Annotated in this window: 39 protein-coding genes (2 of these 39 only partly in view); 29 read left to right on the forward strand and 10 right to left on the reverse strand. The window is 63.5% G+C overall.

Annotated elements, in window-relative coordinates; all coding sequences use genetic code 11:
• The 3 genes in view from fhuB to C2L66_RS17225 are tightly spaced (at most 2 nt apart) and all read left to right on the forward strand, a layout consistent with a single transcriptional unit that may run on beyond the window.
• Positions 1–472, forward strand: partial view of a Fe(3+)-hydroxamate ABC transporter permease FhuB gene (gene fhuB / locus C2L66_RS17215; protein WP_060604337.1) — the final stretch only. The gene continues 1655 nt to the left of window position 1, outside the view; only the last 472 of its 2127 coding nucleotides appear in the window; its start codon lies off the left edge, out of view; its stop codon occupies positions 470–472.
• Between the two features lie 2 nt (positions 473–474).
• The gene (gene fhuF / locus C2L66_RS17220) at positions 475–1272 is read left to right on the forward strand and encodes a siderophore-iron reductase FhuF (RefSeq protein ID WP_060606979.1); all 798 of its coding nucleotides are present in this window, start codon (positions 475–477) and stop codon (positions 1270–1272) included.
• Entirely contained in the window at positions 1269–2309 is a 1041-nt protein-coding gene (locus C2L66_RS17225; RefSeq protein ID WP_060604334.1) for an ABC transporter substrate-binding protein, read from the forward strand. The genes fhuF and C2L66_RS17225 overlap by 4 nt, the downstream gene beginning before the upstream one ends.
• Before the next feature lie 620 nt (positions 2310–2929).
• Here the strand turns inward: C2L66_RS17225 and C2L66_RS41265 are convergent.
• Entirely contained in the window at positions 2930–3151 is a 222-nt protein-coding gene (locus C2L66_RS41265; protein WP_167352360.1) for a hypothetical protein, read from the reverse strand.
• Entirely contained in the window at positions 3141–4916 is a 1776-nt protein-coding gene (locus C2L66_RS17235) for a cyclic peptide export ABC transporter (protein ID WP_060604331.1), read from the reverse strand. Before C2L66_RS17235 ends, C2L66_RS41265 begins: the two co-directional genes overlap by 11 nt.
• 255 nt (positions 4917–5171) lie before the next feature.
• Here C2L66_RS17235 and C2L66_RS17240 point away from each other — a divergent pair, with 255 nt between their 5' ends.
• The 6 genes from C2L66_RS17240 to C2L66_RS17265 all read left to right on the forward strand — a co-directional run bounded on the left by C2L66_RS17240 (position 5172) and on the right by C2L66_RS17265 (position 25454).
• Complete coding sequence (locus C2L66_RS17240) at positions 5172–14768, forward strand: non-ribosomal peptide synthetase (protein ID WP_060604329.1); 9597 nt, start codon at positions 5172–5174, stop codon at positions 14766–14768.
• 11 nt (positions 14769–14779) lie between these two features.
• On the forward strand, positions 14780–19762 hold the full coding sequence (locus tag C2L66_RS17245; RefSeq protein ID WP_060604326.1) for a non-ribosomal peptide synthetase: 4983 nt from the start codon (positions 14780–14782) through the stop codon (positions 19760–19762).
• 16 nt (positions 19763–19778) lie between these two features.
• A complete protein-coding gene (locus C2L66_RS17250) occupies positions 19779–20777 on the forward strand; it encodes a GNAT family N-acetyltransferase (RefSeq protein WP_233444990.1) in 999 nt (332 codons plus the stop codon).
• Between the two features lie 64 nt (positions 20778–20841).
• On the forward strand, positions 20842–22227 hold the full coding sequence (locus tag C2L66_RS17255; protein WP_060604320.1) for a lysine N(6)-hydroxylase/L-ornithine N(5)-oxygenase family protein: 1386 nt from the start codon (positions 20842–20844) through the stop codon (positions 22225–22227).
• 48 nt (positions 22228–22275) lie between these two features.
• Positions 22276–24465, forward strand: coding sequence for a TonB-dependent siderophore receptor (locus C2L66_RS17260; RefSeq protein ID WP_060604317.1), 2190 nt, complete (start codon positions 22276–22278; stop codon positions 24463–24465).
• A 38-nt stretch (positions 24466–24503) separates the two neighbouring features.
• A complete protein-coding gene (locus tag C2L66_RS17265) occupies positions 24504–25454 on the forward strand; it encodes a GNAT family N-acetyltransferase (protein ID WP_054933051.1) in 951 nt (316 codons plus the stop codon).
• A gap of 12 nt (positions 25455–25466) precedes the next feature.
• Here C2L66_RS17265 and C2L66_RS17270 read toward each other — a convergent pair whose 3' ends face one another.
• Positions 25467–25940 (reverse strand): Lrp/AsnC family transcriptional regulator, encoded by a 474-nt coding sequence (locus C2L66_RS17270; RefSeq protein ID WP_035999713.1) that lies wholly within the window; start codon positions 25938–25940, stop codon positions 25467–25469.
• A gap of 451 nt (positions 25941–26391) precedes the next feature.
• Here C2L66_RS17270 and C2L66_RS17275 point away from each other — a divergent pair, with 451 nt between their 5' ends.
• From C2L66_RS17275 to C2L66_RS17285, 3 genes are all read left to right on the forward strand, one after another.
• Complete coding sequence (locus C2L66_RS17275; protein ID WP_060604314.1) at positions 26392–27861, forward strand: NCS1 family nucleobase:cation symporter-1; 1470 nt, start codon at positions 26392–26394, stop codon at positions 27859–27861.
• A gap of 239 nt (positions 27862–28100) precedes the next feature.
• The gene (locus C2L66_RS17280; protein WP_060604309.1) at positions 28101–29027 is read left to right on the forward strand and encodes a LysR family transcriptional regulator; all 927 of its coding nucleotides are present in this window, start codon (positions 28101–28103) and stop codon (positions 29025–29027) included.
• 106 nt (positions 29028–29133) lie between these two features.
• Positions 29134–29697: an RrF2 family transcriptional regulator gene (locus C2L66_RS17285; RefSeq protein WP_060604306.1), complete on the forward strand. Its 564-nt coding sequence runs from the start codon at positions 29134–29136 to the stop codon at positions 29695–29697.
• Between the two features lie 78 nt (positions 29698–29775).
• On the opposite strand, the gene C2L66_RS17290 is transcribed toward C2L66_RS17285, so the two are convergent.
• The 3 genes from C2L66_RS17290 to C2L66_RS17300 form a co-directional block, all read right to left on the reverse strand.
• The gene (locus C2L66_RS17290) at positions 29776–30447 is read right to left on the reverse strand and encodes an FMN-dependent NADH-azoreductase (RefSeq protein WP_060604302.1); all 672 of its coding nucleotides are present in this window, start codon (positions 30445–30447) and stop codon (positions 29776–29778) included.
• A gap of 517 nt (positions 30448–30964) precedes the next feature.
• Entirely contained in the window at positions 30965–31288 is a 324-nt protein-coding gene (locus C2L66_RS17295) for a DUF3331 domain-containing protein (RefSeq protein WP_060604299.1), read from the reverse strand.
• Positions 31289–31732: 444 nt separating this feature from the next.
• Positions 31733–32164 carry a cupin domain-containing protein gene (locus tag C2L66_RS17300; RefSeq protein WP_060604296.1) on the reverse strand — a complete coding sequence of 144 codons (432 nt, stop codon included), beginning with the start codon at positions 32162–32164 and terminating at the stop codon, positions 31733–31735.
• Between the two features lie 310 nt (positions 32165–32474).
• On the opposite strand from C2L66_RS17300, the gene C2L66_RS17305 reads away from it, so the two are divergent.
• Together C2L66_RS17305 and C2L66_RS17310 are read left to right on the forward strand one after the other, a co-directional pair.
• Positions 32475–33713: a YbfB/YjiJ family MFS transporter gene (locus C2L66_RS17305; RefSeq protein WP_054933045.1), complete on the forward strand. Its 1239-nt coding sequence runs from the start codon at positions 32475–32477 to the stop codon at positions 33711–33713.
• 222 nt (positions 33714–33935) lie between these two features.
• Complete coding sequence (locus C2L66_RS17310; RefSeq protein WP_233444991.1) at positions 33936–34394, forward strand: hypothetical protein; 459 nt, start codon at positions 33936–33938, stop codon at positions 34392–34394.
• Positions 34395–34439: 45 nt separating this feature from the next.
• Here the strand turns inward: C2L66_RS17310 and C2L66_RS17315 are convergent, their stop codons facing one another.
• Positions 34440–35333: a LysR family transcriptional regulator gene (locus C2L66_RS17315; RefSeq protein WP_060604291.1), complete on the reverse strand. Its 894-nt coding sequence runs from the start codon at positions 35331–35333 to the stop codon at positions 34440–34442.
• 90 nt (positions 35334–35423) lie between these two features.
• Here C2L66_RS17315 and C2L66_RS17320 point away from each other — a divergent pair, with 90 nt between their 5' ends.
• From C2L66_RS17320 to catC, 3 genes are all read left to right on the forward strand, one after another.
• The gene (locus tag C2L66_RS17320; protein WP_060604289.1) at positions 35424–36581 is read left to right on the forward strand and encodes a muconate/chloromuconate family cycloisomerase; all 1158 of its coding nucleotides are present in this window, start codon (positions 35424–35426) and stop codon (positions 36579–36581) included.
• A gap of 79 nt (positions 36582–36660) precedes the next feature.
• The gene (gene catA, locus C2L66_RS17325) at positions 36661–37563 is read left to right on the forward strand and encodes a catechol 1,2-dioxygenase (protein WP_060604287.1); all 903 of its coding nucleotides are present in this window, start codon (positions 36661–36663) and stop codon (positions 37561–37563) included.
• A gap of 120 nt (positions 37564–37683) precedes the next feature.
• The gene (gene catC / locus C2L66_RS17330; protein WP_035999743.1) at positions 37684–37974 is read left to right on the forward strand and encodes a muconolactone Delta-isomerase; all 291 of its coding nucleotides are present in this window, start codon (positions 37684–37686) and stop codon (positions 37972–37974) included.
• A gap of 107 nt (positions 37975–38081) precedes the next feature.
• On the opposite strand, the gene hmpA is transcribed toward catC, so the two are convergent.
• Positions 38082–39263 carry an NO-inducible flavohemoprotein gene (gene hmpA, locus C2L66_RS17335; protein WP_060604284.1) on the reverse strand — a complete coding sequence of 394 codons (1182 nt, stop codon included), beginning with the start codon at positions 39261–39263 and terminating at the stop codon, positions 38082–38084.
• Positions 39264–39396: 133 nt separating this feature from the next.
• Here hmpA and norR point away from each other — a divergent pair, with 133 nt between their 5' ends.
• The 10 genes from norR (at position 39397) to C2L66_RS17390 (ending at position 54643) form a co-directional block, all read left to right on the forward strand.
• On the forward strand, positions 39397–40995 hold the full coding sequence (norR, locus tag C2L66_RS17340) for a nitric oxide reductase transcriptional regulator NorR (protein ID WP_060604282.1): 1599 nt from the start codon (positions 39397–39399) through the stop codon (positions 40993–40995).
• Positions 40996–41077: 82 nt separating this feature from the next.
• Positions 41078–41515 carry a MarR family winged helix-turn-helix transcriptional regulator gene (locus C2L66_RS17345; RefSeq protein WP_054933038.1) on the forward strand — a complete coding sequence of 146 codons (438 nt, stop codon included), beginning with the start codon at positions 41078–41080 and terminating at the stop codon, positions 41513–41515.
• A gap of 191 nt (positions 41516–41706) precedes the next feature.
• A complete protein-coding gene (locus tag C2L66_RS17350; RefSeq protein ID WP_060604279.1) occupies positions 41707–42144 on the forward strand; it encodes a MarR family winged helix-turn-helix transcriptional regulator in 438 nt (145 codons plus the stop codon).
• Positions 42145–42179: 35 nt separating this feature from the next.
• The gene (locus C2L66_RS17355; RefSeq protein WP_060604276.1) at positions 42180–43688 is read left to right on the forward strand and encodes an efflux transporter outer membrane subunit; all 1509 of its coding nucleotides are present in this window, start codon (positions 42180–42182) and stop codon (positions 43686–43688) included.
• A 34-nt stretch (positions 43689–43722) separates the two neighbouring features.
• Positions 43723–45039, forward strand: a complete 1317-nt coding sequence (locus C2L66_RS17360; RefSeq protein WP_060604273.1) for an HlyD family secretion protein — start codon at positions 43723–43725, stop codon at positions 45037–45039.
• Between the two features lie 76 nt (positions 45040–45115).
• Complete coding sequence (locus tag C2L66_RS17365) at positions 45116–46675, forward strand: DHA2 family efflux MFS transporter permease subunit (protein ID WP_060604270.1); 1560 nt, start codon at positions 45116–45118, stop codon at positions 46673–46675.
• Between the two features lie 674 nt (positions 46676–47349).
• Complete coding sequence (gene mprF / locus C2L66_RS17370; protein ID WP_060604268.1) at positions 47350–49944, forward strand: bifunctional lysylphosphatidylglycerol flippase/synthetase MprF; 2595 nt, start codon at positions 47350–47352, stop codon at positions 49942–49944.
• On the forward strand, positions 49941–51218 hold the full coding sequence (locus C2L66_RS17375) for a virulence factor family protein (protein ID WP_060604265.1): 1278 nt from the start codon (positions 49941–49943) through the stop codon (positions 51216–51218). Before mprF ends, C2L66_RS17375 begins: the two co-directional genes overlap by 4 nt.
• Positions 51219–51887: 669 nt before the next feature.
• Entirely contained in the window at positions 51888–54188 is a 2301-nt protein-coding gene (locus C2L66_RS17385) for a xanthine dehydrogenase family protein molybdopterin-binding subunit (protein ID WP_060604262.1), read from the forward strand.
• Positions 54182–54643: a (2Fe-2S)-binding protein gene (locus C2L66_RS17390; RefSeq protein WP_054933030.1), complete on the forward strand. Its 462-nt coding sequence runs from the start codon at positions 54182–54184 to the stop codon at positions 54641–54643. Before C2L66_RS17385 ends, C2L66_RS17390 begins: the two co-directional genes overlap by 7 nt.
• 29 nt (positions 54644–54672) lie before the next feature.
• Here the strand turns inward: C2L66_RS17390 and C2L66_RS17395 are convergent, their stop codons facing one another.
• The gene (locus C2L66_RS17395; RefSeq protein WP_054933029.1) at positions 54673–55029 is read right to left on the reverse strand and encodes a BON domain-containing protein; all 357 of its coding nucleotides are present in this window, start codon (positions 55027–55029) and stop codon (positions 54673–54675) included.
• 219 nt (positions 55030–55248) lie between these two features.
• Between C2L66_RS17395 and C2L66_RS17400 the strand changes: the two genes are divergently transcribed.
• Positions 55249–56421: a 4-hydroxybenzoate 3-monooxygenase gene (locus C2L66_RS17400; protein ID WP_060604259.1), complete on the forward strand. Its 1173-nt coding sequence runs from the start codon at positions 55249–55251 to the stop codon at positions 56419–56421.
• Positions 56422–56432: 11 nt separating this feature from the next.
• On the opposite strand, the gene C2L66_RS17405 is transcribed toward C2L66_RS17400, so the two are convergent.
• Positions 56433–57326, reverse strand: coding sequence for a helix-turn-helix domain-containing protein (locus C2L66_RS17405; RefSeq protein ID WP_060604256.1), 894 nt, complete (start codon positions 57324–57326; stop codon positions 56433–56435).
• Positions 57327–57471: 145 nt separating this feature from the next.
• Here C2L66_RS17405 and C2L66_RS17410 point away from each other — a divergent pair, with 145 nt between their 5' ends.
• A protein-coding gene (locus C2L66_RS17410) for an SDR family NAD(P)-dependent oxidoreductase (RefSeq protein WP_060606976.1) crosses the window boundary here: on the forward strand, positions 57472–57671 show its beginning. 631 nt of this gene lie beyond the right edge of the window; only the first 200 of its 831 coding nucleotides appear in the window; its start codon is at positions 57472–57474; the stop codon falls past the right edge of the window.

Below are 57671 nucleotides of genomic sequence, written 5' to 3' on the forward strand. Positions count from 1 at the left end.
GCTGGTGGGCGGCACCTATGGTCGCAGCTGGAGCGATGTGCTTGCGCTGTTGCCGTGGTGCGCGGCCGCGCTGCCTGCGTTCGTGCTGCTCGCGCGTCCTCTCGATCTGCTCGCACTCGGCGACGACCAGGCCGCATCGCTTGGCTTGCCCGTGGCGCTGCTGCGTCCGCTAGCGCTGACGGTCGCGACGATCGCGGCCTGCGCGGCGGTTGCAGCCGTCGGGCCGATCGGCTTTGTCGGATTGATGGCGCCGCATCTCGCGGCATTGCTGGGGGCGCGCGCGCATCGCACGCGCTTGTGGCTCGCGGCGACGTGCGGCGCGGCGATTCTCGCCGCTGCAGATATCGGCGCGCGCACGCTGCTTGCGCCGCGCGAAATTCCTGCGGGGGTGCTGACGGCACTGATCGGCGCGCCGTATCTGCTCGCGTTGCTGATCGTGCAGGCGCGGCGCGAACGCAAGCGCGGGCGGTGAACATGTCCTCTGCCGCACCATCGTTTGCATCGCTGGTCGCCGATACGCCGTTCTCCGCGTATGTCGAACGCGTGTGGCTCGGCGTGCCTGCTGAAACTTCAGACACCGGCGACGCCGCGCAAGTGCGCGTACCGCTCACGCAACTCGCGACGCAGCGTAAAGCGATCCTCGATGCAATGCTCTTGCGCTACGGCGGCGATCCCGAACGTCATGCGCGCGCGCTGCTGTCGCAGTGGAGCAAATACTATTTCGGCCTCGCGGTGCCCGCCGCGCTGGTGTCGGCGCTCGTCTTGCAGAGACCGCTCGACATGAATCCTGCGCGCTGCCTGCTGTTGCTGCGCGAAGGCATGCCCGAAGCGCTGTATCTGCCGCACGACGCACTTGCTGACCCAACTGACGATCCCGCGCGGCGATATGCGTCGCTGGTGGATGAGCATCTGCGCGGCGTGATCGATCTGCTGGCGAGCATGACGAAAATCGCGCCGCGCGTGCTATGGAGCAACGTCGGCAATCTGTTGGACACGTTGTTCGGGCAATGCGCGGCCGTGCCGGGCGCGGCCCGCGACGCCGCGTGGATGTTCGGATCGGGTGCGCTGTTCGGCGGCGACGAGCCGAACCCGCTACGCGTGCCGGTGCGCGACGTGACGCCGCGCTCCACGCTCTTGCCCGCGCCGTTTCGTGCGCGCCGTGTCTGCTGTGTGCGCTATGAAATACCCGGAGAAGATCAACTGTGTGCGAGCTGTCCGCTATTACTCACGATGAGCGACGAAGACCTCGCGCGGCAAGAGGCGATGCGATGAAGCAGGCGCTACGGGTGGCCGCTTGCGCTGTTTGCGCCGCGTGCGTCGCATTCTCGTGTACCGCGAGCGCGGCAGGCGCGACGTCCGCGCCTCGCGATGCAGGTGCGCTTGCGTGCGCGCCGCTGTCCGCCAATCCCACCGTGACGCAGGCGAGCGCCACGCTGCCCGCGCATCCGAAGCGCATTGTCGTGCTCGAATTCATGTTTGCCGAAGCGCTGCTTTCGCTCGACGTGACGCCTGCTGGGATGGTCGACACCGCGTATTACCCGTCGTGGATCGGATATGGCGTCGAACGGATGCAGTCGGTGCCTGACGTCGGCACGCGCCAGGAGCCGAGCCTCGAAGCGATTGCCGCGCTCAAGCCGGACCTGATCATTGGCGTTGGCTTCCGGCATGCGCCGATTTTCGGCGCATTGCAATCGATTGCGCCTACCGTGCTGTTTCAGTTCAGCCCCGAGATGAAGCTCGACGGTGCGCAGGCGACGCAGCTCGAATGGGCGCGCAGGATCTTCGATACGATCGGGTGCATGACGGGGCGCACGGTGCAGGCGCAGGCGATTGAACGGCAGTTGGATGAAGGATTGGCACGCGATGCAAAGCGTCTTGCGGATGCGGGCCGCACGCATGCGGACTTTGCGTTGTTGCAGGAGCTGGGGTTGCCCGATCGGTACTGGGCGTATACGAGTAACAGCATGGCGGGCGGAGTCGCCAGGAAGCTGGGTCTGACGTTGTGGCCCGCGCAACCGACGCGTGAAGGAACGACCTACGTGACGTCGGAAGATCTGTTGAAACGCCCGCAAATGAGTGTGTTGTTGACGAGCGCGACCGGTCCGGAGGTGAAGCTCGAGGCGAAGCTCGATTCGCCGGTGTGGAGGTTTGTGCCGGCACGGCGTGAAGGACGGGTGACGCTGGTCGAGCGTAATGTTTGGGGGTTTGGTGGGCCGATGTCGGCGTTGAGGTTGTCACGGGCGGTGACGGATGCGGTGTTGTCGTTGCCGACGGCTGAAGCGCAATTGGGGGTTTCCGCTTCGCGGTGATGTTGGTGGTGGTTTGGTTTGGTTTTGCTTTTGCTTTTGGTTTTGCTTTCGCTGGCATCCGCGATTCGTTAGCGTGCTTCACGCGTCGCCCCTGTGCGGGGCGGCACCTACTTTTCTTTGCCGCCGCAAAGAAAAGTAGGCAAAAGAAAGCGGCTCACACCGCCAGTGCTAGTTCTTGCCTGAGGGCCCCCAAAGGTTCCTGCACTTCACACGGCAACCACGTGACCCACGTTCGTTGCCAACGCTCTAAACGAGCGCCTCACCCGCTTCACACACCCGTGTTTGAGCATGCGGCGCCAGACAGTCCACCGCCGCCCAGGTGGCAAACTGTGTGTCGGCCCTCGGTGCTCCACACGCTTCACTCCAGACCGATAGCGCACGCGTCCCACCCGGTAGGAGCGCCACCCTATACGACGCGACAACCTACACACAGTTTGCCACCTGGGCGGCACATACCGTTCGCTGCCGCTTGACCGGGTACGGATATTTGAAGCGGGTGAGGCGTTTGTTCGAAGCGTTGGCAACGGGCACCAACCAAGGCGCTAGTGTGTGAAGGATGGGGACGTTGGGGGCCCGTGGGTAAACGTCAAGAATTGGCGGTGTGAGCCGCTTTCTTTTGCCTACTTTTCTTTGCGGCGGCAAAGAAAAGTAGGTGCCGCCCCGCACAGGGGCGACGCTTGAAGCGAGCTAACGAAACGCGGATGCCAGCGAAAAGGCAAACGCACGGGGGCGACGCGGGAAGTACGATAACGAATCGCGGATGCCAGCCCAAAACCAAAACCAAAACCAAAACCAAAACCAAAACCAAAACCAAAACCAAAACCAAAACCTTCAACCCACATCCACCTGAACGCACGGCACACGTCCCGTGCCATCCCCAACATCCTCCCGCGACCCCCGTCGCGTTTCATTAACGATAGCCCCGTTATCCAACTTCAACACGCGATCCGCAAGCGAAAAGTACCGATCATCATGCGTAATCACAACGACAGTCTTACCGCGTCCGCGCAACTCCGGCAACAGTTGCTCATAGAACACAGCCTTGAACGACGGGTCCTGATCCGCCGCCCATTCATCGAACAGATAGAACGGCCGATCTTCCAGATACGCAACAACGAGCGCAAGGCGCTTACGCTGCCCGGTCGACAGCGCGCGAGTCGAGAACGTACCGTTTTCAACGCTAACCTTATGATCAAGCGCAAGCCTGGCGATCAGCGCATTAGCCCGTGCATCGGCCGCGGCGCGCGCGCCACCGTTGTCGTCGGGATCGACAATACCGAGCAGCGTGTCGAACAGATGGAAGTCGTTGAACACCGTCGAGAAGCGCTCACGGTATGCGGGCCGTGTATCCCGCGTGACAGCAGAACCATCCACTTCGATGACGCCGACTTCCGGCTCATATAGACCCGTCAGCACCTTCGCGAGCGTCGTCTTGCCGCTGCCGTTGCCGCCGACGATAAACACCAGCTCGCCCGGCTTGAAGGTCAGATCGATCGGTCCGATACGGAACATGCGCTCGTCGCGCTCGTGAAAATACGCATGCGTAATGCCGCGCAGCGCGAGCGTGCCGAACGCGGCGGCCTGAGCGCCAACAGCGGGCGCCGGCAAGACCGCCGCGCCATGCGGCTCCTCGAACTCGGCAAGCACGCGCTCGATGCGTTCAAGCGACACGCGCGCTGCGTTGACGGTCGGCAGATTGTTCAGCAGGCCATCGAGCGGCACCAGCATGAACAGAAACACAATCACGTAACCGGCGGCCGCTTGTGCATCGGCGTGCACGCCGATCGACGGCAGGAAGGTCGCGGCGCCGAGAAACACATAGAACAGAAAGATGATCCAGCCCACGCCGATCGCATAGGCCACGAACGCGCGGCGCCGATGGTCGCGCACTTCATTGATGGCGGCGCCCAGTTGCCCGTCGACGAATTGCCGCGCGCGCTCGCGATGCAGCTTCAGTTCCTTCGCCCCCGCGAACAGCGAGCCGAGATAGTCGAACAGCCGGTCTTGCGCGCTGCCCGCTGCTTCGAGCGAAGCAATCGCGCGAATGTCGCCGAACCGGTAACCGAGCGAGCCGATCACGATCGCGCTGAGCGCCAGCACGCAAACAGGCCACGACAGCCACGCAAGATACGCAAGGCAGCCCGCGACGATCGAGCCATGCATGACGATGTTCGGCAGCGCGAAGAACAGCATCGACACGTTGGTGGCGTCGTCGGTGAGGATCGATTGCACAGGCGCCGCGCCGACACGCTCGACGTCGCGCAACTCCGCCGCCGCGACACGCGCGGAAACGTGCTCGCGCATGCGGCCCATCGTGTCCTGCGAAAGTCCTGCGAACAGCACGCCCGAAACAATGCGTGCGATCAGCGCGACCAGCGCGCACGCGGCGAAGCGCAGCGCGAGCGGCAAGTCGGCGGCGGCGGGTGCGCTCAGTGCGCGGTTGAGCGTCGCGACCAGCAGCACGCTCGACACGCCATTCGCAATGCACGCGACCAGCGCGAGCGCAAGCGCGCCGCGCGAGCGTCGCAATAGCGACAACAGCAGACGGGTAGCGGGTTTGTTCGGGCGATCCGAACCATTCACGGGCGGTGCGTTGGAAACAGTCATCGAAAGCGGGCGTGAGAGTGAAGGTGCGCAAGGCGCATGAAGGGTTATCCATCCAATAGACGTTTGGGCATCGCAAAACTTTAGTTAAACGGGCGCGAACGCGAGCAAGCAAGGACTCCGCAGAATTTATTCCGCTGCAGGGGTAAATTTTTTTTCGCGCGATTCGTCACCTGTGTGAAGCCGCTGAAATCGGGACCGGGGCAAACCGTGCCCCGATGCAGCGGTATAGCGGCCTTGCCGAAGGACTTCACACGAATGACGACTTTTCCGACTGCCTTGCATCTTCGCCTGCGCGAACTCTCGCGCAGCGCGCCCAACGCACCCGCGCTCGCCGCGTTTTCGCCGCATACCGTGCGCATGTCGCGCGGCGAACTCGACGCTCGCGCGTCGCAGGTCGCGGCGGTGTTGCGCGCGCGTGGCGTGGGGCCGGAGGTGCGGGTGGGCGTGTGCATCGACAGGTCGTGCGATCTGTTCGTCGCGTTGCTCGCGGTGCTGAAGGCGGGCGGCGTGTTCGTGCCGCTCGACCCGCGTCATCCCGCGCAACGTCTCGACTGGATGGCGCGCGACGCGGGTTTGCGGCATGGCATCGTCACGCGCGCGGCCGACGCAACGATGCGCGCCAGATTCGAACACTGCATCGAAGTCGATGCAATCGACAGCACCCACGCCCTTGCATTCGACGATGCGCAGGTGCATCCGCGCTCCGCGGCGTACATGATCTACACATCGGGTTCGACGGGTACGCCGAAAGCCGTGGTCGTCGAGCATGGCCCGCTTGCCGCGCATTGCGACGCCGTGATCGACGCTTATCCGATGACCGACGCGGACCGCGTGCTGCATTTCGCTTCCGTGAATTTCGACCTCGCGCACGAGTATTGGCTTGCGCCGCTGGCGGCAGGCGCCAGCATCGCGATCACGCCGCCCGGCACCGTCGCGCCCGACGATGCGCGAGCGCTGGCCGAGCAGGAGCGCGTGACGATTGCCGCGTTTCCGCCAGCCTATCTGCGTGAATTCGCGCAAGCCGCGCGGCGTCACGGCGTGCCCGCTGCATTGCGCGTGCTCGCGTTCGGCGGCGAAGCGATGCCGGGCGATGTCTTCGCCGATATCCGGCAAACGTTTAGCAACGTGCGTTTGATCAACGGCTATGGTCCAACCGAGACGGTGATCTCGCCGATGCTGTGGCCGCTCGATGCGAGCCGCCCGTTTTATGACCCGTCATGCGCATCGTTGCCTATCGGCCGGCCGATTGGGTTGCGCACGGCTCGCGTGAGCACGCCGGAATCGGCTGATGGCGCGCCGACCGGCGATGGCTCGACAGGCGAGCTGTTGCTGGGCGGCGCATGCCTCGCGCGCGGCTATCACGGACGCGCGGCCCAAACGGCCGAGCGCTTCATCCCCGATGCAGACGGCGCGCCAGGTTCGCGTGTGTATCGCACGGGCGATCTCGCCCGTCTGCGCGCGGACGGTACGTATGACTACATGGGGCGTATCGACGATCAGGTGCAGATTCGTGGCGTGCGTGTCGAACCCGGCGAGATCGCGCAGTGCCTGCGCTTGCATCGTGGAGTGCGCGACGCGGCAGTGCTGGTCGAACAGATGGCCGGGCGCGTGCAGTTGACCGCTTGTGTCGTGATCGAAAGCGCAGTCGCTGAAAGTGCATTGCGCGAGCATCTGTCGCAGCACTTGCCGGAAGCCTGGCAGCCGCATCGTTTCGCGCTGCTCGACGTACTGCCTTACACGCTGAACGGCAAGCTCGATCGCGAATCGCTGCGCGCACGCGTTGCGTCGCAATCGACAGTCGCGTCGTATCGCGAGCCGCAAGGCGAAACGGCGCGCAAGCTCGCTGCGATCTGGCAGGCGATTCTCGGCGATGAGCCTGTCGGCCTCGACGACCGCTTTCTTGCACGCGGCGGCGACTCGATCGCGATCATGCGTCTGCAGGCCTCCATCCGCGCGGAACTGCGCGTGAATCTGCGGCTGGATGCGCTATTCGCCGATCGTTCGCTCGAAGAACTCGCGGCGCTCGTCGACGCGAGCGAAGTCGAAGAGCCTACGCAGCCGCTGCCATTGAAAGCGGCCGCGAGAAGCAAGACGACAGCGGATTACGCGGACCATCGCGCGTCATTTGCGCAACAGCGTTTCTGGGTGCTCGCCCAAACGCGCGACGCGGGCGACGCTTATCACATCGCTGCGCACTGGCACATTCGCGGTTCGATCGATCACGCGTTGCTGGACAAGTCGCTCGCGCAAGTGATCGAGCGTCACGAAGCGTGGCGCACGACGCTGCACGAAGACGACAACGGTATCGTGATGCAGCGCGTTCATGCGCAGATCGCCGTGCCCGTCGATCAGACCGATCTGCGCGGCGTCGCGCTCGCGTCACGCAAGACACGCTCGAGCGAACTCGCCGACGAGCACGCCACGCGGCCTTTCGATCTGCAACGCGGCCCCTTGCTGCGCGCATCGCTCGTCACGTTCGCTGATGATGAGCATTGCCTGATGCTGACGGCACATCACGCGATCAGCGACGGCTGGTCGTCGCGTTGCGCGTTCGCGGAACTGGCGCAATGCTATGCCGCGCTGTCGGAAAGCCGTGCTGCTGCACTGCCCGTACTCACGGCGCAATACGCCGACTTTGCGCAATGGCAACGCGAATGGCTCGATGGCGCGGAACGCGAGCGGCAACTCGGCTATTGGCGCGACGCATTGAAGGACGCGCCCGCGCCGCTCGCATTGCCTGTCGATCGCACTGTACCCGCAGCGCGCACGCTCGTCGGCAAGCGCGCTTCGCGGCGGCTCGATCCGCAGGTATCGGCGGCTGTGCGCGAGCTCGCAAGCAGCGCGCACGCATCGACATTCATCGTGCTGCTGACTGCGTTGCATGCGTGGCTGCATCGGCTGACGGCCGCGACGGATGTCGTGATTGCCGCGCCTGTGGCCAATCGTCAGCGCGCCGAAGTGGCGAATCTGCTCGGTCTTTTCATCAACACGGTCGCGTTGCGCGCACACGTTTCACCGAACGCGCCGTTCAACGCGTTGCTCGCGCAGGTGCGCGACACGACGCTAGGCGCATACGCGAACCAGGACATCCCGTTCGATCAGGTGATCGATGCCGTCAAGCCGCCCGTGCGGCGCGGCGAAGAATGGCTGCGTGTGAAGTTCGCGCAGCAGTTCGTGTTCGACGACCCCGTCGCGTTGCCGGGTGCTGTTGCAACGTTGACGCCCGGCCCCGACAACGCGGCACGCTTCGACTTCGCGCTGGACTTCACTGACGACGCGCGCGGTATCGAACTGGTCGCCGCGTGGGCCACGGATTGCATCGACGATGCGACCGCGCAGGCATGGCTCGATAGTTTCGCTGCGCTCCTGACGGATAGCGTGGCGAATCCTGCGCTCGCTGTTTGCGCGCTTGCTTGTGGCGAGTCGCGCAGCAACCTGCTTCAAGGCCGCGCGCAGACCTTCGAATTCGCCGATGTCGTGGCGGCCTTCACCCATCACGCGAACGCCACGCCCAGGCAGATCGCCGTCACGGACGCGCAGCGGCAACTGAGCTTCGAAGAACTCGACCGCGTTTCGTCGCGTGCCGCGCGCGCGTTGATCGCACACGGCGCGGGCGCGGAACGGGCTGTTGCGCTGTGCATCGACCGCTCGGTCGATTTCGTCGTCGCACTGCTCGCCATATTGAAAGCGGGCGCGATGGCCGTGCCGCTCGATCCCGTTGCGCCACGCGAGCGTATTGAAGCTTCAGTTGCAGCATGTGACGCACGCTGCGTGATCGTGGCCGCCAACGCGCCGCAGATAGACAGCAAAGCCACCGTTCTGTCGCTCGATGCATTGATCGGCACACACGGCGACGCCGCACACGTTTCGATTGCACCCGAACAGGCCGCTTACCTGATCTACACGTCGGGTTCGACGGGCACGCCGAAGGGCGTTGTCGTCTCGCATCGCGCGCTTGCCGACTACGTGCAGGGCATGCTCGACGAACTGAAGGTCGCGCCCGGCGCGAGCATGGCGATGGTATCGACGGTTGCCGCCGATCTCGGCCATACGACGCTGTTCGGCGCATTATGTTCGGGTCGTACGCTGCATCTGCTGCCGAAAGAAGCAGCGTTCGATCCCGACCGCTTCGCCGCGACGATGCGCGAACGTGACGTCGGCGTGCTGAAGATCGTGCCGAGCCATTTGCATGCGCTGCTCGACGCGCAGCAACCCGCCGACGTACTGCCGTCGCACGCGCTGGTGCTGGGCGGCGAGCCGCTGCCGTGGGCGCTGGTCGAACGGATCACGTCGTTGCGGCCCGCGTGCCGTGTGATCAATCACTATGGCCCGACGGAAGCGACCGTCGGCGCGCTCACGTTCGACGCGAGCGCGAATCTGAACGATGCGAGCGCATCGGCAGGCGTGCCTACCGGGCGTCCGCTGCCGAACGCGCGCGCGTGCGTGCTCGATGCGAACGGCGCGCCCGTTCCCGTGGGCGGGATCGGCGAACTGTATCTGGGCGGGCCGGGCGTTGCGCGCGGCTATCTGGGCCGCGCCGCCGCGACTGCGGAGCGTTTCGTGCCCGATGCAAGCGGTGCGCGCATGTATCGGACAGGCGATCGCGTGCGTTTGCGCGCGGACGGCGCGATCGACTATCTGGGCCGGCTCGACGATCAGGTGAAGATTCGCGGCTATCGCGTCGAGCCCGGCGAAGTGAGTGCGACGTTGCGCGCACTCGACGGCATCAGGCAGGCGGAAACGCTGGCGATCCATGAAGACGGCCGTGCGCATCTCGCGTCGTTTGTCGTCGTGCAAGGTGCGGGCGACGAAGCGTCGCTACGCGCGCAACTCGCCGCGCGACTGCCCGATTACATGGTTCCCGCGACCTTGACGCTGTGCGACGCCTTCCCGGTCACGCCGAACGGCAAGATCGACCGCGCGAAGTTGCGCGAGCTTGCGCAACAGCCCGTCGCGCAATCGGCGAGCGAAGCGCCGCTCGAAGGCACGGAACGCGTTCTCGCGGACGTATGGAAAGAAGTGCTGCGCGCGGAACGCGTGGGCCGCGACGACAACTTCTTCGAACTGGGCGGCGATTCGATCCTCGCGTTGCAGGTAATCGCGCGTTCGCGCAAACGCGGCGTGCGCTTTACCCCGAAACAACTGTTCGACAAACCGACCGTCGCGCAACTGGCGCAAGTTGCGCAAGCCGTTACCGTCGCCGAGCCGAAAGCGCAAACGCGCGCTGTTTCTGAACCCGATGCATCGCATGTTGCGTTGACGCCTGCGCAGCGCCGCTTTTTCGAGTTGACGATTCCCGCGCGCCACCACTGGAATCAGGCTATCGAACTGCATGCGGCCGGGCGCTTCGATCTCGACGCATTCGCGCAGGCGTTCGCCGCAGTGCTCGCACATCACGACGCATTCCGTTTGCGCTTCACGCAAGACGCCTCTTCTTCGTGGGGCGCGCGCTATGCCGACAAGCCGTTCGACACGTTGCCCCTCGTCGCTATTGAAGCGCGCGACGAACACGATGCGCTCGCGCAATTCGACGATCTGCAGCGCCGCTTCAACCTCGCGCGGGGTCCGCTTGCGGGTGCGCTCGTCGCGATGTTGCCCGATGGCACGCCACGCGTGTGGATGGCGGTTCACCATCTGATCGTCGATGGCGTGTCGTGGCGCGTGCTGCTCGAAGACCTCGATACCGCCTACGTCGCGGCACGCGAGCGGCGCACCATCAGGCTCGCAGCGCAAGGCGCGCATGCGCCGGACTGGGCGCAGCGCCTCGCCAGCCATGCGGCGGCGCTTTTCAGCAAGGAACTGCCGTACTGGACCTCGATGCAGCACGCGAGCGCGGATTTGCCGTTCGACGATCCGCAAGGCTCGGCGACCAATGCCGACGCGTGCACGGTGGAATGGACAATCGACGCCGCGCTCACGCAGACACTGCTTACGGATGCGAACGCCGCATGGCGCACGCAGACCATCGACCTGCTCGTCGCCGCGCTCGCTCACACTTTGGGCACAAGCGTCGAAACGAATTCGCTGCTGATCGAACTCGAAGGCCACGGACGCGAAGCGCTGTTCGAAGACTTCGACGCGAGCCGCTCGATCGGCTGGCTGACGAGCCACTATCCCGTGGCGCTGCCCATCGGTGCATCGAGCGCCGACACGCTCACGGCCGTCAAGGACGCATTGCGCGCGGTGCCGAACAAGGGAGTCGGCTTCGGCGCGCTGCGCTATCTCGCCGATGACGCGACGCGGACGTCGCTTGCCGCGCTGCCGCGTCCGCGCGTGACGTTCAACTACCTTGGCCAGTTCGGCGACGCATCGACCGAGCGCGCGCTGAGCGCACGCTTTGGCGGCGCGGGCTGCGAGCGCGATCCGGCCGGGCCGATGTCGAATGCACTGGCGATTCACGCGCATATCGACGGCGCGCGCAAGCTCAACGTGCATTGGGTCTATAGCGCGGCGATGTTCGAGGCCGGCACGGTCGAAAAACTCGCGCGCGCGTTCGAAACCACGTTGCGCGAGATCGCGGCGCGCTGCATCGAACGTGTGTCGAAACGCGGCGCGAGCGCCACGCCTGCCGACTTTCCGCTTGCGCAGCGCGCGGGTCTCTCGCAGCCGATGCTCGAGCGCCTAGAACTGGACTTGCGCACGGTCGACGACATCTATCCGCTGTCGCCGATGCAGCAGGGCATTCTGTTCCACTCGCTGTACGCGCCCGATCGCACCACGTATGTCAATCAACTCGTCGCGACGCTGACGTCGCCGGATATCGCGCGCGTGACGGATGCGTTCCATCGCATCGTGCCGCAACACGACATCTTGCGCACGAGCTTCTGGCATGACGCCGACGTGCCGTTGCAGATCGTGCATCGCCAGGCGAAGCTGCCATTCGCCGTGCTCGACTGGCGTGGCCGCGATACGCGGGACGCGAGCTTCGAGCAATGGCTCACGGAAGATCGCGCGCAAGGCTTCGATCTGTCGCAGGCGCCGCTGATGCGCGTGACGCTGGTTCGCCTCACCGACGACGAATGGCGGCTCGTGTGGACGCGCCATCACTTGCTGCTCGACGGCTGGAGCACGGCACGCATGTTCGCCGACGTATTGCGCGATTACATGAGCGAGCGCCGCGCATTGTCGTTCGGCCAGGCGGCGCGCTTGCGCTATCGCGACTTCATCGCGTGGCTCGATGCGCGCGATCACGACGCCGACAAGGCCTTCTGGCTCGAACGCCTCGCACGCTTCGACGAGCCGACACTGGTTGCGCCGAACGCGTCGCCGGAACATGCTGCCGCCGCACCCAACGACGTCTGGCGCGCGCAACTCGATGCTGCCACAACCGCTAAGCTGACGGCGCTCGCGCGCAGCCTCAGGCTGACGGTGAATACGCTGGTGCAGGGCGCGTGGGCGCTTGCCTTGCAGCGCATGACCCATCACACGACGGTCGCATTCGGCGCGACGGTCGCGGGCCGGCCCGACGCACTGCCCGACGTCGACAGCGTACTCGGGCTGTTCATCAACACATTGCCCGTCATTGCGACGCCCGCGCCGCAGCGGCGCATCGCCGACTGGCTCGCGGACCTGCAGCGCGACAACGCGGCGAATGCCGAGCACGCGCACACGCCGCTCTTCGACATCCAGCGTTGGGCGGGACAGGGCGGCGGCGCGATGTTCGACACGCTGGTCGTGTTCGAGAACTATCCCGTCGATCCCGCCTGGTCGGCGAACGACGAGCGCGCGCTGCGCCTGTCGGACATTCGCAGCGTCGAATCGACCGATCTGGCCGTCACGCTGGTCGTGCAGGCGGGCGACACGCTGACGATCGACTACGGCTACGACACGGCGCGTATCGATGAAGCGCGCGTGCAGACGCTGCATCGCGCGTTCAATGCATGTGTCGAAGCGTTCATCGCCGATCCGCATGCGTTGCTCGGCAGCGTGTCGATCGCGACACGGGAAGATTGCACGCAACTCACGCGCTTCAACGAAACCGCGCGGACATGGCGCGATGAACAGCAGCTGCCGCTTCATCGCCAGTTCGAAGGCCATGCGGCCGCGACGCCGGACGCAATCGCGCTGGACTTCATCGACGCCAAAGGAAACCGCACCCGTGTCACGTATGCCGAACTCGATGATCGCGCGAACCGCGTGGCTGCTGCGTTGCTGAAGGCAGGCGTCACGGCGGACAGTGTGGTTGCGCTGTGCGTCGAGCGGTCTGTCGACATGGTGGTTGCGCTGTTCGGCGTGTTGAAGGCGGGTGCAGCGTATCTGCCCGTCGATCCCGACTATCCCGCCGATCGCATCGCCTATCTGCTCGACGATGCGCGGCCCGCCGTCGTGCTGTCTCAACGGACGCTGCATGCGCGCGTGACCGATGCGATCCGCAGCGACAGCGCGTGCCTGCTGTGCGTCGAAGAACTCGATGCGAACGCCGCGCTCGACAGGCCCATCGCCGTCGAGTCCGATCAGCTTGCGTACCTCATCTACACATCGGGTTCGACGGGCAAGCCGAAGGGTGCGGGCAACACGCATCGCGCGCTGGCGAATCGCATCGCGTGGATGCAGGAGGCGTACCGGCTGACGCCGCAGGACGTCGTGCTGCACAAGACGCCGTTCGGCTTCGACGTTTCCGTGTGGGAGTTCGTGTGGCCGCTGTCGGTGGGCGCGACGCTCGCCGTCGCCGCACCTGGCGATCATCGCGACCCCGCGCGTCTCACGTCCGCCATCGCCACATTTGGCGTAACGACGCTGCATTTCGTGCCGTCGATGCTTGGCGCGTTCCTCGGCTATCTGAAGGACTTCGATGCCGCAGCGCATTGCGCGAGCATCGCGCGCATCGTGGCGAGCGGCGAGGCGCTGTCGCCCGAACTCGTGGCGCGCGCGCGTGCGCTGCTTCCGCAAGCGCAATTGCACAACCTGTACGGCCCGACGGAAGCCGCAATCGACGTATCCCACTGGACCTGCACGGAGGCCGACGCGCGGGCCGTCGCGGTCCCCATCGGCAAACCGATTGCAAACATTCAACTGCATGCGCTCGATGCGTCGCTGCATCCGTTGCCGGCGGGCGCAATCGGCGAACTGTATCTGGGCGGCGTCGGGCTGGCGCGCGGTTATCTCGGGCGCGCCGCGCTGACGGCCGAGCGCTTCATCCCCGATCCGTTCACGCCGGGCGCGCGTCTCTATCGCACGGGCGATCTCGTGTGCCGCCGCGCGGATGGCGTGCTCGACTATCTCGGCCGTGCCGATCAGCAGGTCAAATTGCGCGGCCTGCGTATCGAACCGGGCGAGATCGAAGCGCTATTGCGCGCGGCGCCTGGCGTGCATGACGCCGTCGTGATCGTGCGTGACGAGCAGTTGATCGGCTATGTCGCGCGACGCGCCGAAGAAGCATTCGATCAGGCCGCGCTGTTCGCGGCGTTGAGCGCGCAGTTGCCTGCTTACATGGTGCCCGCTCATGTGATCGAACTCGACGCGTTGCCTGTCACGCCGAACGGCAAGTGCGACCGCAACGCGTTGCCCGCGCCGTCGCTGCAAACGGCAGACGTGGCCGAACCGCAGACCGATACCGAGCGCGAACTCGCCGCGATCTGGACGCGCGTGCTGCGCATCGACGCGAGCCACGCGATCGGTCGCGATGCCGACTTCTTCGCGCTGGGCGGACATTCGCTGCTCGCGACGCAGGGGAACGCGCAAATCAATCTGCACTGGTCGCTCGCGCTGCCGCTGCGCACGCTGTTCGAGGCCCGCACGCTGTCGCGCTGCGCGGCCGCCATCGACGCGGCGCTCGAAGCGCGCGGCGCTCACTCACTCGACGACGCAGCGCGCGCGATCGATGCGCTGCTCGGCGAACTCGAAGCGCAATAAGGAATGATCGAATGACAGCCAAACCCGACCTGCTGGCGCTCGCCGCGCGTTTCGCGCAATTGCCGGATGCGCAGCGCAAGCTGTTTATCACGAAGCTCGGTGAAGCGGGCATCGACTTTCGCGTATTGCCGATTCCCACGCGCGCGGACCGTTCGTCCGCCGTGCCCGCCTCGTTCGCGCAGACGCGGCTGTGGCTGCACGCGCGCATGATCGACGAGCCGGCGGCGTATCACGTCACGAGCCGGCTGAGGCTCGACGGCGAATTGAATCGCGCGGTGCTGCGGCACGCATTCGATGCGCTGATCGCGCGTCATGAAGCGTTGCGCACCACCTTTGCCGAATCCGCGGATGGCGGCGTCGAGCAGGTCGTGCAAGCGCCTGCGCGGTGCCCGTGGCGCTTCACCGATCTGTCGCGCGCGGCGAAGGAAGAGCGCGAACGCATCGCCGCGGATGTGGCGGCGAAGGACGAAGATCAGCCGTTCGATCTGGCGCAGGACTCACTCGTGCGCGTGCATCTGATCGCGCTCGACGACTCGACCCACTGGCTCGTGCTGACGATGCACCACATCGTCTCCGACGGCTGGTCGATCGACGTGCTGCTCGACGAACTGGCCGCGTTCTATCGCGCTTATGCCAACGGTGAAACGGTTGCGCTCGCACCGCTGCCCGTTCAATACGCGGATTTTTCGCTGTGGCAGCGCCGCTGGCTCGATGCGGGCGAGGCCGAGCGTCAGCTGCAATTCTGGCGCGAGCAGGTGCGAGCGGATGCGGGCGTGATCGCATTGCCCGGCAGCCGCGCACGCCCGATGCAACGCAGCGCGCGCGGTGGCCGACATTACTTCACCGTCGATGCCGCGACGGCACAACGGGTGCGCGCGCTCGCCCAAGCGCGTCGCGCGACGCCCTTCGCGGTGCTGCTTGCGGCCTTGCATGCGTTGCTCGCGCGGGCGAGCGGCGAGCCGCATGTGCAGATCGGCGTGCCTGCCGCGAATCGTGAGCGCGCGGAAACGGCGGGGCTGATCGGCTTCTTCGTCAATACGCTCGCGGTGGCCGCGCGCGTCGATATGCGCAAGCCGTTCGACGCGTTGATCGACAACGTGCAGCGCGCGCTCGTCGATGGTCAATCGAATCAGGACGTGCCGTTCGAGCAGGTCGTCGAAGCACTCGGCGTGCCGCGCAGCGCGAGTCATCATCCGCTGTTCCAGGTGATGGCGTCGTACGCGGCGCGCCGCGCATTGCCCGCGTTCGACGACGTGCGCGTGACCGATCTTCCGTTCGGCGCGCCGTATGCGAAGTTCGATCTGACACTCGGCTTCGAGGAGCGCGAAGACGGCGCGCTCGATGCCGCCTTCGTCTACTCGACCGATCTGTTCGACGCCCCCGCCGTGCAGCGGATGGCGGGCGAGTACGCACAGCTGCTCGACAGCGCGCTGGCGTCGTCGCATGCGCCCGTCGGCGACCTCGAATGGCTGACACACGGCGAGCGCGCGCAGCTGGACGCGTGGAATGCGTACGAACGCGCGGACGCGCCATTCGTCCCCGTCCATGCGACGCTCGCGCAGCATGCGCAGAACAAGCCCGACGTCAGCGCGGTGACGGACGCGCGCACGACGCTCACGCGCGCACAACTCGATGCGCGCGCCGCGCGGCTCGCAGCGCGGATGATGGCGGCGGGTGTCGGCGCGGAAACGCGGGTCGGCATCGCGGTCGGGCGCTCGACGGATCTGTTCGTCGGGCTGCTCGCTATTCTCAAGTCGGGTGGCGCGTTCGTGCCGCTCGACCCGACGCATCCGCGCGAGCGCCTTGCGCATATCGTCGACGACGCGTCGATCGGACATGTCGTCACCGAGCGGCGCCATGTGCCGAAACTTCCGCTGCGGCACGGCACGCGCCTATGGCTGATCGACGCGGAAGACGAAGCGGTGCAAGACGAAGTCGCCTGGCACGAACCGGCCATTGCACCGACGCAGGCCGCGTATCTGATCTACACGTCGGGCTCGACGGGCAAGCCAAAGGGCGTCGTGGTCGATCACGCTTCGATCGCAATGCACTGCGCGGCGATTGCCGCGCGCTACGGCATGCGTGAGAAGGATCGCGTGCTGCACTTCATGTCGATCAACTTCGACGGCGCGCATGAATGCTGGCTCGCACCGCTGACGGCGGGCGTCGACATCCGCATCACCGACGATGCATTGTGGCCACCCGCGCAAACCTGCGAAACGATCGCGAATGAGCGGATCACGATTGCCGCATTCCCGCCGAGCTACGCGCTGCAAATGGCCGAATGGGCGCGCGCGCATGGCGCGCCGCGTTCGTTGCGCTCGCTCACGGTCGGTGGCGAGGCGACCTCGCGCGAAGCCTTCGCCGCGCTGCGGCAGGCGTTCCCTGATGTACGCGTCGTGAACGGCTATGGTCCGACGGAGACGGTGATTACGCCGTTGCTATGGATGATCGAGGCGCACGAAGACGCGAGCGATATCGCCGATGCCGCGTATCTGCCCATCGGCACGCCCGTCGGCGAGCGCACCGCGCATGTGCTCGATGCGAGTCTGCGGCCGTTGCCGACAGGCGTGACGGGCGAACTGTATCTGGGCGGCACGGGCGTCGCACGTGGCTATCACGCGCGCGCCGCGCTGACGGCCGAGCGCTTCGTGCCCGATCCGTTCGGGCCGCCGGGTGCGCGGCTGTATCGAACGGGCGATCTGGTGCGGCGGCGTACCAACGGCGTGCTGGAGTTTGTCGGCCGTATCGATCATCAAGTGAAGGTGCGCGGATTGCGTATCGAGCTTGGCGAGATCGAAGCGCGCCTGATGGCGCACGACGATGTGCGCGATGCGGTGGCCGTGGTACGCGGAGCTGGCGCGGATGCGGCGCTCGCGGCCTATGTCGAGCTCAGCGACGAGGCACGCAAGCGCAATGCGCGGATCGATGGCGATGTGCTCGCAGCGCATTTGCGCCGCGCGCTGCCCGACTATATGGTGCCGCCGCATCTCATCGTGCTCGATGCGCTGCCGCGCAACGCGAACCGCAAGATCGACCGCGCGGCGTTGCCGGAGCCGGTGCGCGTCGAGCGTGTATTCGATGCGCCCGCAGCGGGCATCGAAACGGCGCTCGCGGCGATCTGGTGCGAAGTGCTGCGCGTCGAGCGCGTGGGCCGTGCCGATCACTTCTTCGAACTGGGCGGCCATTCGCTGGCGGCCGTGAGCGTGGCGACGCGCGTCAGCGAACGGCTCGCGCACGACGTGCCCGTTCGCACGCTGTTCGAAGCGCCGACGCTCGCCGCGTACGCACAGCGTGTGGCCGAATCGCCGCGTGTCGGGACGCGCGAGAGCGTGCGTCATGAGCCGGAAGGGAAAGAGGCAACCGACCTTGCGCTGAGCGATGCGCAACGCGCGCTGTGGTTTCTGTGGCGCGCGCAGCCGGAAAGCGCGGCATACAACATTCCCGTCGCGCTGCGCCTGCATGGCGCTGTGGATGTGACCGCGCTGGAAAGCGCGTTCGATCGCGCAGCGCATAAGCACCCTGCGTTGCGCGCACGTCTGGTATCGCCGAAGGGCGCGGCTGAACCGCGTCAGGTGATCGACGCGCATCGTCGCGTGACGCTGCCCGTCGTCGATCTGCGAGCGCTTGCTTCGACGGATGAACGTATAGCGGCGGCGACGCGGCTAACAGATGAAGACGCACTCGCGCCGTTCGATCTCGCCAAGGCGCCGCTGTGGCGCGCGCGCCTGATTCGCCTCGGCGATGAGGATCATGTGCTGTCGGTCGTGATCCATCACATCGTTGCCGATGGTCATTCGATCGACGTGTGGCTGGGCGACGTGCAGCGTACTTATGCGGCATCCGCGACAGGCGAGCCGTCCAGCGCGTCGCCGATGAAACCCGTGTTCGCCTCCCGCACGAAGCCGAGGCACGCCGACCTGAAGTACTGGCGCGACGCATTGCGCGACGTACCGTCGATGCGTTTGCCGCAGCCTGCGGGCGAGCGTCCCGTTTCACCTGAATGGAGCGCGGGACGCATCGCGTTCGCGTTCGACGCGCGTACGGTCGAGCGCGCGAAGGCGCTGGCGATGTCGTCGCACGCCACGCTGCCGATGCTGTTGCACGCGGTGCTGAACGTCGCGCTCGCACGTCAGACGGGCGCGCTCGATCAGGCGGTCGGCGTTCTCGCATCGACACGCGATGCCGGCACCGACGACGCGATCGGTCTCTTCATCAACGCTGTCGTGGTGCGCACGGCGATGCGCGAAGCGGGATCGCCGCGCGAAGTGATTGCCGCCGTGCGCGAAGCGGCGCTGGGCGCGTACGCGCACGTCGCCGTACCGTTTGCGCAGGTCGTCGACAGTATGCGTGCGTCGCGCACCGCGAACGGCAATCCGCTCTTCCAGGTGATGTTCAACTATCTGCGGCCCGCGCCAGGCGGTGCGCATCAGTGGCGCGGCGTCGAAGTGGATGAGTTCAACGACGTGCGTCATCGCGTGGTGTTCGATCTCGAACTCGATATCGTCGAGCATCCGGATGGCCGTGTGACGGGTGCGTTCTCGTATGGACGCGAACTGGTGGATGGCGAGTTCGTCGCGCGTTTGTGTGCCGATTATCTGGCCGTCGTCACGCGCTTTATTGACGCGCCGGAAGAAGCGATTGTCATTCCGGGCGAGATGTCGATTCCTGCGCCGACACCAGCGCATCACGCGCGCGTCGATCCTTCGCCGCGTGCCGAACGGCTCACGCATGCGCTCGCACGCATCTGGGCCAATACCTTCGACGGCGACGCGCCCGGTCACGACGACAACCTGTTCGAAGCAGGCGCAACGTCATTCGACGTCGTGCGCTTCGTCGATGCGGCGGGTGCGGCGGGCTACGCGATCGCGATCGACGACGTGTTCGTCCATCAGACGCTAACGCGCGTGGCTCACGCGCTGTCGCTGCGACTCGACGCGAACGTCGCACAGGACGCACGCGAAACCGCTACCGAGGTGCGCGATGCACGCTGATTTCATACGGAGTGACATGAACACGTTCAAACAGCCGTCGCTGGCGGCGTATCTGAAAGGCGACGCGGTCACGGTGGCCGAAGACGGCCGCGCCGAAGGCATCGTTCTGCACGCGCGTTGGACCCGCGAAAAGGGCCTGCGCATCGTCGAATGGTGCAAGGGGATTTCGCCGCTCGGGCAACGCCGCGCGGTACTGGCGGCATTCGGCGCGGCGTTTGGAGTCGCGGGTGACAGCAAGTCGATCGCGCTCGATATCGACAAGCTGCATCGCGATGCGTTCGACTCGCTGCGTCACAGCGGCGTGCTGACGGCGCAGAACCTATGCATGCGCGACGCGTGGGCGCAACAGCCCGATTTGTGGCTCTCGCGCGATGCCTCGACACCGCACGCGGCGCTGTCTTATGCGATGACGGACGGCGCCCGGCATCCGCGGCGCGCACCTTATGCGGACGGCGTCGTGTACGCGCGCGATGTGCCGGAGTTCGGGCATCGCTTCACGCTGCAGACGGCTTGCGTCGCGCAGCACCTCGAACAGCTGCATGCGTGGATGAACGAGCCGCGCGTCAATGCGTTCTGGGGCGAGGCGGGCACGCTCGACGCGCATCGCGCGTACCTCGAACGCGTGCTGTCGACGCCCCATGTGCATCCGTTGATCGGCGCGTTCGACGGCGAGCCGTTCGGTTACTTCGAAGCGTATTGGGCCAAGGAGGACCGCATTGCGCCGTTCGCGGCATCGACGGATTTCGACCGCGGTCTGCACATGCTGGTGGGCGATACGCGCTGGCGTGGCGCGGCCTGTGTGGCGGCATGGCTGCCGTCGCTCGTGCATTACCTCTTTCTCGACGATCCGCGCACGCAGGCGGTCGTGTGCGAGCCGCGTCACGACAACGCTCGCATGATCGATTACCTGAAGCAGCATGGTTTTTCGAGAATCGCGCATTTCGATTTTCCGCACAAACGCGCGTTGCTGATGCGCGTGGTTCGGGAAGCATTCTTCGATGGCCGTCATCTGTGATGCGCCGCTGCGCTTCCCGTCACACGCATAACGTTCGTCGCCACTGGTAGAAGGGAGACATTTCATGAGTCAACGAGAATACATTCACGATCTGATCGGCATCGGCTTCGGGCCGTCGAATCTCGCGCTGGCCGTGCGCCTCGCGGAGAACGGCGGCGCGCCGGGCGCACACTGCTTCATCGAACGGCAGCCGGAGTTCGGCTGGCATCGCGGCATGCTGCTCGACGACAGCCGCATGCAGATTTCCTTCCTCAAGGATCTCGTCACGATGCGCGATCCGAAGAGCCGCTTCACGTTCATCAACTATCTGTTCGAGCGTGGACGTCTGCAGGATTTCGTCAACCTGAAGAGCTTCTATCCGACGCGGATCGAGTTTCATGACTATCTGCGCTGGGTCGCGAGCGCATTCGACGATCAGGTGCACTACGGCGAATCGGTCACGCAGATCGAGCCCGTCACGGACGAGAGCGATCCGCGCACTGTCACGCACTTGCGTGTGCACTCGCGCGATGCGCAAGGCAAGGAGCGGCAGCGGCTGACGCGCGCGTTGTCGGTGGGCATGGGCGGCGTGCCGCAGATTCCGGCCGCGTTCGCGGCCTTGCGCGATGCCGCCGTGATCCACTCGTCGAACTATCTGACGACGATCGGCGCTGTGATGGGCGATGGCATGGGCGGCACGGCGCGGCGTCGCGTGGCTGTCGTCGGCGGCGGCCAGAGCGCAGCTGAAGTGTTCATCGATCTGACGCGCCGCTTCCCGCATGTCGACGCGACGCTCGTGATGCGCGCGCCCGCACTGAAGCCCGCCGACGACAGCCCGTTCGTCAATGAAATCTTCAACCCGTCGTTTACCGATCTCATCTATTCGCAGCCGAAGGACGCGCGCCGCTCGCTGCTCGATACGTTCCGCGACACCAACTACTCGGTGGTGGACCGTCCGCTGATCGAGCAGATCTATGAATTGCTGTATGTGCAAAACGTGAGCGGCACGGCGCGTCATCGTCTGCTGAACAACTGCGCAATCGAATCGGTGCGTGAAGTGCAAGGCGAGCAAGGCAATGAAATCGACATGCGTCTGCGCGACGGGATGGGCGGCGATGCACGTGCCGAACGTTTTGACGCCGTGGTGCTCGCAACGGGCTATCGGCGCGATGCGCATCACGCGCTGCTCGACCCGCTCGCCGACGCATTGGGCAAGCCCGTCGAGCAATGCGAAGTCGCGCGCGACTACATGCTCGCGACGCCCGCGCATTTCCAGCCGCGCATCTATTTGCAAGGCTGCTGCGAAGACAGCCACGGTCTGAGCGACACGCTGCTGTCGATCCTCGCGCGCCGCGCGGACGAAATCGCGGCTTCGCTCGAAGCAGGCAACACCGAAAACAGTTTCGAAGTTCAAACGCGCACAGGGGCGCAAACCGGGGTGAGCGGCGGCCGCGTGGCTTTCGCTCTTTGATAACAACTAGCGGCGCGACGCGCCGTCATCGATATTCCGAGGTATCAGATGGAGTGGGTCACAGGCACGCAGCGGCGTGCCATTGCTGCGGCAGCCAGCATGACTTTTCTCGCCACGGCAACAGGTTACGCGCAGGCGCAACAGGCGCCGGACAACCAGAACAGCGCGCCAGACAAGACAGCGACGTTGCCCGCCGTGAAGGTGCAAGGCACGGCGGCGGGCGATACGGAAGGCTTCGTCGCGCATCGCACCGCGACGGCGACGAAGACGGATACGCCGCTCGACGAAGTGCCGCAGACGGTGAACATCGTGACGGCGGCGCAGCTCGAAGAGCAGGGCGCGACCTCGATTAACCAGGCGCTGCGTTATGTGCCGGGTTTTTCATCGTACGGCGCGAGCACGCGCTCGGACTGGTACACGGCGATTCGCGGCTTCACGCCGAGTGTGTTCGTCGACGGCCTGCAGGTGCCCAATACGCTGAACCTGGCGAGCTGGCGCGTCGATCCGTATCAGGTGGAGAGCATCACGGTGCTGCGCGGCCCGACGTCGGTACTTTACGGACAAGGCGACCCCGGCTCGCTCGTCGACATTCAGACCAAGCAGCCGACCGCCGAGCGTATCCGCGAAATCGAATTGCAGATCGGCACGGATGCGCGCAAGCAGATCGGCATCGACCTCGGCGGCAAGATCGACAAGGACGGGACGCTGACGTACCGCTTCGTCGGCGTGGGGCGCGACGGCAACATGCCGACGGGACCGAACCCGGACCAGCGTCTGATGTTCGCGCCGTCGATCAAATGGCAGCCCACGGCCGATACCTCGTTGACGCTGTACGCGACCTATCTGCGCGATAACACCGACGTGTCGGATAACTTCCTGCCCGCGTCCGGCACGATTTTGCCAAACCCGAATGGCGTGATCTCGAACGATCTCTATACGGGCGACGGCAACTTTGCGCGTTACGACAAGCGGCAGTGGTCGGTCGGCTATCAGTTCGAGCACCGCTTGAATCCGACCTGGACGTTCCGCCAGAACACCCGCTACATGCATCTGTCGTTGAACAACTCGACGGTGTACGGCGGCGGCCTCGATTCATCCGATCCGACGCAAGCGTCGCTGACGCGCTACGCGGGACTGTTCCAGCCGAACTATTCGCGCTTCGACATCGACAATCAGGCGCAGGCGCAATTCCACACCGGCTCGATCGGACATACGGTGCTGCTCGGCTTCGAATACAACCGGCAGTTGTCGACGGATAGCGAACAGCTCGCGCTGGCGCCGAGCCTGAACATGTTCAATCCCGTCTACGTTCCCGTGACGTCGGATATCTTCAGCGGGCCGAATTCGTTCGGCTATAGCGATACGAAAACGAAGCTCGACAGCTTTGGCGTCTACGCGCAGGACCAGATCAAGCTGACGCCGCGCGTCGTCTTCACGATTGGCGGCCGCCAGGACTGGAGCCGCAACACGACGACGAACACGGTCGCGGACACCGAACAGCGGCAGAACGATCACGCGTTCACGTATCGCGTGGGCGCCGTGTATCTGGGCGATTACGGTTTGTCGCCGTATATCAGCTACGCGACGTCGTTCAATCCCGTGATTGGCGTGAACGCGGACGGCACGCCTTTCCAGCCGACGAAAGGCAAGCAGATCGAACTCGGTTTGCGCTGGCAGCCGTTCAACAAGAACCTGATGTTGAATGCGGCCATCTATCAGATCAACCAGACCAACGTCACGACACCCGACCCAACCGATCCGACAGGGACGTTCAGCGTGCAGACGGGTGAGGTGCGGTCGCGCGGCATCGAGTTCAGCGCGGTCGGCAACATCACGCGCGATCTGAGCATCATCGCTTCGTACGCGTATCAGGATGTGAAAAACATCAAGGCCAACGACGATTCGCTGAACAAGTGGCCCGTCGCGATTCCGTTGCCGCATCAGACAGCTTCGCTGTGGGCCGATTGGACATGGCACACGGGACCGCTGACGGGTCTCGGTTTCGGCGCGGGTTTGCGTTACGCGAGCTATAGCGCGGGCGCGGCGGACAACTCGCTGCATGTGCCGGGCTATACCGTCTACGACGCCGCCGTGCATTACGACATCAGCAAGTGGCGCTTTGCAGTGAACGCGACGAATATTTTCAACCGCCGCTATGTGACCGGTTGCCAGAGCGCCTTTGCGTGCTTCTACGGCAACCAGCGCACGGTACTGGCGACGGCGCGTTACGACTGGTAAGCACCGCCATTCGATCATTTGAGGAAAGGAAGACAAGCATGAACGCTCGCGTGGCCTTTGAGGAACTCGTTCCAACGCCGGACGGCTTTGCATTGTCGGCGTGGCCGCGCGATGCGGCACCCGTGCAGCTACTGCCCGCGCTCGCGGAGATTTTTTGCCGCGATGCGAAGCGACAGCAGGTGTCGCTGACCTTGCCGTTCGAGCACGACGACGACGCGGCGCATGCGTTCGTCACACGCGCGATCCGCGAAGGCATCGCGGATACGGCGGAGCACGAAGGCTCGATGCTGCGGCTCACGACGTCGCGCGCGAGCTTCTGGCAGCAGCCGTCGCTGTGGCTCACGGCACCTTCTTCGGCAGGCATGCCGATGCGCTACACGATTCATCACAACCGGCGTCATCCCGTGCGCGCGCCGAAACCGAAGGGCACCGTGTATCGACGCTTCATGCCGACGGTCGGCATGACGTTCACACTGCGCACGGTCGACGTCGAGCGTGACACGGACACCTTTCACCATTGGCAGAATCAGGATCGCGTTGCGCACTTCTGGGACTTCAAAGGCACGCGCGAGCAGCATGCGGCGTACCTGGCCGAGCAGTGCGCGGACCCGCATGTGCATCCGCTGATCGGGTGCTTCGACGACGAGCCGTTCGCCTACTTCGAGGTCTATTGGGCGAAGGAGGATCGCGTCGCGCCGTTCTATGACGCGGGCGATTTCGATCGCGGCCTGCATTTGCTCGTCGGCAACAGCGATTATCAGAGCGCGGGCAAGCTGCGCGCATGGTTCAACGGCATCCTGCATTACATGTTTCTCGACGATCCGCGCACGCAACGCATAGTCGGCGAGCCACGCATCGATCACACGCGCCACATTGCATGGATGCACCGGCTGGGCGCGTTCACGCTGAAGGAGTTCGATTTTCCGCACAAGCGTGCGGCGCTCGTGATGGTGGAGCGCGAAACGTACTTCGGGCAGTTCGGGCCTTGAGAGGTTGCGCGCTCAGACCTGCACCGACGGAATGTTCTTCATGCAGCGCAGCGCGAACATCGAGCGGCTGTGGCGAATGCCCGAGATCTTGTAGAGCTTTTCGCGCAGGAATCGCTCGTAGCCGGCGGTGCCGTCGACGGCAACCTTGATCAGATAGTCGTACTCGCCCGACACGAGATACGCTTCGAGCACTTCGGGCAGTGTGGCCAACTCGTCGCCGAAGCGGGCCAGCGCGTCGTCGTCGTGCCGGTCGAGCGTGACTTCGATCAGCACGACATCAGCGAAGCCGAGCTTTTGCTGGTCCAGCAACGCGACGTAGCCGCGGATATAGCCGTCCGCTTCCAGCTGACGCGTGCGGTTCCAGCACGCAGTCGTCGACATGCCGACCACCTCGGCGAGTTCCGCATTCGACAGTCGCGCGTTCTTCTGCAGCGCGCGCATGATTGCGCGGTCCTGATTGTCCAGCGGGCGGTTGCGGGCTTGCATGATTGAGCGTGGAAGAATATTCGGATGATTTTTATTTTAACGGAATAGTCTTCCGTGTTCAGCGGATCGTCCCCCGTAAACAGGAAGCCTATCCAGCGTGCCGGCCGGTATATTCTTCCCATGCTTCCTTGCCCGCAACGACAGGCGGATTACCCTCCTCCAACAGGCGCCGCGTCATTCGCAAGACGACGCCGGCGGGGGCGGTCAGCGGCGAAACCCACGCCGTGCGACGCGTTCATCGGTCACGGAAGCATTCATCCCTCCGCGCTTTTTTGAAAGCATCGACAGACGCTTTTATTAATAAAACAATCTATATTGCAGAAACAAGACCCTTCATCGCGGATCGCGATTCCTATCGGGCTTGTCGTAGACCGTGCCTGCGCACCACGTCGCATCGTCAGATCATGGCGGTCTTCGGAAGACGGCCATGCTGCAACCAGCTGGGGGAGCCATGTCCTCGTCACCGCTTTTCGACGCGCCGCACGGTCTTGGCGATTCCGGCGAACAGGCCGACTCGCGCTTGCACAATCACGATCTCGCGCCCGTGCCGCACACCCGGCGCACGTGGACGGGCTATAGCATCTTCGCGATGTGGATGTCCGACGTGCATAGCGTCGGCGGCTATACATTCGCGGCGAGCCTGTTTCTGCTCGGTATTTCCGGCTGGCAGGTACTGATCGCGCTGACGGTCGGCATTCTCGTCGTCTACGTGCTGATGAACTGGGTGGGCAAGCCGAGCTATATGCACGGCATTCCGTTCCCCGTCATGGCGCGCGTGAGCATGGGCGTGATGGGCGCGAACCTCGCCGCCGTGATTCGCGGCGTGGTCGGCATTGTCTGGTATGGCGTGCAAACCTACTTCGCTTCGAAAGCGGTGGCGACGCTGCTGGTTTTGTTCGTTCCTGCGTCGACTGCATTGCAAGGCTTCAGCTTTCTGCGCCTGGATGGTTTAGGTTGGGTGAGCTTCCTGTTCATGTGGTTCTTCCAGTTGGTGATTTTTCAACGCGGCATGGAGACGATCCGCAAGTTCATCGACTTTTGCGGGCCGGCCGTCTATGTGGTGATGTTCGTGTTGATGGCGTGGATACTCTCGCAGGCCGGGCTTGGCAGTTTGAATCTGACGCTTGGCGGCAAAACGCTAACAGGCGCGGAGCAGCTCGCGGGCATGGGCAATGCCGTGCTGCTCGTCGTCAGCTATTTCGCCGCGCTGCTGTTGAATTTCGGCGATTTCTCGCGCTTTGCGAAAAGCGAACATCAAATGAAGGTGGGCAACTTCTTGGGGCTGCCCGTCAATTTCATCGTGTTCGCGATCATCACGGTGATCGTGACCTCGGGTAGCGCGACCGTGTTCGGCTCGATGATCATGGACCCGGTAGCGATCGTCGCGCATATCCAGAACAAGGTGGCCGTGGTGATTGGCAGCGTCACGTTTATCGTGGCGACAATGGGCATCAATATCGTCGCCAATTTTGTTTCGCCCGCTTACGATATCGCGAATCTTTTCCCCAAACACGTCGATTTCAAGCGCGGCGGCCTGATCGCATCGATACTCGCGGTACTCGTGTGCCCGTGGATATTCGTCGACAGTCCGAAGGCGATTACGATTTTCGTCAGCGTGTTCGGCGCCGTGCTTGCCCCGCTCTATGGCGTGATGATGGCGGACTTCTATCTGATCAAGAAACAGCAGGTGCAAACGGCCGAGCTGTACACGATGTCATCGACGGGCCGCTTCTACTACGACGGCGGCTGGAACAAGATCGGCGTCGCGGCGCTCGCGCTGTCGGGCTGCATTTCCATTGGCTGGGAATTGTGCACACAACTACTGCACGTCCTGCCTGAAAACAACTTTGGCTGGCTGATCGGTGCGGTGGCAGGCGCGGTGCTCTACGTTGGCATGATGCGCGCTGCACGCAGAACCTGATGCAGGCAGAACCGGCCGCATTGGCGCTATAGCACGAATAGCGACGCAATAGCGTTATGGACCGATTTAGGCGCTAGTTTGTCTTTAGAGACCGATCAAAGTATTCGATACTCAGGAGTCGATTCGTGCCGTGCGACGGCGCGCCGCTGTTTTATGCGTGCATATCCGATCGTATATGGCGGCGGGGTCACCGAATCGAAATAACTCCATACTGCTACGACTTTCGAACGGACACGAAGATGGACCGGCTTGACGCGTTAAGGCTGTTTGTCGAAATCGCCGAAGCCGGGAGCTTCTCCGCGGCCGCGCGAAAGAGCACGGTGTCGACATCGACAGTCACACTCGCGCTGCAAAAGCTGGAAGAGGAAGTGGGCGCGCGCCTCATCATGCGCACGACGCGCCGCCTCGCCTTTACTCATGAAGGTCAGCGCTTTCTCGACGACGCGCGCCGCGTACTTGCGGATTGGGATGCCGCGATTCTGAGCCTGCGCGAAGACGGCCCATTGAACGGGCCGATCCGGCTGACCGCCAGCAACGACTTCGGCCGCACGCGCGTCGTGCCATTGCTCGACAAGTTCATGAGTGAGCATCCGCAAGTGCAGGTGTCGCTGCTGCTGACGGATGGCCATGTCGATCTCGTCGATCAACATCTGGATCTCGCGCTGCGCAACGGCCCCCTAATCGATTCGCGCCTCAAAGCGCGCCTGCTGCTAACGGGGCCGCGTGTGGTGTGCGCCGCGCCTTCGTATTGGGCGACGCATGGCAAGCCGATGCATCCCGCGCAATTGTCCTCGCATAACTGCCTGATTCTCTCGCGGCCCGATGCGCCGTTTTCGAACTGGCCGTTCGTCGTCGACGGCAAACAGATTGCCGTGAGAGTGTCCGGCAATCGCGTGGCGAGCGACGGCGGCGTGCTGCGCGAATGGGCCGTGAATGGCTATGGCGTGATCCTGAAGAACCGCTGGGATATCTATCATGAGCTGATGTCGGGCAGACTCGAAACGGCGCTGGACGCGTTTATCGGCGAGCGCGTCGATCTGTTCGCCGTCTATGCGGGCGCGGTGCCGAGCCGCCGCGTGGGCACGCTCATCGACTTCATCGCCCGCGAGTTGTCCGTCGACGATACGCTCGAACTGCATTCGCTCGACAGTCTGCGTCCGCTTTAGCGACGCGCTTCGATTGTTCAGACTTTAATGCCGCTTGCCCGACACCGGGTTGCACCGGCTTGCAAAAGCCGGTAGCCTAACTCCGATTAAATTTGTCGGAGTGGCTATGTCTCACATCAGCGCAGGCGTCGAATATGGGTTGCACTGCCTGCTTTTCCTGACGGAAGCGGCGCCCGGCGGCGTGCCCGAAGCGAGCGTGCGCGATCTGGCGGAGCTGCAAGGCGTGCCCGCCGACTACGTGGCGAAACTATTTACGAAGTTGCATAAGGCCGGGCTGGTCATTGCAACGGAAGGGGCGAAGGGCGGTTTTGCGCTTGCGCGTCCGGCAAACCAGATTTCGGTGCTCGACGTGGTGACGGCGATCGATGGCGACAAGTCCTTGTTCGAGTGCCGTGAAGTGCGCACGCGCTGCGCGGTGTTCGGCGAGACCGCGCCGAACTGGGCGACGAGCGGCGTGTGCTCGATTCACGCCGTGATGCAGAACGCCGAAAAGCGCATGCGCGAGGCGTTGGCGTCGCAATCGCTGGAGGATCTGGCCGTCCGCACGACGGCAAAGGCGCCGCGCAGCTATGGGCCGCAAGTCGTGAAGTGGCTGGACGGCCGTACGACGAGCAGGCGGCGCGAGCGCGGCAGTTCGCGCGGTGGTTCAACGCCCGGCGCGCGCTCCTGAGCGATACGCCGTCTACGTGACGAAGGCCGCAGCCTTGAACGCTGCGGCCTTTTCGTTTTTGCCGCTTTGTGCTGACGATTACACCGTTTCTTGCAACTCGCTGCCGACGCGCACGCGCTCCCATGCGGCCCAGTCGGCTGCGACGTCCGCCAGTTCGGCATGTGCGCGTTTGAGCGCGTCGCTGCGCGCTTCGTGATCCGAGAATTGCAGTGGCTGTGCGTCGACGAAACGCTGATCGTTGGCGCCGATGAAAGCAAATGCGGCTTTGAGCGCCGGCGTCAGCGCATCCATCGACGAAAATGGGTTGCCAGGGCGCAAATCTGCGCCGCGCGTCGTGATGAACAACACCTTCTGACGGTTCAACTGGCCGACGATGTTCCCGTCCGCGTCCGCCTTGTAGGTAATGCCGGGACGCGTGGCGCTGTCGATGAACGCCTTGAATGCCGAGGGCATCGACCAGTTGTACATGGGCATTGCAAAGACGAAGGCGTCGGCTTCGAGCAGGCGCTTGCAGAGTGCGTCGGATGCGGCGAGCGTTGCGCGCATGTCGGCTGTGCGCTCGTGCTCCTGCTTGTAGGTCGCGATGGCGAAGGCCTCGGTGACGTGCGGCGGCGTATCCACCGTGACATCCAGATAGTCGACCTCGACATCCACGCCCTCGGCGCGCAGGTTCTCGATGAACTGGCGCGACAGTGCGCGGGAATTGGACCGTTCGCGCTTGGCGCTCGAATCGACGTGAAAAATCTTCATCCTGCTCTCCAGTAACTGCGATCAATGTTGTCGTAGTTGTGAGGATAGCGAGTTTGCTGACAGTGAGCAACAGAAGGGCGTGAGCTTGGGCAGGTGCACGCGTGCTTCGCGTGCTCGCAGAAAATCGGCGCAGGCCATACGCAGCAAGGCATCGCGAGGATGTTGCGCAGTGCGGCAGGCTAATAGGAGAGAAAAACGGGATTCACTGTTGCGCGGGACGAATGCGGTTGCGACGCAGGTTTCACCCGTGTGCCCGTCGAGCCGTCGCGTTGGCACGCGGGCGCTTCTCGCGTAACCCTTGCAAAAGTCACGCGTATGACAAAGGCACGCAAGACGGGGTCATGCGTCGACGAGGGGACCCGGTGCTGCGCCTGCAACGAATGTTGCCATGCACGGCCTGCTAGCGCCGATCAAAAGCGCGCAGCACCAATATGTGGAAGCGTCGGGGCATGACAGCCCGTGACGCTTAAGGTTTGTTCAGGTTTTATGGCGCGCACGCGAGCACGTGCACGCGAGACTATTCGAGCACGATCCCGCTTGGACACGACGGCACGGCAGACGCCAGAATCATCCTGTCCCGATTCGCGGGGAAATAGCTTTCGCAAGCTCTTGGGCGGAACACGGGGTCGCCGCGCCGGATCGGCATACCCGTTAGCACGCAGAACGAGTCCATGCGCGCGAGACCGATCCGCCACACCTGATCGGCATAATGGCCTGAGCGCGGATCGCTCCAGCACACGCTAAGTGTCTTCGATGAAAGTTGTTCAAGAATGGAGATATGCGCCGGCGGCGGCTCGACAGCAACGGGCTCGAGCGCTTCAGGCGGTGGCCGCTTGGTCATGCGGAATTTCTTTTTTGGACCGTATTGTGCTTTCCTGCTGGATTCAACGGGTGTAGGCATCAGGACGCCTACCAATGCGCGTCTAACGATATCTTCTTCAACCGGACGAGTCATCATTCACCTCCGTCACAGAGTTTGGCTGGCGGCACGCTCCTTCGCGGCCGAGGTGCTGCTGCTGACGTCAACAGTGTTGTACGGTGTGGCTCGCAAGGCAGATCAGTGACTTGCCTGCATGGCGCGCAGCGATACGCGAATCTGAGTCCCGACATCAATGCGCGGTGACTCTATATTGGACGTTCAGGCGGCCATACAGCAAGTTAAGCGTTGTTAACCGGAAAGTGCAACGAAAGACTTTCCGCTTCAGATGTCTGAACTCCTTAAGGCCCGGCAAAGCCCGCATCAGTTCTAGCCACGGCGGGATGCAGCCTTAAAGATGTATTGCCATTACTTCTTGTCCCATGTGACGAGATCTTTATCGTTGTCGTCGGCGACAAAGATGGCAAGCAGTTTCGCGGGGCTGGTCTTGCTTGCGTTCTCGCTGACCATGTGATGCACACCGGGTGCTTCTGTCCAACTCTCACCTGCGTGATACACGCGCGCTTCGCCATCGTCGACCTTGCTTCGGATCTCGCCCTGCAGCACGTAGCCCACCACGAACGCCTGACCGTGACGATGCGGCGGCGACACGCCGCCCGGTTTGTAGTCGACGACGATGGCCGTCATGGTCTTGCCCGGCACATTAGCAAGGGGCGTCTGGAACGCCGGGCTGATGTGCTCGCGAGGACCATCGACGTCATGCGCGTGCGTCGCATGAGGCGCCGTCAGTGCGATACAGGCTGCCGCCGTAGACGCAAGAGCGGTCTGAACGAAATTCACTTTAACTCTCCGAAGGATGAATGGTTTGCGATGGCGCCGCGCAGCAAGCGGCACGGTCATGTCGAACAAGTCGGTTAACTACGACTAAACGAGTCGTAGTTGCGAGAGTAACCGCTTTTTTGATGTCATGCAACGCCGCGCGCAACTTGCCCAGCTTGCAATTTCCCTCACCACGGAATGGATTCTTGCGATCTTTGTCATGTATGTCTAGAATGCGCACAATTGACAGTAGTGTCAAATATGGCGGGAAAATGACCCGAACATGACAGAACTGCCACGCAACGCGCGGCCTTTAGCGGAATCCATACTCATGTCCACCGATGCATCACTTTCAACACCCGCCAGCGGTCGAATCGCCCGAACCGCCATATGGCGGCACATCTTCGCGGGCTTCTGTGCGAGCCTCGTCGGCATAGGGCTGGCGCGCTTCGCCTATACGCCGCTGATTCCGCCGCTGATTCAGGCGCACTGGTTCGCGGCCTCGGACGTGGTGTATCTGGGCGCGGCGAATCTTGCGGGTTATCTGCTCGGTGCACTGCTCGGCCGTCCCGTTGCGCATCGTCTGACCAACACGCATACGTTGCGGGCCATGATGGTGCTGGTCACGGCGACTTTCCTTGCGTGCGCGTTTCCGGTTTCCGTCGCGTGGTTTTTCTGCTGGCGGCTGCTGTCGGGCGTGGCGGGCGGAGCCATCATGGTGCTGGTCGCTGCGACGGTGCTCCCGCATGTGCCCGCGGACCGGAAGGGGCTCGCAAGCGGTGCGATCTTCCTCGGCCTTGGCGTCGGTATTGCGGCATCGGGGACGATCGTCCCGCTGCTGCTCAACCTCGGCTTGCGTAACACGTGGATCGGGATCGCGATCCTCTCCGCCGTTTTGACGCTGGCAACGTGGTACGGGTGGCCGTCGGCGACCAAAGCGCACGCGCCTTCGCACGCGCTTCCGTCTGCGAAGACGCACAATCCGTCGACGGTCCGCGTGCTTTATGCCGAGTACGCGTTGATGGCGGTCGGCCTCGTTCCCACGATGGTTTTCCTCGTTGATTTCATTGCGCGCGGACTTGGCGCGGGCGCGCATGTCGGTGCGGCATATTGGATCCTATATGGCGTCGGTGCGATTTTTGGCGCGCCCGTGTATGGACTCGTGGCGGATCGCTTGGGCGGGCGCTTTGCGATCCGCGCGGTCACGCTGTTGCAGATCGTCGTGGTCGCGGCGTTCGCGATGTCCAGCAATCAGATCGTGATTGGCGTGCTGACGCTCGTGATCGGCAGCTTTCCGCCGGGCATCGTGCCGATGATGCTTGCGCGTGTACATGAAGTCGTGCCGCACGATCACGCCGGGCAGCACAAAACATGGAGTCGCGCCACGACAACCTTCGCAGCATTTCAGGCGCTCGCGGGCTACACGTATTCGGCATTGTTCAATAGCAGCGGTGGCAACCATCGTCTACTCTTTGTAATTGGCGCGGTGGCGCTTGCGTTCGTTGTCGTAGTCGACTGCGCGGCGCCGTTGCTTGCAAGAGAACCTGGTCAAAAACAGAACAACAGATAAGGCGAAAATCGCGACGCTTATAAACGTTTGAAAACCGCACCCGATCAGGTCGTTTGGAGAAGATGACCGGACGCGTAGCGTGAGTCGTGTTAACAAGGATTAACTACCGCTCACGATTTCCGCGACCGACAATGCGCACTTCCAGTTTCGCAATGACGTGCGGGTATCGACGCGGAGGTTTCGAACGTGAAGGCAGGCGTGGACCGTTCGTTCCGGAATGCCATGGGTGACGATGCGCAGCGTCCGGAAGACGCGTTGCCGTTGTCGTCGCAACGCGGCAGCACGCGGCTCGCTTTGCTACCGCGTCTACTGATACTCGGTGTATGCGGCTGGTCGCTGATCGAAACGCCTTCGGAGTTCGATCCATCCGCTGGCCAACTCGGCATCGCGGCCCTCGGACTGGCGAAGATCATATGGACCGTGATCGGCGTGGCAGCTGCGTGTGGCAAGAAGCGCGCGCAGTGGATCTTTTCGTTTCTGTGTGGACTGAGCCTCGTCGCGATCGTGCCGGGCCTGCCCGTCGAAGTGAACGAATCGGCGTGGATCTTTACGCAATCGCTCGTCGAATGCGTGCTTAAGGCGGGCGCTTTACTCGCATTGGGATTGTCGCGCGTCACGCGTCCCGCTGCCGTCGATATCGCGTCCTGGCATGACGACGACGGAAGCATTCAGCGCCCTTAAAGCGCCTTGCACGTACTGCATTTCGCGAAAGCCCTGCGTCGACTTCTAGACGGACAACGGCCGCTTGAACAGATCGCGCGCAATTGAGCAAAACAGGTCCGTCGTAGCGCTTTGATCCTGCAAACGCCGGCTCATGATGATCGGCGACGACACATTCGTTTCCTGGATCGACCGATAGGTCACGCCGCGCGCGCGCAAGCCCCGCACACTCTCCGGCACGAGACACACGCCCACTTGAGCGGCGACGAGACCTAGCGCGGTCTGCAGTTCCCGTACCTCATGAACGGCGGCTGGTTCGACGGCGTGGTCACGGAACGCGGACAGCTGTTGATCCGCGTAGCTCGGGCGCGGCGTCGACGGATAGATGATCAGCGTTTCTTTCGACAGCGCGTCGAGCGTCAGTTGCGCGATGTCGGCGAGCGCGTGGCCCGTAGGCAAGGCGGCAATCAACGGCTCCTCGACGAGCACCTCGCGCGCCAGTTGCGATTCGTCGAAACGCAGCCGGCCAAAGCCCACGTCGATGCGTCCGCCCTTGAGCGCGCTCAGCTGCTCGATCGTGAACATCTCGATCAGCGAAATCTGGATCAGGGGCGCCGCTTCTCTAAACGCGCGGATCACATCGGGCAGCGGGCCATACAGTGTGGACGGCACGAAGCCGATCACGATGCGCTCCGCGAGCTGTGCTAGCCGCCGCGTGAGCGGCAGCAGTTCATCGCTTTCCTCGAGCAGGCGCCTGGCCTGCGCGTAAAAGACACGCCCGGCCTCCGTCAGCTTGAGCGGACGCGCGCCGCGTTCGAACAACGCAAGTCCCACCATGTCTTCGATCTGCTGGATCTGCCGCGAGAGCGGCGGCTGCGTCATGTTCAGGCGCTCGGCGGCCCGTGTGAAGTTCCTTTCCTCGGCGACCGCCACGAAATAGCGAAGTTGACGCAGTTCCATCTATGCCCCGAAGGTATGGAAATAGACTTAATCGGTCTTGGACGGATTTTGCCGGCGCCCCTAGTATGGGCACATCAGCAGGAGAGCCGTATGATACCAAGCGCCGTTCAGATACACGCTGTAGACACTATTCTCGTCGACGTTCCGACGATCCGCCCGCACCGCCTGTCGGTCGCCACGATGAATTGCCAGGCACTGGTGCTGATCCGCATTCAATGCACGGATGGTATAGCGGGCTGGGGCGAGGCGACCACGATCGGCGGTCTCGCCTATGGCGAGGAAAGCCCCGAAAGCATCAAGACCAACATCGACACCTATTTCGCGCCGATGCTCAAGGGCATGGACGCGACCCGTCCCGGCCAGGCGATGGCGAAACTGCGCGAATGCTTCCAGGGTAACCGCTTTGCGAAGTGCGCGATCGAAACCGCGTTGTTCGACGCACAGGCGCAGCGTTTCGGCGTGCCGCTGTCGGAACTGTTCGGCGGCCGCGTGACGGATTCCGTCGAAGTCGCATGGACGCTCGCGAGCGGCGACACAGGCCGCGATATCGACGAAGCGCATCAGATGCTGGAAATGAAACGGCACCGCGTGTTCAAGCTGAAGATCGGCACGCGCGCGCCGGCCGAGGACATCGCACACGTCGCCGCGATCAAGGCGGCGGTGGGCGATCGCGCCGAAGTCCGTGTGGACGTGAACCAGGCGTGGAGCCAGGCGGAAGCGCTCTGGGCGAGCGAACGCCTCGCGGACGCGGGCTGCAATCTGATCGAGCAACCCATTGCTGCCGACGACCGCCGCGGCCTCAAGCGTCTCACGCATCGCTCGACAGTGCCCATCATGGCAGACGAAGCGCTACATGGTCCCGTCGATGCATTCGATGTCGCCAGCGCGCACGCGGCCGATGTGTTCGCCGTGAAGATCGCGCAATCGGGCGGCCTGACGGGCGCGGCGAGCGTGGCGGCCATTGCGCTTGCTGCCGGCGTCGATCTGTATGGCGGCACGATGCTGGAGGGTGCGGTCGGCACGATCGCTTCCGCACAACTGTTCAGTACGTTCCGCGAACTGAAGTGGGGCACCGAGCTGTTCGGGCCGTTGCTTCTCACGGAAGAAATTCTCACCGAGCCGCTGCGCTACGAGAACTTCTCGTTGCAATTGCCGAGCGGCCCGGGACTCGGCATTCAACTCGACCTGGAGAAGATCGGGAGACTGCGCCGCGATTCGAAGCACGGCGCGAGTGTGGTCAAGGCTTAGCGATGGCGGTGCTGAATCCGCAGCGCAATAAGCGTATCTGACATCGTCATCAGTGATTGGACTAAAAGGAGACATCCCCATGGACATCAAAACCATCGACGCCCTGTTGAACAAGATCAACGAAAGCGCCACGCACGAAGGTAACGCCCGCACGAAGCAGGTGGTCAACCGCATCATCCGCGACCTGTTCATCACGATCGACGAACTCGACGTCACACCGAACGAATTCTGGTCCGCGCTGAACTATCTCGGCGAAGCGGGCCAAAGCGGCGAGCTCGGCCTGCTGGCAGCAGGCCTCGGCTTCGAGCACTTCCTGGACGTTCGTCTCGACGAAGCGGAAGCCAGGGCGGGCCTGCAGGGCGGCACGCCGCGCACCATCGAAGGTCCGCTGTATGTGGCGGGCGCGCCGGAATCGACGGGCCATGCACGGCTCGACAACGGCAACGAACCGGGCGAAACGCTGGTGATGCGCGGCCGCGTACTGGACGAAGCGGGCCAGCCGGTGCGCGACGCGCTGGTCGAAGTGTGGCACGCGAACCATCTGGGCAACTACTCGCACTTCGATAAATCGCAGCCCGCATTCAACCTGCGCCGCTCGATCCGCACCGACGAGAACGGCACGTACAGCTTCCGCAGCGTGGTGCCGATCGGCTATAGCGTGCCGCCGGAAGGCAAGACGCAGCAACTGCTCGATCTGCTCGGCCGTCACGGTCATCGCCCGGCGCATATTCACTTCTTCGTGTCGGCGCCCGGTTTTCGCAAGCTGACCACGCAGATCAATATCGAAGGCGATCCGTATCTGTGGGATGACTTCGCATTCGCGACGCGCGAAGGTCTCGTGCCCGCCGTCAAGAAGGAAGAGGGCGCAACGGGCAAGCCTTATGGCATCGACGGCCAGTTCGCGCTGATCGACTTCGATTTCAGCCTCGTCAAGGACCGTAGTAACGTGCCGACGAGTGAAGTGGAGCGCGTGCGCGCCTGATACCACTGGTATCGCCGAACGTGTATGAATGCGGCCGCCGTTCGAGGTGGCCGCAGTGTCTGAAAGCGCGGCATGCAGTGGAAGCTGCGCAACTGCAATGAATCTACAGGGAGTCCACGAATGCTATTTCACGTGAAGATGGTCGTTAAGCTGCCGCCCGATATGCCCGTCGAGCGCGCCAACGAATTGAAGGCCACCGAAAAGGCCATGGCGCAGCGTCTGCAAAAGGAAGGCATCTGGCGACATCTCTGGCGCATTGCGGGCCTGTACGCGAATTTCAGCGTGTTCGACGTGGAAAGCCCCGCGCAACTCAATGAGATCCTCATGCAATTGCCGCTTTATCCATATATGGAAGTAACGGTGGATGCAATGTGCCGTCATCCTTCGTCGATTCACGAAGACGATCGCTAGGCGCTCGCGCAAACAAAAAAAAGGAAGAGACGCGGAGTACCGTCTCTTCCAAAGCACTACCAGGGTAGCCTCAACAGGCAACAACTACTACAAGAACAAACGCTGGATCAATCGAGCGACGAAGCGGGGCCGAAGAACTCGAAACGGCTCTGCTTTTCGGGCACACCGATCGCCTTCAGATGACGCTTCACCGCCTTCATGAACGACTTGGGTCCGAGGAAGTACACATCGACATCGCGCGTGGACGGCAGCCATTCGATCAGGCGCGCTTCGTCGATATAGCCTTCGGCGTGATGAGCCTCGTCGTGCTGACGCGGCTTCTCATACACGTAGAAGCGCTTGAGTTGCGGATGACGCGCTGCCAGTTCGTCGATATGGTCGCGGAACGCATGCACGCCGCCGTGACGCGCGGCATGAATGAAGTGAATGGGACGCGACGTTTGCAGCGCGGCATTCAGCATCGCAAGCGTCGGCGTGATGCCGACACCGCCGCTGATCAGCACCAGCGGCTTGTCGCTGTGCTCCAGCGTGAAATCGCCCGACGGCGTCAGCAGATCCAGCGTCGCGCCTTCATTCACCGAATCATGCAGATAGTTCGACGCCTTGCCGTTCGGCTCGCGCTTCACGCTGATCCGATATTCGCGGCCGTTTGCCGCAGCCGACAATGAATAGTTGCGGCGAATCTCCTCACCATCGACGATCAGCTTCAGACCGATGTACTGGCCCGGATGGAATTCGAGCAGCGCGCCGCCGTCGGCGGGACGCAGATAGAACGACGTGATCTCGTCACTCTCCTTGACCTTGCGCGCCACCACGAACGGACGCGTGCCGCGCCAGCCGCCCGTCGCGGTTTCCTTCTCGACGTAGACCTGCTCTTCGAGCCCGATCAGCAGGTCGGCCAGTTGCTGATAGGCGGCGCCCCACGCTTCGATCACGGCGTCCGTGGCGATTTCCGCTCCGAGCACTTCGCGAATCGCGCGCAGCAAACATGCGCCGACGATCGGATAATGCTCGGGCAGGATGTTCAGCGCGACGTGCTTGTTGATGATCTGCGAAACCAGTCCACCGAGTTGTTCGAGTTGATCGATATGACGCGCGTACATCAGCACCGCATTCGCAAGCGCGCGCGGCTGATCGCCCGATTGCTGATGCGCCTGATTGAACAGCGGGCGCACGCTCGGGTACTCCGACAGCATGGTCTTGTAGAAGTGCGTGGTGAGCGCCTCGCCGCCGCTTTCGAGCAGCGGAACAGTTGCCTTGACGATTGCGCGATGTTCGGCTGACAGCATGAGTTGATTCCTTGCAGTTGGGGTGAGTGGGGTCCCGCGCGAATCCGGCGGGCTTCGGGTAATCTCTTACGCATCTATCGGGCCAGCTTCAAACGACCGTAAAATCAGCGACTTAGAAACACCAGACGTGGATATGACAAGGGTTAAAACGACCTCACACAGGGTTAAATTGACTGCATCTGAGGTTCTCGACGCGCTGATTCCGCTCGTCGAGGACCTGTCGCGCGACTTGCCGGAACGCGAGCGCTATCGCCGTCTTCTGACGACGCTGCGCACGCTTTTCCCCGGCGATGCAGCGGCCCTGTTGCGTCTCGATGAGGACACCCTCGTGCCGCTTGCCATCGACGGCCTGTCGGGCGACACACTGGGCCGCCGCTTTCGCGTGAGCGACCATCCGCGCTTCGAAGCGCTGCTGTCGAGTGAAGAGCCCACGCGCTTCCCCGCCGATTCCGATCTGCCCGATCCGTACGACGGCCTCGTGCAAGGCGTGAGCGGGCACCTCGAAGTGCACGACTGCCTTGGCTGTCCGCTGCTGATCGGCGGCAGGCCGTGGGGCCTGTTGACCCTCGACTCGCTCGATCCCGAGCGTTTCGACAGCATCGACATGAACACGCTGCAGGCCTTTCTGAGCCTCGCAGCGGCGACCGTGAGCGTCGCGGAACGCATCGACACGCTCGAGCGCAACACCGAAGAGGAGCGTCAGCGCGCGGAGGCGTACCGCCAGGCAAGCGGGCAGAGCAGCCGCGAACTGATCGGCAGCAGCGCGGCGCATCAGCAACTGGTCAACGAAATCCGCGTGGTCGCGAACAGCGAGCTGACCGTGCTCGTGACGGGCGAAACGGGCGTCGGCAAGGAACTGGTCGCGAACGCGATTCACAGCGGCTCGCCGCGCGCGAACAAGCCGATGATCAGCCTGAATTGCGCGGCACTGCCGGATACGCTCGTCGAAAGCGAGCTGTTCGGGCATGTGCGGGGCGCGTTTTCGGGCGCATCGTCTGACCGGCGCGGCAAATTCGAACTCGCCGACGGCGGCACGCTGTTTCTCGACGAGGTCGGCGAGTTGCCGCTCGGCGTGCAGGCCAAGCTGCTGCGCGTGTTGCAGAACGGCCAGTTGCAGCGGATCGGCTCGGATAGCGAGCACAAGGTGGACGTGCGGCTCATCGCCGCGACCAATCGCGATCTCGCCGAAGAAGTGCGCGAGGGGCGTTTTCGCGCGGACCTGTATCACCGGCTGAGCGTGTATCCGCTGCGCGTACCGCCGTTGCGCGAGCGCGGACGCGATGTGTTGCTGCTCGCGGGCTACTTCCTCGAAGAGAACCGGGCACGGCTCGGGCTGCTCAGCATCCGGCTCGGCCAGGATGCGCAAGCCGCGCTGCTTTCGTACAACTGGCCGGGCAACGTGCGCGAGCTCGAACATATGATCGGCCGCAGCGCGTTCAAGGCGCTGTCGCGTCATCGCGAGCGGCCGCGCATTCTCACGCTGACGGCGCCCGATCTGGGCATGTCGGCGAACCATGGCGGCGAGCTGCCGGCGGCCGCGTCCCTTTCGGCTTCCATGGGCGCAGACGAGGCGACGGCAACCGACTTCCGCAGCGCCGTCACCGCGTACGAGCGCACGCTCGTCAGCGACGCGCTGGAACGCAACAACCACAACTGGGCAGCCGTCGCGCGCTCGCTGGGCATGGATCGCGCGAACCTGAACCGTCTCGCGAGACGTCTTGGCCTGAAATAACCACAATTTGCCGGGCCGCCGAGAACTGATTTGGTAGTATCTGATTGGTCAGTCAGATTGCCGTTCGTTCAGGAGGCTTCGCGTGCGTCACTACACCAAAGACAATTTCAGGCTCACGGAAAGCGTGGGCTACCAGCTCGTGAAGGCGCGCAACCTGATCACCACGGAGATGGACGCGGCGCTGAAGGACCTCGACATCTCCAGCCAGCAAATGGGCATCATGCTGATGCTCCGGCAGAAGCTCGCATCGACGCCCTTCGAGCTATCAAAAATGCTCGGCATCGACACTGGCCTGATGACACGCATGCTCGACAAGCTCGAAGCGAAAGGGCTGGTGGTCCGCTCGCGCGACGATGAGGACCGCCGCGTCGTCAACCTGACGCTGACCCGACCCGGCATCGCGGTCGCCGACCAGATTCCTGAAATCGCACCCGACGTCCTCAATGCACGCCTGAAAGACTTCACCAAGGCCGAGCTTAATGAGCTGCGCCGCCTGCTGCGCAAGTTCCTGAGCGACTAAACGACTGCGCGCCCGAGCGCCGCTCGCGCTTCAGCCTCGTTCCCGCCGCCTTCGGGCGGCGCGTGTCCGCCGCATTATCCGATTGAGCGATAAGAACTGCTGCATCTGATGAAACAATGAGTTTCGCCGCCGTGCTGTTGACTGTATCTGACCTGTCAATTATTGTTGCTGCAAATAGCGAGGAGTCAGAGATGTCGCACTATTCGAAGGAAGATTTTCATTTGACCGACAACATCGGTTTTGCGATCAGCAAGGCGCGCAACCTCGTGGTCGGACAAATGGATGCAGCGGTGAAGGGCCTGAACGTGCGGGCACACCATGTGGGGATATTCATGTCGCTGTTGCGCGGTATCGACACGACGCCGGCCACGTTGTCGCGCCATCTCGCCATCGACACGGGCCTGATGACGCGCACGCTCGACAAGCTCGAAACGCTCGGCATGCTGACGCGCACGCGCAGCGCGGACGACCGCCGCGTCGTGAATCTCGAACTCACCGATGCGGGCCGTCATGTCGCGCTGCGTATCGCGGAGATCGCGCCCGGCGTGCTGAACGAGCGTCTTCAGTGCTTCACCAAAGAAGAATTCGACGAACTGCGCCGTCTGCTGCACAAGTTCCTCAACGGTTGAACATTTTTTTACCCAATTATCTGATAGGTCAGACAATGAGTGATCAATTAAACGCCAGTTGGCGCATTTCGGGGGCACTGAAAGTCGGTGTCTCCGTGATGTTCGCGGCGGTGCTGTCGGCATGCGTGAACTATGCGGGTATTCATAGCGATGCGAAGACGGCCGAGCCGCAGCAGTATGCGACGCAGCAGAGCATTCCCGCCGGGCAAGGCCATTGGCCCGCCGCCGATTGGGCGGACCAGTTCGGCGACGCGCAACTGAAGGCGCTGATCGACGAAGCGCTGAAGAGCAGCCCGACGCTCGACCAGGCGCGTGCCCGCGTGGCGGCGGCCTCGGCGTATAGCGAAACGGCGAAGGCGAGCACGATGCCGCGCGTCGACGCCAGCTACTCGCTCACGCGCCAGCAGTATTCGGGCACGGCGCTGGTGCCGCCTCCGACGGGCGGTTCGTGGCAGACGGAGAACAAGGGCCTGTTGAGCGCTTCGTACGATCTCGACCTGTGGGGCAAGAACCGCGAAGCGTTGAAGTCGGCAATCTCGCAGTTGCAGGCGAGCCAGGCGGATGCGGAAGTCATCAAGCTGACGCTTACCACGTCGATTGCGCGCACCTATAACCAGCTCGCACGCCTTTACGTGTTGCGCGACATCGCGCAGCAGGAGATCGCGCAGCGCGAACAGATCGACCGCATTACGGCGGGCCGTATCGCGACGGGGCTCGACACGGAGGTCGAACGCAAGACGGCGCAGGCGAATCTGGCGACGAGCCGCGCCGCGCTGAAGGCGCTCGACGGACAGATTCTCACCACGCGCTACCAGATCGCCGTGCTGCTCGGCGCCGGTCCGGACCGTGGGCTGCAAATCGCGCGGCCGACGCTGGGTATCGGCGACGAGGTGAACCTGCCCGACAACCTGCCCGCCGATCTGGTCAGCCGTCGCCCGGACATCGTCGCTGCGCGCTGGCGCGTCGATGCGATGACGCATGACGTGAAGGAAGCGAAGGCCGAGTTCTTTCCCGACATCAATCTGAGCGCCGCGATCGGGCTCGACGCATTCGGCTTCGGCCGCTTCCTGACGGCGGCGAGCCGCACGGCCTCGGCCGGTCCCGCGATCCATCTGCCCATCTTCGACGCGGGCGAACTGCGCGCGCAACTGAAGGGCCGTTACGCCGACTTCGATTATGCGGTCGCAACCTACAACCAGACGCTCGTGACCGCATTGAGCGAAGTCGCCACGCAACTCGCCGGCGTGCGCTCGACGGACGGCCAGCTCGTCGATGCGCAAGCGGCGCAGACGGCCGCGCGTCAGGCCGACCAGCTTGCGCTCGTGCAATACAAGGCGGGACTCACGAACCAGCTGACCGTACTGAATGCCGACGTCAACGCGCTCGCCGCCGATCAGTCCGTCGCGAACCTGCGCATGGATCGCCGCGACCAGCAGATCGCGCTCGCGTCGGCGTTGGGCGGCGGTTTCGTCGACACGTCGAACGCCGGTCAGAACGCGCGCGTCGCCTCGGCCACAGAAACGTCTGCCGCCGCTGCGCACTGAGCGGCCTTTCATCGCATTGCCTGGAGAACTGAAAATGAGCGAAATCAACACCCCGGAGCGCGAAACGACGCAAGCGCCGGATGCAAAGCCCGGTGCGAAGTCCGCTGCGGCACCGGCCCAAGCTGTCGAAGCGAACGAACCCAACACGCGCAAGCGCAAGTTGCTGCTCTCGCTGCTGGGCGCGGCCGTCGTCGTGTCGGCTGCGGCTTACGGCGCGTACTACATGACCTACTCGCGCTACCACGAGACCACCGACGACGCATACGTCAGCGGCAACCTCGTGCAACTGACGCCGCAGGTGACGGGCACGGTGATTGCCGTCAACGCCGACGACACGCAAATCGTGAAGGCCGGCGACCCGGTCGTGACGCTCGACAACGCCGACGCGAAGATCGCGCTCGGCAACGCGGAAGCGGCGCTTGGACAGACCGTCCGTCAGGTGAGCAGCCTGTACGTGAACAACGATTTCTACGCGGCGAACGTCGCGCAGAAGCAATCGGACCTGGCGCGCGCGCAGGACGATCTGCGCCGCCGCCAGGCTGTCGCGGGCACGGGCGCGGTATCCGCCGAAGACATCGCACATGCACGCGACGCCGTGAACGCCGCGCAGGCCGCGCTCGACGCCGCGCGTCAGCAGGCGGAAGCGAACCGCGCGTTGACCGACCACACGACGATCGCCCAGCACCCCAACGTGCAGGCCGCGGCATCGAAGGTGCGCGACGCGTATCTCTCGTATGCGCGCAACACGCTGCCCGCGCCCGTCACCGGTTATGTCGCGAAGCGTTCCGTGCAGGTCGGACAGCGCGTGTCGCCGGGAACGCCGTTGATGGCCGTCGTGCCGCTCGACGGCGTGTGGGTCGACGCGAACTACAAGGAAAACCAGTTGCGCAACATGCGCATCGGCCAGCCCGTCACGCTGACGGCCGACGTGTACGGCGGCAAGGTCGAATATCACGGCCGCGTGGTCGGCTTTTCCGCGGGCACGGGCAGCGCGTTCGCGACGCTGCCCGCGCAGAACGCAACGGGCAACTGGATCAAGGTCGTGCAGCGCCTGCCCGCGCGCATCCAGCTCGACCAGAAGGAACTGGAAGCGCATCCGCTGCGTATCGGCCTGTCGATGGACGTCGATGTCGACACGCACGACAACGCGGGTCCGCAACTCGGCGCCGCGATGAACACGACGTATCGCACGGATGTGTTCGCGCAATACGGCGCACAGGCCGATGCCGAGATCGACAGGATCATCGCGCAGAACATGGTGACGACGCGTGATGCGTCGCGGCCGCTCGCGAAGCGCGACGCAGGCGACAAGCCAGGCGACAAGCGCGCCACGGCGCAGCGCGCAGGCTAAGCCGCAACGGAGGACGCAAACACAAGGTGCGTCCTCGTTCGCTCAGATAATTGACAGGTCAGATAAAGAAAGCGCCATGAATCCCTCGACGCAAACCGCACCGGCCCCGTTCACAGGCGGCAAGCTGGTCCTCGCGACACTCGCCGTCGCGCTCGCGACGTTCATGAACGTGCTGGATTCGTCCATCGCGAACGTTGCGATTCCCACCATCTCGGGCAATCTCGGCGTCTCCGTCGACGAAGGCACCTGGGTGATCACGTTGTTCTCGGCGGCCAATGCGATCGCCATTCCGCTGACGGGCTGGCTCACGCAGCGCGTCGGTCAGATCAAGCTGTTCGTCATCTCGATCCTGCTGTTCGTGTTCTCGTCGTGGCTGTGCGGCATCGCCCCGAACCTGGTCGTGCTGCTGGCCGCGCGCATCTTGCAGGGTCTCGTGGCGGGGCCGTTGACGCCGCTTTCGCAGGCCATTCTGCTCGCTTCGTATCCGAAGGAGAAAAGCGCGACGGCACTTTCGCTGTGGGCGATGACGGCTACCGTCGGTCCGATTGCGGGCCCCGCGCTCGGCGGCTGGATCACCGACAGCTACAGCTGGTCGTGGATCTTCTATATCAACATTCCCGTCGGACTGTTCGCCGCCGGCGTGACGTGGATGCTCTATCGCGACCGCGAATCGCAGACGCGCAAATTGCCCATCGACAAGATCGGCCTGTTGTCGCTGGTCGTCTGGGTCGCATCGCTGCAGATCATGCTCGACAAGGGCAAGGATCTCGACTGGTTCAGCTCGCCCGTGATCTGTACGCTCACGGCTGTCGCGGGAGTCAGCTTTATCTTTTTCCTGATCTGGGAGTTTACGGAAAAAAACCCGATCGTCGATCTGCGGCTCTTCGCGGTGCAGAATTTCCGCGGCGGGACGATTGCGATTTCGGTGGCCTATGGTGTGTTCTTCGCGAACCTCGTGATTTTGCCGCAGTGGATTCAGGGCTATCTCGGCTATCGTTCGGTGGACGCGGGTCTCGTGACCGCACCGCTTGGCGTGTTCGCCGTACTGCTCGCGCCCGTGATGGCGAAGATCATGCCGAGGACCGATGCACGGCTGCTCGCGACGCTGGCCTTCCTCGGCTTTGCTGGCGTGTTCTTCATGCGCTCGCAATACACCACGGGCGTCGACCCGACCACCCTGGTCGTGCCGACGCTGCTGCAAGGCATTCCCATGGCGCTCTTTTTCACGCCGCTGACCGCGATCATCCTGTCGGGCCTGCCCGCCGAAAAGATTCCCGCCGCAGCGGGCCTGTCGAACTTCGTACGGATCTTCGCGGGCGGCGTGGGCACGTCGTTGATCTCGACGGGCTGGAACAACCGGACGATCCTGCATCACGCGCAACTCGCGGAACAGTCGAGCGTGAACAACCCCGCCTTCACGAGCGCGCTCTCCAGCATTCACGCGACGCTCGGCGGCAGCATGGATCAGGCCCGAGCGTTTTTCGAGCAATCGCTCAATGCACAGGCGGCGATGCTCGGCTTGAACGACATCTTCTGGTTGTCAGCAATGATCTTCATCGTCATCATTCCGCTGATCTGGCTGACGAAGCCGCGCAAGGGCGGCGGCGGTGGCGCAGCGGCAGCGGGCGCGCACTGAGCGCACTCGCCGGGTAGAGAGGGGCCCCGGCTTGCCGATGCAGCCGGGGCCTTTTTCGCTGACGTAGCCGCGCGTTCGGGTGCGTTGCGGCTGCGAGATGGCGGAGCAGCAACGTACACGTCATATCGAAGGCGGCCCGGGCGTCGAATATGAGGTGAAACAGCCGGTTTGCGCGGCTCGTCCGTTCGCCAACCGTAGGGCGGCGAAAGCAAGATGAATCTGCGAAAAAGCTAAACGCAAGGTCAAATCTGGTATCGTGCGTCCGGGCTCGACCAGCCGGAACGTGAGACGAATGCCGTCAGGGTTTGTACCAACCGGTACATTCGCCGCGAACGCGCCGGCAGTAAAGCGAGTGCCCATGCGGCCTGCGGCCGCGCGGCGCGGCCTCAGGCTCGCGAGCCGCGCCGCGCTGGGTCCACAGGAAGATTCAACTCAATTACCGATCGATCATCGGCCACATCAGGATTTCTTAAGCGAAAACTGCAAATAATCGCCTCCGGGTTGCTCCCGGTGTCAACCTTTTGGATAAATTGCCGTTGTCCATTTGTAAAGAGTTGAAAAGGCGAGATCAGGACGGCGATAACGCCCGTCCGGCGCGCTCCGAAATCCAACCTCATTCGATGCAATAGCAACGAGACCATTGTTACTGCATCAGGCATTACCCGGGTTCATCCATGTCTGACCTTCCCCGTTCTTTTATTAGCCGCGCCGCCGCGCTGCTTCAGCGAGCGTGCGCCGTGGCCGGCAGCCGGCACGTGCTGTCGCCTGCGTTGTCGCTCGGTGTCTGCGTGCTGCTTCTGATCGTGCTGCAGCACCTGTCGCAGGCCGTCGATTACCGCTCGGTGATCCGCCATCTGCGGCATCTGACGGCGGGCGAATGGTCGGCTGCGCTCGGCGCGACGATTCTCAGCTATATCGCCCTCGTTGGACGCGATGCCGTCGGGCTGCGTTACATCGGCAAGGCCGTGCCGCGCGCGGCCCTGTGGATCGGCGCGACGGCGGGCTCGGCGCTCGGCAACGCGACCGGCTTCGGCGCGCTGACGGGCGGCGCGGTGCGCGCGCGCGTCTATGCCGTCGCCGACGTGACCCCGGCGCAAATCGGCCGCATGACGGTGTTCACGAGCGTTTCGCTCGCCCTGGCCCTCGTTCTGATGACCGCGCTCGGCATGCTGTGCGACGCGCGCACGCTCGCGCCGATGCTGCACAGCCCGACGGGCGCGCTCGCCTGGGGCGGCGCGGCGCTGCTGACCGTGCTCGGTCTGCTGACGCTCGCCTGCGGCAAGCAGACGCGCCAGATCCGCACGCGCTGGAGCTGGCTGTCGTTCGACGTGCCCGCGCGCCGCGATTTCATCGAACAGGTCCTGCTGGCCGTGCTCGACGTCGTCGCGGCCGGTCTCGCGCTGTGGGCGCTGCTGCCGCACGCGCAGGTGGGCTTCGTGTCGTTCATCACGATCTATGCGGCGGCGATGCTGCTGGGCCTGATCGGCCACACGCCGGGCGGCGTGGGCGTGTTCGAGGCGGCGATGGTGTTCGCGCTCGGCGGCAGCGTGCAGACGCATTCGATGGTCGCCGCGCTGCTTGCGTACCGCGCAATCTATTTCGGTTTGCCGCTGATCGTGTCGGCGGGACTGCTGGCCGGTTTCGAAGGGCGCGCGCTGAAGAAGCACCTGCCCTTGCATCACGCGGCCACCGTGTCGCAGCTCGCGCCGCTGTTCCTGAGTCTCGTGACCTTCGTGGTCGGCGGCATGCTGGTGATTTCGAGCGCGACACCCGCGTTCTGGCAACGCATCGCGATCCTGCGCGATTTCGTGCCGCTGTGGGTGCTCGAAAGCTCGCAGATGCTGTGCAGCGTGGTCGGCGTCGCATTGCTGTTCGTCGCGCGTGGCCTGTCGCGGCGTCTCGATGCCGCATGGTGGCTTACGCTGGGTCTCGCGGTCGTGAGTCTCGCGCTGTCGCTGACCAAGGGGCTCGCGTTCGTCGAAGCCGGCGTGCTGACGACGCTGATCGTGTTGCTGGTCGCGACGCGCTCGCGCTTCAATCGCCGCTCGTCGCTGTTCGCCGAGCCCTTTACGGCGGGCTGGCTGGTTTCGGTGGCGATGGTGCTGATGCTCGCGGTGTGGGTGATGCTGTTCGCGTTCCGCGACGTGCCCTACACCCGCGACCTGTGGTGGCAATTCGCATTCGACGAGCGCGCGCCCCGTGCCTTGCGCGCGACCCTCGCCGCCAGCCTGTTCGCCGCGACGTTCGCGTTCTGGCAATTGTTGCGTCCGGCTGCGGGCCGCTTCGTGAAGCCCGTGAAGCAGGATCTCGACGACGCCGCGCGCATCTTCCGCGCGCAGGAGCGCAGCGACGCGGGCCTCGCGCTGATGGGCGACAAGAGCTTTCTGTTCTCCGAGTCGCGCAAGGCGTTTCTCATGTACGCGAAGTACGGGCGCACGTGGGCCGCATTGCACGACCCCGTTGGTCCGCGTGCGGAATGGGCGGAGCTGATCAGCAAGTTCGTGGCGCTCGCGCACACGCACGGCGGCCGCGCGGCGTTCTATCAGGTGCGCGCGAACGCCTTGCCGCTCTACCTCGACGCCGGCCTCACGCTGATGAAGCTCGGCGAGGAAGCGCACGTCGTGCTCGACGAATTCGATCTGAAGGGCTCGCACCGCGCGCATTTGCGCTATGCGCTCAAGCGCGGCGAGCGCGATGGCTTTGCCGTCGAAGTGATCGAGCCGGCGCGCGTGCCCGAATCGATTGCGACACTGCGCGAGATTTCCGATGGCTGGCTCGACAGCCGCGATGCGCGTGAGAAGAGCTTCTCGGTCGCCGCGTTCACGGAAGACTATCTCGCCGCGCAATCGGTGATGCTGGTGCGTCAGAACGGCACGCCCGTTGCGTTCGTCACGTTCATGACGACGGACCTCAACACCGAGGCCACCGTCGGCGTGATGCGTCACGTGCCGCAGGCTTCGCCGTATGCGATGGAGTATCTGTTCACGCGGCTCGCGCTGCATCTGAAGCACGCGGGGTTCCGCTCGCTCAGCCTCGGTATCGCGCCGTTCTCCGGCATGTCGCCGACGCCGCTCGCGTCGCGTTGGCACCGGCTCGCGAATATCGTGTGGCGCTTCGGCGGCCGCTTCTACAACTTCCGCGGACTGCGCGCTTTCAAGAGCAAATTCCAGCCTCAATGGGAGCCGCGCTATCTCGCTGCATCCGGTTCCGTCGGCGTGTTCTTCACGCTCGCGGACCTTTCGCTGCTGGCAGGGGGCCGGCGTTCATGATCATGCAAAAGTTTTACCGGCTCGCCGCACTGGCGAGCGTTTCGTTGTGCTCGCTCGCGGGCGTGGTGCCGGCGGCGCACGCCTATGAAACCGTATCCGGCGGCCGTTACGGCCAGGTCACGGTGACCAGGCCCACCGGCGACGTGCGTGGCTTTGTCGTGCTGTTCTCGCGCGAGAGCGGCTGGAACCCGGCGGACCAGCAGGCCGCCGACGCCCTCGCGAAAAACGGCGCGATGGTGGTCGGTGTCGATACCGCGAAGTACGCGGCGAATCTCGCAGCGAAGAAAGAAGCGTGTCATCAACTGGTGGGCGATGCCGAAGCCGTGAGCCATCAACTCGAACGGCAGGTGCAGTCGAGCCGCTATTTCATGCCGATCGTCGCGGGCTCGGGCCAGGGCGCGACGCTCGCGATGCAAGTGCTGAAGCAGGCGCCTGAAAACACGGTGGCGGGCGCCGTCTCCGTAGCCGCGCAGCGTGATCTCGACAAGCGTTTCAATCCGTGCGCGCCGGACCCGACCGTGACGCACGGCCCCGGTCTGCCGGGTTTCGCCGAAACGGACGCGAACGCTTCGGCGGGTACGCAACGCATCGTCGAGCTGACCACGCCGCATCTGCGCGTCGCCGCCATGAAGGAAGAGGACGTCTCGGACCTGCCGTTGATCGAACTGCCCGCCGCGCATCCGACGGGCATGATGGCAATCGTGATTTCCGGTGACGGCGGCTGGCGCGATCTCGACAAGACGATCGCCGAGGAACTGCAGAAAGACGGCGTGTCGGTGATCGGCTGGGACAGCCTGCGTTACTTCTGGTCGGAGCGCTCCCCGCAGCAGACGAGCAACGACCTTGCACGTGTGCTGAAAACCTATACGACGCGCTGGCATGCGGATCACGTCGCGCTGATCGGCTATTCGTTCGGTGCCGACGTGATGCCGTTCGCGTACAACCGCTTGCCCGATGCGGTGCGTGCGAAGGTTGCGCTGATTTCGCTGCTTGGCTTCGCGCCCTCGGCGGACTTCCAGATTCGCGTCACAGGCTGGCTCGGCATGCCAGCAAGCGACAAGGCGCTGCAGGTGAAGCCCGAGTTGGCGCGCCTGCCGCCGAAGATCGTGCAGTGTTTCTACGGCGAGCATGAAGAAGACACGCTGTGCCCGACGCTCACAAAGACGGGTGTAGAAGTTATCCGCACGTCCGGCGATCATCATTTCGGACACGACTATGCCGCGCTCGAAAAACACATTCTCGGCGCGTTGAAAAAGCAGGCTGGCGGAACCTGATGCTGGAAAGCAGTGCGGCGGCCGTGCATCAGCGATGCACAGTCGCCGCCCTTGCATTGAACCGCAGGCATGCCCGTGGTTCTGCGGAAAAGTAGCGGTCGCAATGACCGCGATGGCTGCGCGCAGTAACTGCGTGTCCTTAGTGGAAAATCAGATACAGAATCACAAGGACGATAAGCGGCACACCTAGCAACCAACCAATCAGATAAGGCATCTCTTTCTCCCTGTGCGACTGCCGAGACCACGAGGTCGTCGTGACACAGCGCTTGTGGCGATCATTAATGCAAGCGATATGCCACAGCGTTCGGATTGCAGCGCAGCATACCCGTTGGCGCACGCTAAAGCCTTGTCACAGCACGCTTTAACGCCTCTTGACGGCATCCGCTTATTGCGGCTCCGCACGTGTCTTGCGCGCGCGTCGCGCCTGCCAGGAATGCGCGAATTGCCGCGTCTTCGCAAACTTTTCAGCCTCTCATTCCCACTCATTCAATGCGGCGAAATTCATAACGCGCACTAATATGAACTTTGACGGGATCGACTGACGCTTGTCGAACCGGCGAGCGCGAACTTGTGAAGCGGCGCGACGCCGGTATTCGGATGCGCAATTTCAGTCGAGCCGCGGCTGGTGCGTTTTACTGGTGTCCGTGCTGGATTCCTCTGAGAGATGCCATGCTGAAGCGTCGAACCTTCCTGCTGGGCGGCGTGGGCTTAGCCGGCGCGCTGGTGGTCGGATGGTCGGCGCTGCCGCCGCGCCAGCGGCTCGTCGGGTCGGAAGCGTTGCCCGTGCGTCCCGGCGAAGCGGCGCTCAATGGCTACGTGAAGATCGCCGCCGACAACACCATCACGGTCCTCATGTGCAGGACGGAGATGGGGCAGGGCGTGCATACGGGACTCGCGATGCTCGTCGCGGAAGAACTGGACGCGAACTGGGCGGACATCCGCGTCGCCAATGCGCCGCTCGACCAGATCTATAACAACGTCGAAAGCGTGGTCGGCGACTTGCCGTTTCGTCCCGACGACGACAGCGTCGTCAAGGAACTCGCGGTGTGGCTCACGCGCAAGCTTGCACGCGATTTCGGCACCGTGATGACGGGCGGCTCGTCGACCATCAACGATCTCTGGCGGCCGATGCGTGAAGCAGGCGCGTGCGCGCGGACCATGCTGATCGCGGCGGCGGCCGAACGCTGGAGCGTGAAGGCCGCCGATTGCCGCATCGAAAAAGGCATCGTGGTGCACGACGCGGGACATCGCGCATCGTTCGGGCAACTCGCGATGGCGGCCACGCGGCAGCCGCTGCCGCGCAATCCCGCGTTGAAAGATCCCGCCGCGTTTCGACTGATCGGCAAGCCGCTGACACGCATCGAAGCCGCTTCGAAGCTGGACGGCAGCGCGATCTTCGGTATCGACGTCGTGCCGGACGGCCTGCTCTACGCGAGCATCAAGATGTGTCCCACGCCCGGCGGCACGGTGCGGGATTTCGACGGCGCGGCGGCAGCGGCGTTGCCCGGCGTGCGCAAGGTCCTGGCCGTCGATGCGTACAACGGCGGCACGGGCGGCGTGGCGGTGATCGCGGACAACGTCTTCATCGCGATGAACGCACTCGACATGCTGACGATTCACTGGAACGATGGACCGACCAGAGGACTGACCAATGCCGAGGTCGACAGGCGCCTCGTGCAGGCGCTCGACGAAGGCGAAGGCCACGCTTGGTATCGCCATGGCGACGTCGAAGATGCGCTGAACCGTGCCGCGCACACGTTGAAGGCAACGTATCGCGCGCCTTATCTTGCGCACGCGCCGCTGGAGCCCGTCAATTGCACGGCGCAAGTGAAAGACGGCAAGGCGACGGTGTGGGCGGCGACGCAGGTTCCCGCTGTCGCGCGCATGCATGTCGCGCGGCTGCTCGGCATCGGCACGGACGATGTCGATTTGCAGCAGCAGATGCCGGGCGGCGCGTTTGGACGCAGGCTCGAAGTCGACTTCATCGCCCAGTCGGTCGCGATTGCGCGCGAAGCGGGTGGGCGTCCCGTGCAAACGCTCTGGTCGCGTCAGGAGGACATGCAACACGACTTCTATCGCCCCGCGTGCCTGTCGCGCTTCAGGGCGGGACTCGATGCGCAGGGACAGCTGATTGCGTGGCATAACACGTCAGTGAGCCAGTCGGTCGTCGCGACGTGGCTGGCCCGCAACTATCGCATTCCCGATCTCGGCCTCAACCTCGACAAGACCGTTTCCGAAGGCGCATTCGATCAACCTTATGAAATGCCGAATGTGTGGATTGGCCAACGCGTTGTCGAGTTACCGATGCCCGTCGGCTTTTTTCGCTCTGTCGGGCATTCGCATCAGGCGTTCTTTATCGAAAGCTTTATCGACGAACTGGCGGCGTTGGCACGCAAAGACCCTGTCGCATTTCGCGCGAGCCTGCTGAGGCGGCATCCGCGTCATCTCGCCGTGCTGCAGAAAGTGGCCAGCATGTCCGGCTGGCGAGCGCCCGCCGTGTGGTCGGAAAAAGGCGTCAGGCATGCGCGCGGTGTCGCGCTTCATGAAGCATTCGGCAGCGTGGTGGGGCAGGTTGCGGATGTATCGCTCGAAGCGGGCAACACGGTGAAGATCGACCACGTGTATTGCGCGATCGATTGCGGCTTGCCGGTGAATCCGAACCTGATCCGTCAGCAGGTGGAAGGCGCGATCGTGTTCGGGCTTTCCGCTGCGTTCAAGGAAGCCATCACGCTTGCCGATGGCGCAGTCATAGAGGGCCTGTATACCCAGTTCGACGTGGTGCGGATGGACGAGTGCCCCGACATATCCGTCGAGATCATGCCGTCGAAAGACCATCCGCAAGGCGTCGGGGAGTCTGCGGTGCCGCCTGTCGCGCCTGCCGTCGCGAATGCGCTATTCGCGTTGACGGGCACGCGCAGCTACGCATTGCCGCTGAACATGAAGCTGTACTCCAGGGGCGCAACATGCTGAAGCTGAACATCAATGGCAAGACCGTCGAGGTGCACTCCGATCCCGCGACACCGCTGCTTTGGGTCTTGCGCTGCGAACTGAAAATGACGGGGACGAAGTTCGGCTGCGGTGTCGGCGTATGCGGCGCGTGCACCGTGCACGTCGGCAACGAGGCGAAGACCTCGTGTCAGGAAAAGCTCTCGGATATCGGCACCAGCCGCATTACGACGATTGAAGGTCTGCAAGGGACGCAAGCGCGCGCGCTGAAGGAAGCGTGGACGCATGTCGATGTCGTGCAATGCGGCTACTGCCAGAGCGCGCAGTTGATGGCCGCAAGCGCGCTCATACGGCGCAATCCGACGCCGAGCCGGAAGGAAATAGACTGCGCGATGCACGGCATCATATGCCGCTGCGGCACCTATCCGCGCATCAGGCAGGCAATTCTCGAAGCGACGGGGCAAGGCAAACTAACGTGACGCTACCCCGTCCCGCGTTGTCGCAACGGCTAGTTGTTCCCATGCGAGTACAGCGTCAGCTTGTTGCTGACCGACGTAACGCCAGCTACGCCTTTGGCCACTTCCGTTGCCTGCGGAATCTGCGATCCATCGGGGACGCTGCCCGATAACACCACCGCACCGCCGCGCGCTTTGACAAAGACGTTCGATACGTTGAAGCCCGGCGCCTTCGACAACGCCTTGCGCACATCGCGGCCAAGCTTCTTGTCCGCAGGTGTCGCTTTCTTCGACGGTGCTGAAGGCGTGGAGGCCATCGACATCGAATCGCTGGCTTGCGCGTACACGTTCGACGTCAGCGTAACGCAACCGACGACGGCGAGCAGCCTCAGGACGTTGCGGATCTTCATGGTTGCTTCTCCTTGTTTGCTTGTTGGACCGCTCAGTAAAGATAAGCCAACAATCCGCTTCCGCCAAAGCTGCGTTTGCGTTCTCAGGGAAAACCCGCATCCAGCTACTATCGCAAATAGAGATAACGCTTATTCACGCTATCGCGTTGCTCGATAGAGGCGCCGACGGCACACTTTGACCCACATCAAAGACACGCACCACGCATCTAGGAGACACACATGCGTACTCAAGTCGGCATTATCGGCGCCGGTCCTGCCGGACTGCTTCTTTCCCATCTTCTCCATCTGCAAGGTATCGATTCCGTCGTGCTCGAATCGCGCAGCCGCGAGCAGATCGAATCGACGATACGCGCTGGCGTGCTCGAACAGGGGACGATGGATCTGCTCACCGAAACCGGCGTGGGCGAGCGCATGAAAGCAGAAGGTGCGCTGCATCACGGTTTCGAGCTCGCTTTCGAAGGCAAGCGCCGCCGCATCGATCTCACCGACCTCACGGGCAAATCGATCACGGTGTATGCGCAGCACGAAGTCATCAAGGATCTCGTCACGGCGCGGGTGGCGGCGCAAGGCGCGCTGAAATTCGAAGTGTCGGACGTATCGCTGCACGGTACCGACGGCACGGCGCCGAGCATTCGCTATCGCCATCGAGGCGAGGCGCACGAACTGCAATGCGATTTCATCATTGGCTGCGACGGTTCGCAGGGCATTTCGCGCAATGCGATTCCCGAAGCACTGCGCCGCGATTATCAGCGTGTGTATCCGTTTGGCTGGTTCGGCATTCTGGTCGAAGCACCGCCTTCATCGGACGAATTGATCTACGCACGCCATGAGCGCGGCTTTGCACTCGTCAGTACCCGTTCGCCGAATGTGCAGCGCATGTACTTCCAATGCGATCCGAAAGACACTGTCGACAACTGGTCCGATGATCGTATCTGGGCTGAAATGCATGCGCGCGTCGACTCCGACGAAGGCCACCAGGTGGTCGAAGGCAAGATCTTCCAGAAGAACATTGTGGGCATGCGCAGCTTCGTATCGACGACGATGCAGCATGGCCGCCTGTTCCTTGCGGGCGACGCCGCGCATATCGTGCCGCCGACGGGCGCGAAAGGCCTGAATCTGGCCGTCTCCGACGTGCGTATTCTGTCCGACGCATTGCGCGCCTTCTACAAGGAAGACCGCAACGACCTGCTCAATAGCTACAGCGAAACGGCGCTCAAGCGCATCTGGCGCGCAGAACATTTCTCGTACTGGATGACGCGCATGATGCACCGTCTCGACGATGCGTCGCCGTTCGAACAGCAATTGCAGGTCGCGGAACTCGAGCACGTGACGACCTCGCGCAGCGCGGCGATTTCGATGGCCGAGAACTATGTCGGCGCGGTGCCGGTATAAGCGGCTTGCATTCAGTTCAATGACAGATCAGTGTGCGCGGCGGCCTGAAATTCTTTCGGCGTCGCGCCTGTCTGCTTGCGAAAAAAGCGGCTGAAATACGCCGCGTCTTCAAAGCCGAGCGCGTGCGCGATCTGCTTGATCGTCAGGCCCGAATAGACGAGATCGCGCTGTGCTTCGCGTATCAGATGTTCATTCACGAGCGACATCGGCGAATGGCCGAGTTCGTCGCGGCAAATGCGGCTTAGCTGCGCCGTCGTAATGCCGAGCTTTTCCGCGTAGAACTCGACGGTCCGATGCTCGCGGAAATGCGCGGCAACCAGTTCGCGAAAGCGCTTGATCTGGCCGCTTCGACGGTCGGCGACGGCGTTCGTCGCGGGCATTGCCGCCGCGTCGCCCAACCTCGCGACTTGCACGAAAAGTGCAATCATCAACGACATGCCCGCCGCGATATGACCGCGTGCATTGCCGCGGTATTCCTGTTCGAGCAGCGTGAAGAGCGGCATCAATATGTCGTCGCCTGCTGACGCCTTCACGGGAATCACGGCGGCGCGCTGAAAGATGGGCAGCAGACCCGGCGACACCGCTTTCGAAATCGACTCCAGTGCGCGCTGCGCGGCCGTAATCACGAGCCCGTCGATCTCGGGCGAAAACACGAACGCATGCACGGTTTGCGCGGGCAAAACGACGATGCACGGCGGCGCGAGCACATGCTTCTCGCTTTCGATCACGACGTGCCCGCTGCCGCTCCGAATGTATAGAACCTGCAGCAACGCGTCATGCCGATGCGCGGCGATATGCCAGTCGTTGGGCCGGCTGCGCTCGGGAATCCACTCGAAATTGAACGCGTCGAACCACGGCGGCCGCGCGGATTCGCCGTACAAATCGTAGTTAGGGATTTTCCTCATGCTATTTCCTCTGCCGTGTACGGATTGTCCTGCGATGTGCGCTCTTTGTCCAATCTCGCGGGGCGGCGCGTCCCTATACTTTTCTCCATGAAACGAGCGGACTCTCTCGGGGTTCGTCGATAACGATCAGTACATGGAGATTTGGATGACTAAACAAAATGAATCTGAATGGCTCGCTCTGAATGACAAGGTTTGTGTGGTCACGGGCGCGGCGGGCGGCATAGGCAGTGCAATTGCGAAAGTGCTTGGTGAGAGCGGCGCGCGTCTCGCATTGCTGGACCGCGAGGCCGGAAAGTGTGAAGACCTCGCGCAGACACTCGGCGCGAACGGCATCGAAGCGTTTTC

Origin of the sequence: Paraburkholderia caribensis (assembly GCF_002902945.1) — a bacterium.
Taxonomy (GTDB): domain Bacteria; phylum Pseudomonadota; class Gammaproteobacteria; order Burkholderiales; family Burkholderiaceae; genus Paraburkholderia; species Paraburkholderia caribensis.

Bases quoted from the DNA above. Each gene is read 5' to 3' on its own strand.
- C2L66_RS17310 (WP_233444991.1), top strand. From the start codon at position 33,936: ATGGGTGACGATGCGCAGCGTCCGGAAGACGCGTTGCCGTTGTCGTCG.
- norR (WP_060604282.1), top strand. From the start codon at position 39,397: ATGACAAGGGTTAAAACGACCTCACACAGGGTTAAATTGACTGCATCT.
- C2L66_RS17290 (WP_060604302.1), bottom strand. From the start codon at position 30,447: ATGAAGATTTTTCACGTCGATTCGAGCGCCAAGCGCGAACGGTCCAAT.
- C2L66_RS17270 (WP_035999713.1), bottom strand. From the start codon at position 25,940: ATGCAAGCCCGCAACCGCCCGCTGGACAATCAGGACCGCGCAATCATG.
- C2L66_RS17255 (WP_060604320.1), top strand. From the start codon at position 20,842: ATGAGTCAACGAGAATACATTCACGATCTGATCGGCATCGGCTTCGGG.
- C2L66_RS17280 (WP_060604309.1), top strand. From the start codon at position 28,101: ATGGACCGGCTTGACGCGTTAAGGCTGTTTGTCGAAATCGCCGAAGCC.
- C2L66_RS17250 (WP_233444990.1), top strand. From the start codon at position 19,779: ATGAACACGTTCAAACAGCCGTCGCTGGCGGCGTATCTGAAAGGCGAC.
- C2L66_RS17245 (WP_060604326.1), top strand. From the start codon at position 14,780: ATGACAGCCAAACCCGACCTGCTGGCGCTCGCCGCGCGTTTCGCGCAA.
- C2L66_RS17275 (WP_060604314.1), top strand. From the start codon at position 26,392: ATGTCCTCGTCACCGCTTTTCGACGCGCCGCACGGTCTTGGCGATTCC.
- C2L66_RS17320 (WP_060604289.1), top strand. From the start codon at position 35,424: ATGATACCAAGCGCCGTTCAGATACACGCTGTAGACACTATTCTCGTC.
- C2L66_RS17225 (WP_060604334.1), top strand. From the start codon at position 1,269: ATGAAGCAGGCGCTACGGGTGGCCGCTTGCGCTGTTTGCGCCGCGTGC.
- C2L66_RS17375 (WP_060604265.1), top strand. From the start codon at position 49,941: ATGATCATGCAAAAGTTTTACCGGCTCGCCGCACTGGCGAGCGTTTCG.
- C2L66_RS17265 (WP_054933051.1), top strand. From the start codon at position 24,504: ATGAACGCTCGCGTGGCCTTTGAGGAACTCGTTCCAACGCCGGACGGC.
- C2L66_RS17355 (WP_060604276.1), top strand. From the start codon at position 42,180: ATGAGTGATCAATTAAACGCCAGTTGGCGCATTTCGGGGGCACTGAAA.
- C2L66_RS17405 (WP_060604256.1), bottom strand. From the start codon at position 57,326: ATGAGGAAAATCCCTAACTACGATTTGTACGGCGAATCCGCGCGGCCG.
- C2L66_RS17285 (WP_060604306.1), top strand. From the start codon at position 29,134: ATGTCTCACATCAGCGCAGGCGTCGAATATGGGTTGCACTGCCTGCTT.
- C2L66_RS17295 (WP_060604299.1), bottom strand. From the start codon at position 31,288: ATGACCAAGCGGCCACCGCCTGAAGCGCTCGAGCCCGTTGCTGTCGAG.
- catA (WP_060604287.1), top strand. From the start codon at position 36,661: ATGGACATCAAAACCATCGACGCCCTGTTGAACAAGATCAACGAAAGC.
- C2L66_RS17385 (WP_060604262.1), top strand. From the start codon at position 51,888: ATGCTGAAGCGTCGAACCTTCCTGCTGGGCGGCGTGGGCTTAGCCGGC.
- C2L66_RS17365 (WP_060604270.1), top strand. From the start codon at position 45,116: ATGAATCCCTCGACGCAAACCGCACCGGCCCCGTTCACAGGCGGCAAG.
- C2L66_RS17260 (WP_060604317.1), top strand. From the start codon at position 22,276: ATGGAGTGGGTCACAGGCACGCAGCGGCGTGCCATTGCTGCGGCAGCC.
- C2L66_RS17350 (WP_060604279.1), top strand. From the start codon at position 41,707: ATGTCGCACTATTCGAAGGAAGATTTTCATTTGACCGACAACATCGGT.
- C2L66_RS17390 (WP_054933030.1), top strand. From the start codon at position 54,182: ATGCTGAAGCTGAACATCAATGGCAAGACCGTCGAGGTGCACTCCGAT.
- C2L66_RS17395 (WP_054933029.1), bottom strand. From the start codon at position 55,029: ATGAAGATCCGCAACGTCCTGAGGCTGCTCGCCGTCGTCGGTTGCGTT.
- fhuF (WP_060606979.1), top strand. From the start codon at position 475: ATGTCCTCTGCCGCACCATCGTTTGCATCGCTGGTCGCCGATACGCCG.
- C2L66_RS17360 (WP_060604273.1), top strand. From the start codon at position 43,723: ATGAGCGAAATCAACACCCCGGAGCGCGAAACGACGCAAGCGCCGGAT.
- catC (WP_035999743.1), top strand. From the start codon at position 37,684: ATGCTATTTCACGTGAAGATGGTCGTTAAGCTGCCGCCCGATATGCCC.
- hmpA (WP_060604284.1), bottom strand. From the start codon at position 39,263: ATGCTGTCAGCCGAACATCGCGCAATCGTCAAGGCAACTGTTCCGCTG.
- C2L66_RS17315 (WP_060604291.1), bottom strand. From the start codon at position 35,333: ATGGAACTGCGTCAACTTCGCTATTTCGTGGCGGTCGCCGAGGAAAGG.
- C2L66_RS17305 (WP_054933045.1), top strand. From the start codon at position 32,475: ATGTCCACCGATGCATCACTTTCAACACCCGCCAGCGGTCGAATCGCC.
- C2L66_RS17400 (WP_060604259.1), top strand. From the start codon at position 55,249: ATGCGTACTCAAGTCGGCATTATCGGCGCCGGTCCTGCCGGACTGCTT.
- C2L66_RS17235 (WP_060604331.1), bottom strand. From the start codon at position 4,916: ATGACTGTTTCCAACGCACCGCCCGTGAATGGTTCGGATCGCCCGAAC.
- C2L66_RS17240 (WP_060604329.1), top strand. From the start codon at position 5,172: ATGACGACTTTTCCGACTGCCTTGCATCTTCGCCTGCGCGAACTCTCG.
- C2L66_RS41265 (WP_167352360.1), bottom strand. From the start codon at position 3,151: ATGTGGGTTGAAGGTTTTGGTTTTGGTTTTGGTTTTGGTTTTGGTTTT.
- mprF (WP_060604268.1), top strand. From the start codon at position 47,350: ATGTCTGACCTTCCCCGTTCTTTTATTAGCCGCGCCGCCGCGCTGCTT.